At 72.2% G+C, this 57,671-nt stretch carries 47 protein-coding genes and 1 tRNA gene (2 of these 48 cut by a window edge); 23 read left to right on the forward strand and 25 right to left on the reverse strand.

The annotated features are described in order from the left end of the window. From trpC to lgt, 6 genes are all read left to right on the forward strand, one after another. Window positions 1-315, forward strand: the end of a protein-coding gene (trpC, locus tag BU52_RS23315; RefSeq protein ID WP_037937629.1) for an indole-3-glycerol phosphate synthase TrpC. It extends 495 nt beyond the left edge of the window; the window shows 315 of its 810 coding nt (coding positions 496-810); the start codon falls outside the window, past its left edge; the stop codon is at window positions 313-315. Between the two features lie 22 nt (window positions 316-337). Then, the gene (trpM, locus tag BU52_RS33970) at window positions 338-550 is read left to right on the forward strand and encodes a tryptophan biosynthesis modulator TrpM (RefSeq protein ID WP_078903410.1); all 213 of its coding nucleotides are present in this window, start codon (window positions 338-340) and stop codon (window positions 548-550) included. A 67-nt stretch (window positions 551-617) separates the two neighbouring features. Next, window positions 618-1,904: a tryptophan synthase subunit beta gene (gene trpB, locus BU52_RS23320; protein WP_037937630.1), complete on the forward strand. Its 1,287-nt coding sequence runs from the start codon at window positions 618-620 to the stop codon at window positions 1,902-1,904. After that, complete coding sequence (trpA, locus tag BU52_RS23325; RefSeq protein WP_037937632.1) at window positions 1,901-2,716, forward strand: tryptophan synthase subunit alpha; 816 nt, start codon at window positions 1,901-1,903, stop codon at window positions 2,714-2,716. Before trpB ends, trpA begins: the two co-directional genes overlap by 4 nt. Window positions 2,717-2,813: 97 nt before the next feature. Further along, window positions 2,814-3,593 (forward strand): thioredoxin domain-containing protein, encoded by a 780-nt coding sequence (locus BU52_RS23330; RefSeq protein ID WP_037937635.1) that lies wholly within the window; start codon window positions 2,814-2,816, stop codon window positions 3,591-3,593. Between the two features lie 96 nt (window positions 3,594-3,689). Then, window positions 3,690-4,661, forward strand: coding sequence for a prolipoprotein diacylglyceryl transferase (lgt, locus tag BU52_RS23335; protein ID WP_037937638.1), 972 nt, complete (start codon window positions 3,690-3,692; stop codon window positions 4,659-4,661). Window positions 4,662-4,739: 78 nt separating this feature from the next. Here the strand turns inward: lgt and BU52_RS23340 are convergent, their stop codons facing one another. Genes BU52_RS23340 through BU52_RS23365 form a run of 6 tightly spaced genes read right to left on the reverse strand, consistent with a single transcriptional unit; the run spans window position 4,740 to window position 11,768 of the window. Next, the gene (locus BU52_RS23340; protein ID WP_037937640.1) at window positions 4,740-5,570 is read right to left on the reverse strand and encodes an HpcH/HpaI aldolase/citrate lyase family protein; all 831 of its coding nucleotides are present in this window, start codon (window positions 5,568-5,570) and stop codon (window positions 4,740-4,742) included. Beyond that, entirely contained in the window at window positions 5,567-6,778 is a 1,212-nt protein-coding gene (locus BU52_RS23345; protein ID WP_037937641.1) for a CaiB/BaiF CoA transferase family protein, read from the reverse strand. The genes BU52_RS23340 and BU52_RS23345 overlap by 4 nt, the downstream gene beginning before the upstream one ends. Then, complete coding sequence (locus tag BU52_RS23350) at window positions 6,775-8,262, reverse strand: ADP-ribosylglycohydrolase family protein (protein WP_037937643.1); 1,488 nt, start codon at window positions 8,260-8,262, stop codon at window positions 6,775-6,777. Before BU52_RS23350 ends, BU52_RS23345 begins: the two co-directional genes overlap by 4 nt. Then, window positions 8,250-9,431: an ADP-ribosylglycohydrolase family protein gene (locus tag BU52_RS23355; protein WP_037937646.1), complete on the reverse strand. Its 1,182-nt coding sequence runs from the start codon at window positions 9,429-9,431 to the stop codon at window positions 8,250-8,252. The genes BU52_RS23350 and BU52_RS23355 overlap by 13 nt, the downstream gene beginning before the upstream one ends. 7 nt (window positions 9,432-9,438) lie before the next feature. After that, window positions 9,439-10,767 carry an ADP-ribosylglycohydrolase family protein gene (locus BU52_RS23360; protein ID WP_235216406.1) on the reverse strand — a complete coding sequence of 443 codons (1,329 nt, stop codon included), beginning with the start codon at window positions 10,765-10,767 and terminating at the stop codon, window positions 9,439-9,441. After that, window positions 10,764-11,768: an ADP-ribosylglycohydrolase family protein gene (locus BU52_RS23365; RefSeq protein ID WP_037937649.1), complete on the reverse strand. Its 1,005-nt coding sequence runs from the start codon at window positions 11,766-11,768 to the stop codon at window positions 10,764-10,766. Before BU52_RS23365 ends, BU52_RS23360 begins: the two co-directional genes overlap by 4 nt. Before the next feature lie 261 nt (window positions 11,769-12,029). Between BU52_RS23365 and BU52_RS23370 the strand changes: the two genes are divergently transcribed. From BU52_RS23370 to BU52_RS23380, 3 genes are all read left to right on the forward strand, one after another. Beyond that, a complete protein-coding gene (locus BU52_RS23370) occupies window positions 12,030-12,761 on the forward strand; it encodes a VIT1/CCC1 transporter family protein (RefSeq protein ID WP_037937651.1) in 732 nt (243 codons plus the stop codon). A 370-nt stretch (window positions 12,762-13,131) separates the two neighbouring features. Beyond that, the gene (gene gltB, locus BU52_RS23375; protein WP_078903411.1) at window positions 13,132-17,754 is read left to right on the forward strand and encodes a glutamate synthase large subunit; all 4,623 of its coding nucleotides are present in this window, start codon (window positions 13,132-13,134) and stop codon (window positions 17,752-17,754) included. Beyond that, window positions 17,747-19,210: a glutamate synthase subunit beta gene (locus BU52_RS23380; protein WP_037937655.1), complete on the forward strand. Its 1,464-nt coding sequence runs from the start codon at window positions 17,747-17,749 to the stop codon at window positions 19,208-19,210. Before gltB ends, BU52_RS23380 begins: the two co-directional genes overlap by 8 nt. 129 nt (window positions 19,211-19,339) lie before the next feature. Here the strand turns inward: BU52_RS23380 and BU52_RS23385 are convergent, their stop codons facing one another. From BU52_RS23385 to BU52_RS23395, 3 genes are all read right to left on the reverse strand, one after another. Then, a complete protein-coding gene (locus BU52_RS23385; RefSeq protein WP_037937657.1) occupies window positions 19,340-20,134 on the reverse strand; it encodes a chitosanase in 795 nt (264 codons plus the stop codon). A 92-nt stretch (window positions 20,135-20,226) separates the two neighbouring features. Continuing rightward, window positions 20,227-21,126, reverse strand: coding sequence for a chitosanase (locus BU52_RS23390; RefSeq protein WP_037937659.1), 900 nt, complete (start codon window positions 21,124-21,126; stop codon window positions 20,227-20,229). Continuing rightward, window positions 21,123-22,049, reverse strand: coding sequence for a rhomboid family intramembrane serine protease (locus tag BU52_RS23395; protein WP_037937661.1), 927 nt, complete (start codon window positions 22,047-22,049; stop codon window positions 21,123-21,125). Before BU52_RS23395 ends, BU52_RS23390 begins: the two co-directional genes overlap by 4 nt. A 143-nt stretch (window positions 22,050-22,192) precedes the next feature. Here BU52_RS23395 and BU52_RS23400 point away from each other — a divergent pair, with 143 nt between their 5' ends. Next, window positions 22,193-22,915, forward strand: a complete 723-nt coding sequence (locus BU52_RS23400) for a vWA domain-containing protein (RefSeq protein ID WP_037937663.1) — start codon at window positions 22,193-22,195, stop codon at window positions 22,913-22,915. 11 nt (window positions 22,916-22,926) lie between these two features. On the opposite strand, the gene BU52_RS23405 is transcribed toward BU52_RS23400, so the two are convergent. Next, entirely contained in the window at window positions 22,927-23,826 is a 900-nt protein-coding gene (locus tag BU52_RS23405) for a hypothetical protein (RefSeq protein WP_037937665.1), read from the reverse strand. 109 nt (window positions 23,827-23,935) lie between these two features. On the opposite strand from BU52_RS23405, the gene BU52_RS23410 reads away from it, so the two are divergent. The 3 genes from BU52_RS23410 (at window position 23,936) to pepN (ending at window position 27,511) form a co-directional block, all read left to right on the forward strand. Further along, window positions 23,936-24,313: a chorismate mutase gene (locus BU52_RS23410; RefSeq protein ID WP_037937667.1), complete on the forward strand. Its 378-nt coding sequence runs from the start codon at window positions 23,936-23,938 to the stop codon at window positions 24,311-24,313. Between the two features lie 111 nt (window positions 24,314-24,424). After that, complete coding sequence (locus BU52_RS23415; RefSeq protein WP_037937669.1) at window positions 24,425-24,967, forward strand: response regulator; 543 nt, start codon at window positions 24,425-24,427, stop codon at window positions 24,965-24,967. 48 nt (window positions 24,968-25,015) lie between these two features. Beyond that, entirely contained in the window at window positions 25,016-27,511 is a 2,496-nt protein-coding gene (gene pepN / locus BU52_RS23420) for an aminopeptidase N (RefSeq protein ID WP_037937670.1), read from the forward strand. 184 nt (window positions 27,512-27,695) lie between these two features. Here pepN and BU52_RS23425 read toward each other — a convergent pair whose 3' ends face one another. Continuing rightward, on the reverse strand, window positions 27,696-29,501 hold the full coding sequence (locus BU52_RS23425; RefSeq protein WP_037937675.1) for a bifunctional metallophosphatase/5'-nucleotidase: 1,806 nt from the start codon (window positions 29,499-29,501) through the stop codon (window positions 27,696-27,698). A gap of 283 nt (window positions 29,502-29,784) precedes the next feature. Between BU52_RS23425 and pyk the strand changes: the two genes are divergently transcribed. Continuing rightward, window positions 29,785-31,221 (forward strand): pyruvate kinase, encoded by a 1,437-nt coding sequence (pyk, locus tag BU52_RS23430; RefSeq protein ID WP_037937677.1) that lies wholly within the window; start codon window positions 29,785-29,787, stop codon window positions 31,219-31,221. A gap of 100 nt (window positions 31,222-31,321) precedes the next feature. Here the strand turns inward: pyk and BU52_RS23435 are convergent. Further along, window positions 31,322-31,394: transfer RNA gene (locus tag BU52_RS23435), tRNA-Leu, on the reverse strand. A gap of 105 nt (window positions 31,395-31,499) precedes the next feature. On the opposite strand from BU52_RS23435, the gene BU52_RS23440 reads away from it, so the two are divergent. Further along, entirely contained in the window at window positions 31,500-32,156 is a 657-nt protein-coding gene (locus BU52_RS23440) for an ANTAR domain-containing response regulator (RefSeq protein ID WP_037937678.1), read from the forward strand. Window positions 32,157-32,223: 67 nt separating this feature from the next. Here the strand turns inward: BU52_RS23440 and BU52_RS23445 are convergent, their stop codons facing one another. The 9 genes from BU52_RS23445 to BU52_RS23485 form a co-directional block, all read right to left on the reverse strand. After that, complete coding sequence (locus BU52_RS23445) at window positions 32,224-32,940, reverse strand: ABC transporter ATP-binding protein (protein ID WP_037937681.1); 717 nt, start codon at window positions 32,938-32,940, stop codon at window positions 32,224-32,226. Further along, a complete protein-coding gene (locus tag BU52_RS23450; protein WP_037937685.1) occupies window positions 32,937-33,854 on the reverse strand; it encodes an ABC transporter ATP-binding protein in 918 nt (305 codons plus the stop codon). The genes BU52_RS23445 and BU52_RS23450 overlap by 4 nt, the downstream gene beginning before the upstream one ends. Window positions 33,855-33,859: 5 nt before the next feature. After that, the gene (locus BU52_RS23455) at window positions 33,860-35,686 is read right to left on the reverse strand and encodes a branched-chain amino acid ABC transporter permease (protein ID WP_037937687.1); all 1,827 of its coding nucleotides are present in this window, start codon (window positions 35,684-35,686) and stop codon (window positions 33,860-33,862) included. A gap of 5 nt (window positions 35,687-35,691) precedes the next feature. Next, window positions 35,692-36,624 (reverse strand): branched-chain amino acid ABC transporter permease, encoded by a 933-nt coding sequence (locus BU52_RS23460; protein WP_037937690.1) that lies wholly within the window; start codon window positions 36,622-36,624, stop codon window positions 35,692-35,694. Window positions 36,625-36,738: 114 nt separating this feature from the next. Beyond that, on the reverse strand, window positions 36,739-37,974 hold the full coding sequence (locus BU52_RS23465) for a branched-chain amino acid ABC transporter substrate-binding protein (RefSeq protein WP_037937691.1): 1,236 nt from the start codon (window positions 37,972-37,974) through the stop codon (window positions 36,739-36,741). Window positions 37,975-38,261: 287 nt separating this feature from the next. Further along, on the reverse strand, window positions 38,262-38,864 hold the full coding sequence (locus BU52_RS36470; RefSeq protein WP_078903412.1) for a Tat pathway signal sequence domain protein: 603 nt from the start codon (window positions 38,862-38,864) through the stop codon (window positions 38,262-38,264). After that, complete coding sequence (locus BU52_RS23475) at window positions 38,861-39,295, reverse strand: hypothetical protein (protein ID WP_051858543.1); 435 nt, start codon at window positions 39,293-39,295, stop codon at window positions 38,861-38,863. The genes BU52_RS36470 and BU52_RS23475 overlap by 4 nt, the downstream gene beginning before the upstream one ends. A 76-nt stretch (window positions 39,296-39,371) precedes the next feature. Then, complete coding sequence (locus tag BU52_RS23480) at window positions 39,372-39,854, reverse strand: PaaI family thioesterase (RefSeq protein WP_037937695.1); 483 nt, start codon at window positions 39,852-39,854, stop codon at window positions 39,372-39,374. A 57-nt stretch (window positions 39,855-39,911) separates the two neighbouring features. Beyond that, the gene (locus BU52_RS23485) at window positions 39,912-42,191 is read right to left on the reverse strand and encodes an FdhF/YdeP family oxidoreductase (RefSeq protein ID WP_037937698.1); all 2,280 of its coding nucleotides are present in this window, start codon (window positions 42,189-42,191) and stop codon (window positions 39,912-39,914) included. A gap of 139 nt (window positions 42,192-42,330) precedes the next feature. On the opposite strand from BU52_RS23485, the gene polA reads away from it, so the two are divergent. Both polA and BU52_RS23495 read left to right on the forward strand, forming a co-directional pair. After that, window positions 42,331-45,057, forward strand: coding sequence for a DNA polymerase I (gene polA, locus BU52_RS23490; RefSeq protein WP_037937700.1), 2,727 nt, complete (start codon window positions 42,331-42,333; stop codon window positions 45,055-45,057). Between the two features lie 737 nt (window positions 45,058-45,794). Then, window positions 45,795-46,226 carry a hypothetical protein gene (locus BU52_RS23495; protein ID WP_037937734.1) on the forward strand — a complete coding sequence of 144 codons (432 nt, stop codon included), beginning with the start codon at window positions 45,795-45,797 and terminating at the stop codon, window positions 46,224-46,226. Here BU52_RS23495 and BU52_RS23500 read toward each other — a convergent pair. Continuing rightward, window positions 46,144-47,007 (reverse strand): DUF4184 family protein, encoded by an 864-nt coding sequence (locus BU52_RS23500; RefSeq protein WP_037937702.1) that lies wholly within the window; start codon window positions 47,005-47,007, stop codon window positions 46,144-46,146. The two genes, BU52_RS23495 and BU52_RS23500, sit on opposite strands and share 83 nt — an antisense overlap. Before the next feature lie 290 nt (window positions 47,008-47,297). Between BU52_RS23500 and BU52_RS23505 the strand changes: the two genes are divergently transcribed. Further along, a complete protein-coding gene (locus BU52_RS23505) occupies window positions 47,298-49,067 on the forward strand; it encodes a lytic transglycosylase domain-containing protein (protein ID WP_037937704.1) in 1,770 nt (589 codons plus the stop codon). A 105-nt stretch (window positions 49,068-49,172) separates the two neighbouring features. On the opposite strand, the gene BU52_RS23510 is transcribed toward BU52_RS23505, so the two are convergent. Both BU52_RS23510 and BU52_RS23515 read right to left on the reverse strand, forming a co-directional pair. Then, window positions 49,173-51,887 carry an ATP-dependent RNA helicase gene (locus BU52_RS23510; protein ID WP_037937707.1) on the reverse strand — a complete coding sequence of 905 codons (2,715 nt, stop codon included), beginning with the start codon at window positions 51,885-51,887 and terminating at the stop codon, window positions 49,173-49,175. Between the two features lie 4 nt (window positions 51,888-51,891). Next, window positions 51,892-52,704 (reverse strand): class I SAM-dependent methyltransferase, encoded by an 813-nt coding sequence (locus BU52_RS23515; RefSeq protein WP_037937709.1) that lies wholly within the window; start codon window positions 52,702-52,704, stop codon window positions 51,892-51,894. Window positions 52,705-53,070: 366 nt separating this feature from the next. On the opposite strand from BU52_RS23515, the gene rpsA reads away from it, so the two are divergent. The 4 genes from rpsA to BU52_RS23535 all read left to right on the forward strand — a co-directional run bounded on the left by rpsA (window position 53,071) and on the right by BU52_RS23535 (window position 56,744). Further along, complete coding sequence (gene rpsA, locus BU52_RS23520; protein WP_037937712.1) at window positions 53,071-54,564, forward strand: 30S ribosomal protein S1; 1,494 nt, start codon at window positions 53,071-53,073, stop codon at window positions 54,562-54,564. A 144-nt stretch (window positions 54,565-54,708) separates the two neighbouring features. Beyond that, window positions 54,709-55,647, forward strand: coding sequence for a PAC2 family protein (locus BU52_RS23525; RefSeq protein ID WP_037937715.1), 939 nt, complete (start codon window positions 54,709-54,711; stop codon window positions 55,645-55,647). A 45-nt stretch (window positions 55,648-55,692) separates the two neighbouring features. Beyond that, complete coding sequence (gene coaE / locus BU52_RS23530; RefSeq protein WP_037937716.1) at window positions 55,693-56,313, forward strand: dephospho-CoA kinase; 621 nt, start codon at window positions 55,693-55,695, stop codon at window positions 56,311-56,313. Window positions 56,314-56,363: 50 nt separating this feature from the next. Further along, window positions 56,364-56,744, forward strand: a complete 381-nt coding sequence (locus BU52_RS23535) for a tetratricopeptide repeat protein (protein WP_037937719.1) — start codon at window positions 56,364-56,366, stop codon at window positions 56,742-56,744. Window positions 56,745-56,775: 31 nt separating this feature from the next. Here BU52_RS23535 and BU52_RS23540 read toward each other — a convergent pair whose 3' ends face one another. Then, window positions 56,776-57,030, reverse strand: coding sequence for a DUF6343 family protein (locus tag BU52_RS23540; RefSeq protein WP_037937720.1), 255 nt, complete (start codon window positions 57,028-57,030; stop codon window positions 56,776-56,778). Window positions 57,031-57,200: 170 nt separating this feature from the next. On the opposite strand from BU52_RS23540, the gene BU52_RS23545 reads away from it, so the two are divergent. Then, a protein-coding gene (locus BU52_RS23545) for a class I SAM-dependent methyltransferase (protein ID WP_037937721.1) crosses the window boundary here: on the forward strand, window positions 57,201-57,671 show its 5' portion. Its footprint extends 216 nt past the window's final position; only the first 471 of its 687 coding nucleotides appear in the window; it begins with the start codon at window positions 57,201-57,203; its stop codon lies off the right edge, out of view.

Genomic DNA, 57,671 nt, shown 5'->3' on the forward strand with positions numbered 1-57,671 from the left:
GTCCACGACGAGGACGAGGTCGAGCGCGCGGTCGACGCGGGCGCCAAGGTCATCGGGGTCAACGCGCGCAACCTGAAGACCCTGGAGGTCGACCGGGGCACCTTCGAGCGGGTGGCCCCCGAGATCCCCGCCCACCTGGTCAAGGTCGCCGAGTCCGGCGTCCGCGGCCCGCACGACCTCATCGCCTACGCCAACAGCGGCGCCGACGCGGTCCTGGTCGGCGAGTCCCTGGTCACCGGGAAGGACCCGAGGACGGCCGTCTCCGACCTGGTCGCGGCGGGCGAACACCCGGCACTGCGACACGGTCGCGGCTGATCCACCGGTAGGCTTGGCCGCGATGACTCTCCCGCTGACCCTGACGGCCAGGGACCCGTATGCGCGCCTCGCGCGCGGCTGCCGCCCCCGCGGCTGCCGTGCCCCCGCGCGCCGCGTCCACGGCCGCAGGGTCCGCTACGTCATCGGCGACGAACCCGGGCAGGTGAACGGGCGGCGATGGCGACGCGCCCCACAGGGGCGCGGGGAACTGCGCGACCAGCCACGTACGGCCTGAAGCGGGCCGACGACCCCCCGCCCCACGGCGATCAGTGCCCAACAGACGCTCACCGTGAGGTTCACGCATGTCCAGCACCTTCTTCGTCCCCGACCCGGAGGGTCAGGTACCCAGCCCCGAAGGCTACTTCGGCGCCTTCGGCGGCAAGTTCATCCCCGAGGCCCTCGTCGCGGCGGTCGACGAGGTCGCCGTCGAGTACGACAAGGCCAAGTCCGACCCCGAGTTCGCCAGGGAGCTCGACGACCTCCTGGTCAACTACACCGGCCGCCCCTCGGCACTCACCGAGGTCCCCCGCTTCGCCGAGCACGCCGGCGGCGCCCGGGTCTTCCTCAAGCGCGAGGACCTGAACCACACCGGCTCACACAAGATCAACAACGTGCTCGGCCAGGCCCTGCTGACCAAGCGCATGGGCAAGACCCGCGTGATCGCCGAGACCGGCGCCGGCCAGCACGGGGTGGCCACCGCGACCGCCTGCGCCCTCTTCGGCCTCGACTGCACGATCTACATGGGCGAGATCGACACCCGGCGGCAGGCCCTCAACGTGGCCCGCATGCGCATGCTCGGCGCCGAGGTCATCGCCGTGAAGTCCGGCAGCCGCACGCTGAAGGACGCCATCAACGAGGCGTTCCGCGACTGGGTCGCCAACGTGGACCGCACCCACTACCTGTTCGGCACGGTCGCCGGACCGCACCCCTTCCCGGCGATGGTCCGCGACTTCCACCGGGTCATCGGGGTCGAGGCCCGCCGCCAGCTCCTGGAGCGCGCCGGACGCCTGCCCGACGCCGCCGTCGCCTGCGTGGGGGGCGGGTCCAACGCCATCGGCCTGTTCCACGCCTTCATCCCCGACCCGGACGTGCGCCTGATCGGCTGTGAGCCGGCCGGCCACGGCATCGAGTCCGGCGAGCACGCGGCCACCCTGACCGCGGGCGAGCCCGGCATCCTGCACGGGTCCCGGTCCTACGTCCTCCAGGACGACGAGGGCCAGATCACCGAGCCCTACTCCATCTCGGCCGGTCTGGACTACCCGGGCATCGGCCCCGAGCACGCCTACCTCAAGGACAGCGGCCGCGGCGAGTACCGGGCGGTGACCGACGACGCCGCCATGCAGGCCCTGCGCCTGCTGTCGCGCACCGAGGGCATCATCCCGGCCATCGAGAGCGCCCACGCGCTGGCCGGCGCCCTGGAGGTCGGCAGGGAACTGGGCGGGGACGGACTGATCGTGGTCAACCTCTCCGGTCGCGGCGACAAGGACATGGACACCGCCGCGCGCTGGTTCGGCCTGTACGACACCGACGCCGAGGTCGCCGCCGACGAGGCCGGCGGCGCCGCCGAGATCGAGGGGGACGCCAAGTGAGCGGGAACCTGCAGCTGCTGAACGACACCCTCGCCGCGGCGAAGTCCGAGGGCCGCTCCGCCCTCATCGCCTACCTCCCGGCCGGCTTCCCGACGGTGGACGGCGGCATCGAGGCGGTCAAGGCCGCCCTGGACGGCGGCGCCGACGTCGTCGAGGTGGGTCTCCCGCACAGCGACCCCGTCCTGGACGGGCCGGTCATCCAGACCGCCGACGACATCGCCCTGCGCGGCGGTGTCAGGATCGCGGACGTCATGCGCACGGTGCGCGAGGCCCACGCGGCCACGGGCAAGCCGATCCTCGTCATGACGTACTGGAACCCCATCGACCGCTACGGCGTCGAGCGCTTCACCGCCGAGCTCGCCGAGGCGGGCGGCGCCGGGTGCATCCTGCCCGACCTGCCCGTCCAGGAGTCCGCGCTGTGGCGGGAGCACGCGGAGAAGCACGGGCTCGCCACGGTCTTCGTGGTGGCGCCCAGCAGCAAGGACGAGCGGCTCGCCGAGATCACCGCGGCCGGCAGCGGCTTCGTCTACGCCGCCTCCCTGATGGGCGTCACCGGCACCCGGGAGTCGGTCAGCTCGCAGGCCGAGGACCTGGTGCGGCGCACCCGCGCCACCACCGGCACCCCCGTCTGCGTGGGTCTCGGTGTCTCGACCCCCGCCCAGGCCGCCCAGGTCGCCCGCTTCGCCGACGGGGTGATCGTCGGCTCCGCGTTCGTCAAGCGGATGCTGGACGCCCCCGACGACGCGGCCGGCGTCGAGGCCGTCCGTGAGCTCGCCGGCGACCTGGCCGAGGGCGTGCGCGGGCGGGCGTAGCGGACCGGGCGTCCGCAGGTGGTCATACGGGTCCCTCGTACGGGTGGACCTGGGACCGGGGAGGCGCTCTGCGCCTCCCCGGTTCGTTCTGCGGGGTGTGAGCGAGAAGAACCGTGAGGGAAAGCGCACCGCCCGGGAGCGGATGGCGGTCGAGCGCGAGAAGCAGAAGGCGGCGGAGAAGCGACGACGCGCCCTGATCGTGGGCGCGAGCGTGGTCTGTGTGCTGGGGCTCGCGGCGGTGATCGGTGTCGTCGCCGCCAACTCCGGCGGCGACGACACCGAGAGCGAGTCGGCGGGCCCGGTCGTCGCGCCCTCGGGCGCCCTCGGCAAGGACGGCACGGCCATCCCCGTCGGCGAGCCGGGCGCCAAGGCGACGCTCACGGTGTGGGAGGACTTCCGCTGCCCGGCGTGCAAGTCCTTCGAGCAGGTGTACAGCCCCACCCTTCGCGAGCTGACCGAGGCCGGTCAGCTGAAGGTCGAGTACCACCTGGTGACGCTGATCGACAACGGCCTGGGCGGCAGCGGCTCGCGCACCGCCGCCAACGCCGCCGCCTGCGCCCAGGACGCCGGGAAGTTCACCGCTTACCACGACGTGCTCTTCGAGAATCAGCCGTTGGAGCGCGACGACACCTTCGCCGACGAGGACAGGCTGATCCGGCTGGCCGGCAAGGTCGACGGACTGGACACCCCCGCCTTCCGCTCCTGCGTCGAGGACGGCACGCACAACAGCTGGGTCGCCAAGTCCCACGAGGCCTTCCAGAAGGGCGGCTTCGGCGGCACGCCGACCGTGCTGTTCGACGGGAAGAACATCTACGAGGACCGCTCGATGACCCCCGAGAAGCTGAAGCAGATGGTGCAGGAGGCCAACGAGGGATAGCGCCGGCCGCCCGGCGCACTCCGGGGTTCCTGTTATGGAGCCGTAGCCGGGCCGCCCACCGCGAGCCCGGTCCGGCACGGTAGCGTCGACCCTGCCATGGAACTTGCCTACATTCCCAGCCCGTCGAGCGGGGTGCTGTACCTCGGCCCCGTTCCGCTGCGCGGCTACGCGTTCTGCATCATCATCGGCGTCTTCGTTGCCGTCTGGCTCGGCAACAAGCGCTGGGTCGCCCGGGGCGGGCGGGCCGGCACGGTGGCCGACATCGCTGTCTGGGCCGTGCCCTTCGGTCTGATCGGCGGACGCCTCTACCACGTGATCACGGACTACCAGCTGTACTTCAGCGAGGGCCGTGACTGGGTGGACGCGTTCAAGATCTGGGAGGGCGGCCTCGGCATCTGGGGCGCGATCGCCTTCGGCGCGCTGGGCGCCTGGATCGGCTGCCGGCGCCGGGGCATCGCGCTGCCCGCCTACGCCGACGCCGTCGCGCCGGGCATCGCCTTCGCCCAGGCGATCGGCCGTTGGGGCAACTGGTTCAACCAGGAGCTGTACGGGCGGTCCACGGATCTGCCCTGGGCGGTGGAGATCACCTCCTCCTCCGACGGACGGGTCCCGGGCACGTACCATCCGACCTTCCTCTACGAGTCGCTGTGGTGCATCGGTGTGGCGCTGCTGGTGATCTGGGCCGACCGCCGCTTCCGGCTCGGGCACGGACGGGCCTTCGCGCTGTACGTCGCCGCGTACTGCGCGGGGCGGTTCTGGATCGAGTACATGCGGGTCGACGAGGCGCACGAGATCCTCGGACTGCGGCTGAACAACTGGACCTCGGTCCTCGTGTTCCTGCTCGCGGTGCTGTACATCGTGCTGTCGGCGCGGAAACGGCCGGGGCGGGAGGACGTGGTGGAGCCGGGTGCCTCCGGCGGCTCGGACGACTCCGCTGCCGCCTCCGGCGAGGCCGGGGCCGCGGAGAAGGACGAGGAGGACGCTCCGTCGGACGCGTCACCCGCGAAGGACGGCTCCGGGGACTCCGAGGAGTCGAGGAACGGGGCCGGGTCGGCCAAGAAGGGCTGACGGCTCGCCGTACGACGATGAGGGCGCCCGGAGTCTTCCGGGTGCCCTCGGTGTGTGCAGCGCCTGCCGGGGCGGCGCTCATCCCCGGCGGGCCAGGGACAAGGTGCGGCGGGCCGCGGTCACGACCGCCGTGTCGATGAACGTGCCGTCGGGGAGGGCCTGCGCGCCCAGGGTGGTGGCCGCTGCCTTGAGGATCGTCTCCGCCCGTTCGGTCTCCTCCTCCGTGGGCAGGTAGGCACGCTCGATGACCGGGAGCTGGCGCGGGTGGATCGCGGCGCGGCCCAGGAATCCCAGGGCGCGGCCCCGGACGCAGGAGGCCGTCAGGCCGTCCAGGTCCCGGATGTCCGGGTGGACGGACTGGGTGGGCGGGGCCAGGCCCGCGGCCCGCGCGGCGACGACCACCCGGGAGCGGGACCAGTCGAGGCCGGCGTCGTCACGGACTCCCAGATCGGCCCGTAGGTCGGCCTCCCCGATGGCGATGCCGCGCAGGGACGGGTGGGCGGTGGCCACCGCGTGGGCGCGCTCGATGCCGAGGGCCGTCTCCAGGAGGGCGTACAGGGGCAGCGCGCCGCCGTGTGCGGACACCGTCCGGCGCGCGACGCGGACCACGTCGGACGGCGACGCCACCTTGGGCAGCCGCAGGCCCGACAGACCGGGGACGTGGGCGACGGCCGCCAGGTCCGCACGGGCCCACGGACCGGACAGGGCGTTGACGCGGACGTGGACCGGGACCGGCTGGGGATCGCGCAGCAGTTCGGCGGTGGCCGACCGGGCGTAGGCCTTGCGGTCGGGCGCGACCGCGTCCTCCAGATCGATCACCACCACGTCGGCCCCGGCGGCGAGCGCCTTCGCCACGACGGCGGGACGGTCGCCGGGGACGTACAGCCAGGTCAGGGGAAAGCCCGTCACAGGGCGCCCTCCGCGCGCAGCTCCGCGAGGTCGGCCGGGGTGAGGCCGAGCCCGGTCAGGACCTCCTCGGTGTCCGCGCCGTGCGGGCGGCCCGCCCAGCGGATCCCGCCCGGGGTGCCGGAGAGCCGGAAGAGGACGTTCTGCATGCGCAGCGGGCCCAGCTCCGGATCGTCGACCGTGGTGATCGTGCCCAGCGCCTGGTACTGCGGGTCCGCCATGACGTCCCGTACGTCCTGGACGGGGGCGACGGCCGCCTCGGCCTTCTCGAAGGCGGCCAGGACGTCGGCGCGGGTGTGCCGGGCGATCCAGCCGCCGACCGCCTCGTCCAGGACGTCCGCGTGCCGGGCCCGGTCCTCGCCGGTGGCGAACCAGGGCTCGTCGATCAGGTCCGGCCGCCCCACCAGCACCATCACGCGCTCGGCGATCGACTGGGCCGAGGTGGAGACGGCGACCCAGGTGCCGTCGGCGGTGAGGTACGTGCCGCGCGGGGCGTTGTTCTGGGAGCGGTTGCCGGTGCGGGGCTGGACGTGACCGAGCTGGTCGTACCAGGTCGGCTGGGGCCCGAGCGCGGTCAGGATCGGCTCGATCAGGGCCATGTCGACGACCTGGCCCTCTCCCGTGCGGTCGCGGCCGGCGAGGGCGGTCATGACCGCGTACGCCGTGGCCAGGCCCGCGATGGAGTCCGCCAGGCCGAACGGCGGAAGGGTCGGCGGCCCGTCCGGTTCGCCGGTGATCGCGGCGAAGCCGCTCATCGCCTCGGCGAGGGTGCCGAACCCCGGGCGGTGCGCGTACGGGCCGAACTGGCCGAACCCGGTGACCCGGGCCAGGATCAGCCGGGGGTTGACCGCGGACAGCTCGGGCCAGCCCAGTTCCCACTTCTCCAGGGTGCCGGGGCGGAAGTTCTCGATCACGACGTCGGCGGTCCCGGCCAGGCGCAGGAGGGTGGCACGGCCGCCCGGCGTGGACAGGTCGAGGGTGACGGTGCGCTTGTTGCGGCCGAGCACCTTCCACCACAGGCCGATGCCGTCCTTCGACGGGCCGTGGCCCCGGGAGGGATCCGGCTTCCTCGGATGTTCGACCTTGACGACCTCCGCGCCGAAGTCGCCCAGCATGGTGGCGGCGAGCGGTCCGGCGAAGAGGGTGGCCAGGTCCAGGACGCGCAGGCCGGTCAGCGGGGGGCCCGCGGGGGTGGGGTCGTACGGTGTCATGGGCGGGTGGCCTCCAGGTGGGTCAGACGGGCCAGGGTGTCGAAACCGGAACCGTCGAAGCCGGCGACGGACGTGGCCAGCCGGTTCTTCAGCGGGGCGGTCCAGCGGCCGGGGAGCGCCCGGGGCGACCCCGCGAGCAGGCCGGCGACGCTGCCGGCGGTCGCGCCGTTGGAGTCGGTGTCCCAGCCGCCCGAGACCGCGCGGCACACGGAGCCGGTGAAGTCGCCGCCGGCGTGGGTGAGGGCGGCGGCGATCAGCGCGGTGTTGGGGACGGCGTGCACCCAGTGGTGGGTGCCGGCGTGGGTGTCGTGCAGCAGGTCGACGACGGTGTCGAAGTCGGCGTGCTCGTGCGCCAGCCGGATGGCGTGCCGGACGGCGCGGGCGAGCCGTGAGCGGGGCGGTACGACCGTCAGTCCGGTGCGCAGGCAGGCGTGGACGTCGTGGTCGCCGGTGGCGGCGACGGCGATGACGGCCGCCGTGAACATCGCCGCGTAGACGCCGTTGGCGGTGTGGGTGAGGGTGGCGTCGCGGTGCGCCTGTTCGGCGGCGGCGGCCGGGTCGCCGGGGTTGGTCCAGCCGTGCACGTCCGCTCGGATCAGGGCGCCGATCCACTCGCGGAAGGGGTTGTGGTGGTGGGCGGTCCGCGGGGGTTCCAGGCCGCTGAGGAGATTGCGGTAGGCGACGCGTTCGGCGGTGAACGTGCGGCCGGCGGGGAGTTCGTCGAGCCAGACGCGGGCCACGTCGGTGGTGGTGAAGGCGCGGCCGTGGCGCCGCAGGACGAGGAGGGCGAGCAGGGGGTAGTTGAGGTCGTCGTCCTCGGGCATGCCGTCGATGTTCTCGGCGAGGGAGGTGGTCGCGGAACGGCGGTTCCAGGGGTACCTGGTCACGAGGTCCTCGGGGACGCCGCGGGCGGTGAAGTACGTGCCAAGGGGCCAGTTGCCGGTGGCGCGGGCGAGTCGGCGGATGCCGGTGAGGGGGAGCTTCTCCACCGGTTTGCCCAGGAGGCAGCCGACCGCCCTGCCGAGCCAGGCGGCTTCCAGGGCGGCGGGGTGTGACGCCCGGGGGGCGGTTGCGCGGCCCGGTGCTCGCGGGGTGCCCTCGCGTCCACCCTCCCCCTCGCCCCTGGGGGTGCCTCCCAGGCCCTCGACGCCCTGGGGGAGGCACGACTGCCCGCGGTCGGCGGCAGTGCTGCCTGCGGCGTACGGCCAGTCGGGGCACAGGGACCTGATGGCGGCGAGGCCGTTCGGTTCGTCGTCGGTCAGTGTGCTCGGGAGGTCGGCCAGTTCGTCCAGGAGGTCCGAGGCCAGGAGGCGGAGGTAGGAGGAGGCCGGGGTGGGGGAGGCGCCCGCGGTGAGGGGGGCCTCGGCACCGCCCGCCGCCCGCCAGCGGGCGGCGACGGCCGAGGGTTCGCGGCCGTCCTGGGCCGCCTGGCGCAGTTCGTGGCCGATCAGGTCCTCCGGCTGCACCCAGGTCAGCCGGAGCATTCCGGCCCCTCCAGCGTCGCGAACGCCTCCTCGTGGGCGCGGCGGCGGCGCACGTCGCGGGCGAAGATCTCGCGGGTGACGGAGGTGAGCGCGGCCGCCGGTTCCCACAGGTCGAGGCGACTGGCCTCCGCCACCGTCTTGGCCCAGTCCTCGGGGACCGGTGAGCCCAGGGCGCCGGCCACGGCGCCGGCCATCGTGGCGATGGAGTCGCAGTCGCGGCCGTAGTTCACGGCGCCCAGCACCGCGTGCCGGAAGTCGCCGCCCGCCACGACCACCATGCCCAGCGCGACCGGGAGCTCCTCGACAGCGTGCAGCCGGGACGGGCGCCGGGCGCCCAGGGAGGGGGCGCGGTAGTCGGGACCCACCGTGTCGTACGGGGTCACCGCCTCCCGCAGCGGACGCAGTGCGGACTCGGCGTCCGTGTACCGCCCGGCCGTGTCGCAGACCTTCTCGATCGCCGCCCGTGTGCCGTCCTTCGCCAGCGACAGACACGCGCCGACCACGGAGTCCGCCGTCGCGCCCGGCGCGCACGCCGCGGCCACGGCCGCCGCGAAGACCCCTGCCGCCTCCCTGCCGTACGACGACTGGTGGGCGCCCGCGACGTCCAGCGCCTCGGCGTAGGCGGCGGCCGGGTGGGCCGCGTTGACCAGTCCGACCGGCGCCATGTACATCGCGGCCCCGCAGTTGACGATGTTGCCGACGCCGGCCTCACGCGGGTCGACGTGCCCGTAGTGCAGGCGGGCCACGAGCCACTTCTCCGCGAGGAAGATCCGCTGCAGCGGGAGCGCCTGCGCCTCCAGCTCCGGGATCCAGCGCGGGTTCGTCATCAGGTCCGGGACCAGGTGGTCGGCGACGGCGTAGGCGTCCAGGTGGTCGCGGACCGTCGCATACACCCGGACCAGCGCGTGGGTCATCAGGGTGTCGTCGGTGACGTGGCCGTCGCCCTTGTGGTACGGCGCGATGGGCCGCGCGGTGCGCCACGCGTCGCCGTTCCACGGGCCGACGACGCCGTGCACGCGTCCGCCGTGGCGTTCGACGATCTGCTCGGGGGAGTAGCCCTCGACCGGTCCGCCCAGGGCGTCGCCGACCGCGGCCCCCACGAGGGCCCCGGTGATCCGCTCGTCCAGGGGGAGGCCCCGGCCGGGATGTTCTGCCGTTTCGCGCGTCATGCCCGAATCATCCCCCTGTCGTGGCCGGTCGCGCGGCTTCCAGGAGTCCGGCGAGTTCCACCAGGTCCGTTCCGGTGAGCCGGGGGAGGGCGCAGCCGGAGAGGGTGCGGCAGGCCTCCCGCCACGACGCCGGGACCGCGCCGCCGCCGCCCAGCGCCCCGGTGAGGGCGCCGGCGAGCGCCGGGGCGGAGTCCGCGACCCGCGACAGACAGGCCGCCGCGGGGACCGCCTCCGCGATACGGCCCCGGGCGGCGACGGTGAGGGCGAGGGCGACGGGGACGGTTTCGGCGGCGGCGATGCCGTAGCTGTAGACGTGGTCGACGATCTGGTGCTCCAGCGGCGGTACGAGGGCGAAGGCGCTGTCGGCCTCCGCCGCGAGCCGCAGGGCGTGCCGGGCGTTGCGGCCGATCTCCGTGTCCTCGGGCAGTTCGGCGCAGGCGGCGGCCGCGCAGGCGAGCGGGTCCGCCCCGGTCAGGGCGAGGGCGACGGCGGCGGCCATGGCGCGGGCGCCGTGCACGCCGTCGCCGTCCTGGGTGTAGCGGGCGTCGAACTCGGCGAGATCGGCGGCGGCCGCGGGGTCGCCGGGGTGGGCGACGGCCAGTACGCAGGCCCGTACGCAGGCCGCGTCGTCGAAGTAGTGCGGGTTGTCGTGGCCGGTCGCCGGTGGGCGCAGACCGGTGGCGAGGTTGCCGAGGCCCGCGCGGACGGAGATGCGGGCGCGCAGGGGGAGCACGGCGGACTCCGTCTCGGGGGCGCGGTCCGCCGCGGCGGCGGTCTCCCCGGCCACGGTGTTCCAGGTCAGGTCGATGGCCGCACGGGTGCGGCGCTCGCGGCTCAGGTCGCCGAAGGCGGTCTCGTCGCCGGCCCGTAGAACGGCTTCCGCCGCGAAGGCCGCCCATTCGGCGTCGTCGGAGGGGCCCAGGCGCAGGGGCTCGGAGGGCTGGTTCAGGGCGATGGGGACGGGGAGGGTGGTCGTCGCGTTCTGTTCGGCGAAGGTGTCGAGTTCGCGGGTGAGGCGTCTGGTCCACTCCGGCATGCGGGCCGCGCGGTGGCGGGCGGCGGGCCAGCCGGCGGCGTCCCCCGCGGCGAGGCCGAGGAGGAGGCCTTCGACGCGGGCCTGCGGGTGTGCCTGGGGCCGCCGGACGGGGTGTTCGGCCTCGGCTGCGCCTTCGGCCCGGATGTTCCCGCCCGTACCACCCGTGCGGGTTTCGGCGCCGGGTGCGGGCGGCCCTTGCGGGGCGTGAACGCCGTCGGCGGGTTCGGGTGGGGCGTTCAGGGGGGCGTCGCGGCCGGCGGGTGCGGGTGGGGATTCGGGGGAGGGGGTCTGTGTGGTCATGAGGGGATCTCCGGCGTCAGCAGGTCCGCGATGTCCAGGACGTGGTGGCCCGCCATGGCGGGGAGGCAGGTGCCCCGGGCCGGGGCGATGGCCGTCGCCCAGCGTTCGGGGACGGCGCCGACGCCCTGGGTCGCTCCGGCCAGCGCCCCCGCCACCGCCGCCGTCGTGTCGGCGTCGCGCCCCATGTTGACGGCCGTCAGCACCGCCTGCGCGAAGTCCCCGTCGGCCGCCGCGTACGCGCCGAAGGCGAGGGCGACCGCCTCGGGAGCCAGGTCGGTCCACGGGTAGCCGCCGATCACCACCGCGGAGCGGACCGCGCGTTCGCCGAGGTGGGCCGCGGTGGCGGCGCGGCGCAGTGAACGGGCGGTCCAGGAGTCCTCCGGGACCACCGCCAGGGCCGAGGCCACCACCGCGACCACGGGCGCCCCGGCCATCGCCGCCGCGACACCGGCGGCGACCGCCTGGCCGCCGTAGATGCCCTCACCGTCGTGGCTGACCGAGCCGTCGATCGCCGCGAGCCGCGCCGCCTCGTCGGGTCGGCCCGCCGCGAACACCCCGTGGGGCGCCGCCCGCATCGCCAGCCCGTCGCTCCAGGCGTGCCGGTGCTGGGCGGAGATGGGCGCCGCCAGTCCCCTGCGCAGGTTCTCCAGGGTGCCCCGTTCGCTGAACCCGGCACCCCGGAAGGGACCCTCGGCGCGGTCCGCGATCCATTCGTGCCAGGCGGCCTCGACGTGCGCCGGGGTGAGGGAGGAGCCGTGCCGGGCCAGCAGCAGGCCGGAGAAGATGGCGTACTCGGTGTCGTCCGTGCCCGCCGGGCGGTCGGTCACGTACCCCGTGATGCGGCCCCACCGCGCCCGGATCTCGGAGGGCTTCATGTTCTCGGCCGGGGCGCCCAGCGCGTCACCGACGGCCAGGCCGAGCAGCGCGCCGCGCGCCCGTTCCCGGCGTCCGAGGACGTCCCCGGGCGCCGGGGCGGAGGGGATGCGGGCGGTCGATGCCATACGCGGCTCTCCTCTCGGGCGCGCCGCCGGGGAGGCGCGGAGCCCTTTGCGGAACTGTCCCCGGTGCGGTGCACGGCGCAGCATCACCGGCCTCAGCGTCACCCGGTCGACATCTGTGCGTTCATCTACACAAACGAGCAGAGCGTGCAAAAGCGCAGGTTAGCCCAGCCTTTCCTTGCTGGCGGACGGGAATCGGACCGCGTAGGTTCGGTGTTGTCGAAGAATGGAACTTGTCCAAAGAGGGCTCTGGGGGACGTAGGCATGGCCATCATCGAGACCGAGGCGACGCTGCACGAGGCGCACCGCGACAACCACACGCACCGGGACGTGAACGGCGGGTGGCTGCGCCCCGCCGTCTTCGGCGCGATGGACGGACTGGTCTCCAACCTCGCCCTGATGACGGGCGTCGCCGGCGGTGCCGTCAGCCAGCAGACCGTCGTCCTCAGCGGTCTCGCCGGTCTGGCCGCCGGCGCCTTCTCCATGGCGGCCGGCGAGTACACCTCCGTCGCCTCCCAGCGCGAGCTGGTCGAGGCCGAGCTGGACGTCGAGCGGCGTGAGCTGCGCAAGCACCCCAAGGACGAGGAGGCCGAACTCGCCGCGCTCTACGAGGCCCGCGGCGTCGAGCCCGGCCTGGCCCGCGAGGTCGCCCGGCAGCTCTCCAAGGACCCCGAGCAGGCGCTGGAGATCCACGCCCGCGAGGAACTGGGCATCGACCCCGGCGACCTGCCCTCGCCCACGGTCGCCGCCGTGTCCAGCTTCGGCTCCTTCGCGCTGGGTGCCCTGCTGCCCGTACTCCCGTACCTGCTCGGAGCGAGCAGTCTGTGGCCGGCCGTGCTGCTGGCGCTGCTCGGTCTCTTCCTGTGCGGCGCGGTGGTGGCCAAGGTGACGGCGCGCAGCTGGTGGTACAGCGGCCTGCGGCAGCTCGCCCTCGGTGGCGCGGCGGCCGGTGTGACGTACGCCCTGGGCGCGCTGTTCGGAACGGCCCTAGGATGATGCCCCTCGCGGTTATACGAGAGACCGCATAACTAGTCGTTACTTGCTGGTTTCGACGGCATGACCGCTGGGAATGAGCCGTAAGCGCTGTGGGCAACGAGGCCGGCGGCGCGTCCGCGGGACGGGGCGAAGGAGCCCTTTCCCGCCATCGACCGGAGGACATCGATCTGTCCGGACCGGTCTCCATAGCCTCCACCGCCGGGCGCGGAACTCCGCCGCGACCCGTGTGGTGTCCGCATGGTGGAACGGAGTATCCCGGTTTCCGAGAACGCCGCCATCATGTAACCTGCACGAAATTTCGCACCACGCAGAGGGCCAACGTCGTCCCTCGGCACTTCGCACATGCCACATGACGACGACGGGAGAGCCGATGCGTACGCCGCGCCAGCCGTCCCAGCATTCTCCGAGCGACCGCCCGAACTGGTCGTTCATGGATGCTCGCCCTGCTGCGCAGGGTATGTACGACCCCCGCAACGAGCACGACGCCTGCGGCGTCGGCTTCGTCGCCACCCTGACCGGCGAGGCGTCCCACACCCTGGTCGAGCAGGCCCTCACCGTCCTGCGCAACCTCGAGCACCGCGGCGCCACCGGCTCCGAGCCGGACTCCGGCGACGGTGCCGGAATCCTCTCCCAGGTGCCGGACGCCTTCTTCCGTGAGGTGGCCGGATTCGAGCTGCCCGAGGCCGGCGGCTACGCCGTGGGCATCGCCTTCCTGCCGGCGGACGGCACCGACGCCGCCGTCGCCCGGATCGAGGAGATCGCCGCCGCGGAGGGCCTGACCGTCCTCGGCTGGCGCGAGGTGCCGGTGGCGCCCCAGCTGCTGGGTGCCACCGCCCGTTCGACGATGCCGGTGTTCCGGCAGATCTTCGTCACCGACGGCCGGAGCCGGGGCCTCGAACTCGACCGCCGGGCGTTCGTGCTGCGCAAGCGCGCCGAGCGCGAGGCGGGCGTCTACTTCCCGTCGCTGTCCGCGCGGACCGTCGTCTACAAGGGCATGCTGACCACCGGCCAGCTCGAGCCCTTCTTCCCGGACCTGTCCGACCGCCGCTTCGGCTCCGCGATCGCGCTGGTGCACTCCCGGTTCTCCACGAACACCTTCCCGTCGTGGCCGCTCGCGCACCCGTACCGCTTCGTCGCGCACAACGGTGAGATCAACACCGTCAAGGGCAACCGCAACTGGATGCGCGCCCGGGAGTCGCAGCTCGCCTCCGAGCTGTTCGGCCCCGCCGGCCACGAGCACAGCGGCACCGGCACGGACCTCGACCGGATCTTCCCGGTCTGCACGCCCGACGCCTCCGACTCCGCCTCCTTCGACGAGGTCCTGGAGCTCCTGCACCTGGGCGGCCGCTCCCTGCCGCACTCCGTGCTGATGATGATCCCGGAGGCGTGGGAGAACCACGACTCCATGGACCCCGCGCGGCGCGCCTTCTACCAGTACCACTCCACGATGATGGAGCCCTGGGACGGCCCCGCCTGCGTCACCTTCACCGACGGCACCCAGGTCGGTGCCGTGCTCGACCGCAACGGCCTGCGTCCCGGCCGCTACTGGGTCACCGACGACGGTCTGGTCGTCCTCGGCTCCGAGGTCGGTGTCCTCGACATCGACCCGTCGAAGGTCGTCCGCAAGGGCCGCCTCCAGCCCGGGCGCATGTTCCTCGTCGACACCGCCGAGCACCGCATCATCGAGGACGACGAGATCAAGGCCGCGCTCGCCGCCGAGCACCCCTACGCGGAGTGGCTCGAGGCCGGCGAGATCGAGCTGTCCGACCTGCCCGAGCGCGAGCACATCGTGCACACCCACGCCTCGGTCACCCGCCGCCAGCAGACCTTCGGCTACACCGAGGAGGAACTGCGCGTCCTGCTCGCGCCGATGGCCAAGGCCGCCGCCGAGCCGATCGGCTCGATGGGCACCGACTCGCCGATCGCCGCCCTCAGCGAGCGTCCGCGCCTGCTCTTCGACTACTTCACTCAGCTGTTCGCCCAGGTCACCAACCCGCCGCTGGACGCGATCCGCGAGGAGCTGGTCACCTCGCTGCGCTCCTCGCTGGGCCCGCAGGGCAACCTGCTGGAGCCGACCGCCGCCGCGTGCCGCAGCGTCACGCTGCCCTTCCCGGTGATCGACAACGACGAGCTGGCCAAGCTCATCCACATCAACGCCGACGGCGACATGCCCGGTTTCAAGGCCGCGACGCTCTCCGGCCTGTACCGGGTCTCCGGCGGCGGCGACGCCCTCGCGACACGCATCGACGCGATCTGCGCCGAGGCCGACGCCGCCATCGAGAACGGCGCCCGGCTGATCGTCCTGTCCGACCGGCACTCCGACGCCGAGCACGCGCCGATCCCGTCGCTGCTGCTGACCGCCGCCGTCCACCACCACCTCATCCGCACCAAGCAGCGCACTCACGTGGGCCTGCTGGTGGAGGCCGGTGACGTCCGCGAGGTCCACCACGTCGCCCTGCTCATCGGCTACGGCGCCGCAGCCGTCAATCCGTACCTGGCGATGGAGTCCGTCGAGGACCTGGTCCGCGCGGGCACCTTCCTGCCCGGCATCGAGCCCGAGCAGGCCATCCGCAACCTGATTTACGCCCTCGGCAAGGGCGTGCTGAAGGTCATGTCCAAGATGGGCATCTCCACGGTCGCCTCCTACCGCGGCGCGCAGGTCTTCGAGGCCGTCGGCCTGGCGGAGGACTTCGTCGAGAAGTACTTCAACGGCACCGCCACCAAGATCGGCGGCGTCGGCATCGACGTCGTCGCCAAGGAGGTCGCCGCCCGGCACGCCAAGGCGTACCCCGCCTCGGGCATCGCTCCCGCACACCGCGCGCTGGACATCGGCGGCGAGTACCAGTGGCGCCGCGAGGGCGAGCCGCACCTGTTCGACCCGGAGACGGTCTTCCGCCTCCAGCACTCCACGCGCTCCGGCCGCTACGACATCTTCAAGAAGTACACCGAGCGCGTGAACGAGCAGTCCGAGCGGCTGATGACGCTGCGCGGGCTCTTCGGCTTCAAGTCCGGCCGGGGGCCGATCCCCGTCGACGAGGTCGAGCCGGTCTCCGAGATCGTCAAGCGGTTCTCCACCGGCGCCATGTCGTACGGCTCCATCTCCCAGGAGGCGCACGAGACCCTCGCCATCGCCATGAACCAGCTGGGCGGCAAGTCCAACACCGGTGAGGGCGGCGAGGACCCGGAGCGGCTGTACGACCCGGCCCGCCGGTCCTCCATCAAGCAGGTCGCCTCCGGCCGCTTCGGCGTGACCTCCGAGTACCTGGTCAACTCCGACGACATCCAGATCAAGATGGCCCAGGGCGCCAAGCCCGGCGAGGGCGGCCAGCTGCCCGGCCACAAGGTCTACCCGTGGGTGGCGAGGACCCGGCACTCCACGCCGGGCGTGGGGCTCATCTCCCCGCCGCCGCACCACGACATCTACTCCATCGAGGACCTCGCCCAGCTGATCCACGACCTGAAGAACGCCAACCCCCGGGCGCGCATCCACGTCAAGCTGGTCTCCGAGGTCGGCGTCGGCACCGTCGCCGCGGGTGTGTCGAAGGCCCACGCGGACGTCGTGCTCATCTCCGGCCACGACGGCGGTACGGGCGCCTCCCCGCTCACCTCGCTCAAGCACGCGGGCGGCCCCTGGGAGCTGGGCCTCGCCGAGACCCAGCAGACGCTGCTCCTCAACGGCCTGCGCGACCGGATCGTCGTGCAGACCGACGGCCAGCTCAAGACCGGCCGTGACGTGGTCATCGCCGCGCTGCTCGGCGCCGAGGAGTTCGGCTTCGCGACGGCCCCGCTGGTCGTCTCCGGCTGCGTCATGATGCGCGTCTGCCACCTGGACACCTGCCCCGTCGGCATCGCCACGCAGAACCCGGTGCTGCGCGACCGGTACTCCGGCAAGGCCGAGTACGTCGTGAACTTCTTCCGGTTCATCGCCCAGGAGGTCCGCGAGCTCCTCGCCGAGCTGGGCTTCCGCTCCGTCGAGGAGGCCGTCGGCCACGCCGAGGTCCTCGACGTGACCCGCGCGGTGAACCACTGGAAGGCGCAGGGCCTGGAGCTGGAGCCGCTGTTCCACGTGCCCGAGCTGCCCCAGGGCGCCGTCCGCCACCAGGCCGTCGCCCAGGACCACGGCCTGGAGAAGGCGCTCGACAACGAGCTGATCAGGCTCGCCGCCGACGCGCTCTCCGCCTCCGGCGCCGAGGACGCCCAGCCGGTGCGGGCCCAGGTCGCCATCCGCAACATCAACCGCACGGTCGGCACCATGCTCGGCCACGAGGTGACGAAGAAGTTCGGCGGCGCGGGCCTGCCCGACGACACCATCGACATCACCTTCACCGGCAGCGCCGGCCAGTCCTTCGGCGCCTTCGTCCCGCGCGGTGTCACCCTGCGCCTGGAGGGCGACGCCAACGACTACGTCGGCAAGGGCCTGTCCGGCGGCCGGATCGTCGTCCGCCCGGACCGCGCGGCCGACCACCTCGCCGAGTACAGCGTCATCGCGGGCAACACCCTCGCCTACGGTGCCACCGGCGGCGAGATGTTCCTGCGCGGCAAGGTCGGCGAGCGGTTCTGCGTCCGCAACTCCGGCGCGCTGGTCGTCTCCGAGGGCGTGGGCGACCACGGCTGCGAGTACATGACCGGCGGCCACGCGGTCGTCCTCGGCGAGACCGGACGCAACTTCGCGGCCGGCATGTCCGGAGGCGTCGCCTACGTCATCGACCTCGACCGCGACAACGTCAACGCCGGCAACCTCGGCGCCGTGGAGGCGCTCGACGACGCCGACCGGCAGTGGCTGCGCGAGGTGGTCCGCCGGCACCAGGAGGAGACGGGCTCCACCGTCGCCGGGAAGCTGCTCGCCGAGTGGGACACCGCCGTTCAGCGCTTCAGCAAGATCATCCCCAACACGTACAAGGCAGTGCTCGCCGCCAAGGACGCCGCCGAGCGAGCCGGTCTGTCCGAGACCGAGATCACCGAGAAGATGATGGAGGCGGCGATCAATGGCTGATCCGAAGGGCTTTCTGAACCACGGCCGCGAGGTCGCCAGGTCCCGTCCGGTCGAGGAGCGCACGAAGGACTGGAACGAGGTCTACGTCCCCGGCTCCCTGCTGCCGATCATCAGCAAGCAGGCCGGCCGCTGCATGGACTGCGGCATCCCCTTCTGCCACAACGGCTGCCCGCTCGGGAACCTCATCCCCGAGTGGAACGACTACGCCTACCGCGAGGACTGGGCGGCCGCGTCCGAGCGGCTGCACGCCACCAACAACTTCCCGGAGTTCACCGGCCGCCTGTGCCCCGCTCCGTGCGAGTCGGCGTGTGTGCTCGGCATCAACCAGCCGCCGGTCACCATCAAGAACGTCGAGGTCTCGATCATCGACAAGGCGTGGGAGACCGGTGACGTCGCGCCGCAGATCCCCGAGCGCCTGTCCGGCAAGACCGTCGCGGTGGTCGGCTCAGGACCCGCGGGTCTGGCCGCCGCCCAGCAGCTGACCCGGGCCGGCCACACGGTCGCCGTCTACGAGCGCGCCGACCGCATCGGCGGCCTGCTCCGCTACGGCATCCCCGAGTTCAAGATGGAGAAGCGGCACATCAACCGCCGCATCGAGCAGATGCGCGCGGAGGGCACCAAGTTCCGCACCGGCGTGGAGATCGGCCGCGACATGCCGGCGACCGCGCTGCGCAAGCGGTACGACGCCGTGGTCCTCGCCGCCGGCGCCACGACCGCGCGCGACCTGCCGGTGCCGGGCCGCGAGCTCAAGGGCATCCACCAGGCCATGGAGTACCTGCCGCTGGCCAACAAGGTGCAGGAGGGCGACTACGTCGCCCCGCCGATCTCCGCCGAGGGCAAGCACGTCGTGGTGATCGGCGGCGGTGACACCGGCGCCGACTGCGTGGGCACCGCCCACCGCCAGGGCGCCGCGTCCGTGACGCAGCTGGAGATCATGCCCCGCCCGAACGAGGAGCGGGACCCGGTCGCGCAGCCGTGGCCGACCTTCCCGATGCTCTACAAGGTGACCAGCGCCCACGAGGAGGGCGGTGAGCGGGTCTACTCCGTCTCCACCACCCACTTCGAGGGCGACGAGGACGGCAACGTCCAGTGGCTGCACATGAGCGAGGTCGAGTTCGTCGACGGCAGGCTGACGTCGAAGCCGGGCACCGAGCGCAAGATTCCGGCGCAGCTGGTCACCCTCGCCATGGGCTTCACCGGCACCGACCGGGACAACGGTCTGGTCGAGCAGTTCGGCCTGGAACTCGACGAGCGCGGTAACATCGCCCGCGACGCCGACTTCCAGACCAACGTGCCGGGTGTGTTCGTCGCCGGTGACGCCGGCCGCGGCCAGTCGCTCATCGTGTGGGCGATCGCCGAGGGCCGTTCGGCCGCGCGGGGCTGCGACCGCTTCCTCACCGGGGCGAGCGAGCTGCCGGCCCCGATCCGTCCGACGGACCGCTCGCTCATGGTCTGACGGAGTGGCCCCCAAGGAGGCCTGACGGCCCCTCATGTCCGTCCCGTACAAAGGCGTACGGAACACCTGGTGGCGCCTGCCCGCCTGTCCCCGACCGGACGACTGGGCAGGCGCCGCCGCATGTCCGGCTCACGCCACCTCGTAGCGCGTTCCGTACATCGTCCACTCCAGCGGCGTCTCGAGGTCCAGGTTGCCCTCGTCGAGGAAGCGGCGCTGGGCGGTGTCGACGCGGCTGGTGTCGTGGCCGGGGTGCAGCACCCGCATCGCCTCGCGGCGGACGTCGAGGAAGGCGGAGAGGTACGCCTCCTCGTCGCCGCCCCCGGCCGGGGTGTCCGCCCGTTTCACGGCGTCCGCGCGGATGCCGCCGAAGCTCGTGGGACCGTCTCCGGGGCCGTGGTAGACGATCGCGTCGTAGTAGATGAACTGGCCCAGTGCCGACAGCCCGTCCCGCTCGGCCTGCCGTACCGCCGGGTCGAAGTACTCCTCGTCCCGCTTGGCGTCCTGTGCGGCCCGGAACTCCGGCCGCTTCGCCTCCGCCTTCCAGGCGGCCCTGAAACCGGGATCGAGGCCCTCGTGCGAGTCCGTGCCGTCGACCTCGCGCAACGCGGGCAGATAACGGGCCAGACCGTTGCCCGGATGGTCCCCGGTGTACTCCTCGACGAGGGTCAGCAGATCGTGTGTACCCGTGCAGAAGCCGATGATGCCCGCGGTGTAGCCCTGTCCGTCGCCGATGTCCTCGATGTAGCCGTAGGCGCTGCGCCAGTCGAGCGTGCCGTTCTCGGCACTGGCGACTATGCGCTGCGCTGTCTCCTTCTTGGCGGGACTGGCCAGCCCCTCCGCCTCCTGGCTCCCGGAGACGGCGGACGAGCAGCCCGCCGCCGCGATCGCGACGAGGGACAGGACCGTGAGCAGGGCACGCTTCATGGGTCAAGCGTACGGAGGAGGCGGTGCGGGCCGCCTCCCCCGTTCGGCACCGGGGTCCGCCCGTTCACCGGCGGACGGGCGCCGCGGCGTCGTCAGCGCAGCGTGTAGTGCTCGCCGTGCATCTCCCACTCCAACGGCGTGGCCAGGCCCAGGTTCCCGGCCTTCAGGAACCGGCGCTGGGCCGTGTCGACGCGTGAGGTGTCGAGGTCCGGGTAGCGGCTCAGCATGGTGGCGCGGCGGACGTCCAGGAAGGCGCTGAGATACGTCTTCTCGGGACCGCCCGCCGCGGGCGTCCGAGCTTGTTCGAGGGCCCGTGCGCGTACGTCGTAGAAGCCGCCCGCCTCGACGCCGGGCCCGTGGAAGACCATCGCGTCGAAGTAGACGAACTGGCCCAGCGTGCCGAGGCCGTCCAGCTTCGCGAGACGTACCGCCGGTTCGAAGTACCTGCGGTCGCGCTCGGCCTCCTGCGCCGCCCGGAACGCGGGCGTCCTCGCCTCCGCCTTCCAGGCGGCGGGGAAGCCGGGGTCCAGGCCCTCGTGCGAGTCCGTGCCGTCGACCTCGCGCAGCGCGGGCAGATAGGGCGCCAGCCCGTTGTCCGGGTGGTCCTCGGTATAGGTCTCGACCAGCGCGAGCAGATCGTGGGTGGCGGTGCAGAAGCCGACGATGCCCGCCGTGTACCCGCAGCCGTCGTCCGCGTCCTCGATGATGCCGTGGGTGCCGCGCCAGTCGGTCGTCGCGTGCTCGGCGCTCGCCACCAGCCGCAGGGCGAGTTCCTTCTTCTCCGGGGCGGCCAGCCCCGGCGGCCGGGCCGCGACGACGGCGTCGTCGGCCGCCCGTTCGCTCTCGGCCCGGTCCTTGGCCTCGCCGAGCGCCGGCTGCGCGGTGGCCGCGGGCGGTGGTGCCGGGGCGTCGGGGGAGTCGGGCGGCAGCAGCAGGTACACCGCCGTGGCGATCACAGGAACCGCGGACAGCAGAAGACCGGCACGTCTCACAGCGGGGCACCTCCACTCGTCAGCCCGGCCACCTTGGCCGCCGTCGCCACCATCAGCAACGCCAGCAGGACAGTACAGGCCACCGCCTGGATCAGCACCCGGCGGTCGCCCCGGGGCACGTACGCGAAGACCAGCGCCACCGCGCCGCCCGCCAGCAGCCCGCCGAGGTGCCCCTGCCAGGACGTGACGACCGCGGAGAGCACCAGCCACAGCAGCAGCCCGGCCATGTACCGGTTCACCTGGGCCAGGTCGGCGCCGACGCGACGCGCCACCACGTAGTACGCGGCGCCCACGCCGAAGACGGCGCCGGACGCGCCGACCACGGCGTCCCCGGGCGCGATCAGCAGGACCAGCACCGAACCGCCCAGCGCCGACAGCAGATACAGGGCGAGGTAGTGCACCCGGCCCAGCATCGGCTCGACGAGCCGGCCCAGGTTCCACAGCGCCACCATGTTCATCACCACGTGGAAGACGCCGAACGTCCCCTCGGTGGGCGGCAGATGCAGGAACGCGCCGGTCAGCAGCCGGTACCACTCCCCGTCCACCACTCCCTCCGGGGTGAAACCCCACGGGTGGGGGTCCACCCACACATAGTGCTCCCCGTCGGGACCGAGCAGCCCCGCGCCCACCATCGCGAACCGGTCCACGATCTCCGGCCGTACCAACTCCGCCAGGTACACCAGCACGTTGAGGGCGATCAGGGCGTACGTCACGACGGGCACCGCGGAGACGGTGCCGCCCACCAGGGTGCGAGCCTGCCGCACGGAGCGCGCGCCCTCCTTGACGCAGTCGGGGCACTGGTGGCCCACGGCCGCCTCCCGCATGCAGTCCGGGCAGATGTAGCGCTCGCAGCGCGTGCAGCGGACGTGGCACTCCACCGTGGGATGGCGGTAGCAGGTGGTGACGGTGGACTCGGAATCCACGGGCCGGCTCCTCGGGAGGGTCGGGACGGGCATGAGCCGGTGGGGACGGCGGCGAACAAAATAGCGAACGCCGGTGGACGGAGCGGGAGGCGGGGTGAGGGTGCCGTACGCTCGGGCCCAGTTCCGTGCGCGAGGGGGAGCCGATGGCCGCGATCAGTCTGCGCAAGATCGAGGAGACCGCGCCCGCGCTGGTCAGCCTCTACAAGGCCGCCGGCGTGTCACTGGCCGCGCACGGCCTGGACGGCCTGCGTGCCGCGGTCTACCTGGTGGTCGACTACTCCGGCTCGATGAAGCCGTACTACCGGGACGGCAGCGTGCAGGCGCTCGCCGACCGGGTGCTGGGCCTGTCGGCCCACCTCGACGACGACGGCACGGTCCCGGTCGTCTTCTTCTCCACCGACGTCGACGCCGTCACCGACATCGCCCTGGCCGACCACCGGGGCCGCGTCGAACGGATCGTGGCCGGTCTCGGCCACATGGGCAGGACCAGCTACCACCTGGCGATGGACGCCGTCATCGACCACTACCTCGACAGCGGCTCGACCGGCCCCGCCCTCGTGGTGTTCCAGACCGACGGCGGCCCGGTCAACAAGCTCGCCGCCGAGAAGTACCTGTGCAAGGCCGCCCGGCTGCCCCTCTTCTGGCAGTTCGTCGGCTTCGGGGAACCGCACGGCAAACAGTTCGACTACCTCCGCGGACTCGACGAACTGGCCGTACCGGCCAGGCGCGTCGTGGACAACGCGGGCTTCTTCCACGCCGGTCAGGACCCGAGCCGGATGCCGGACGCCGACCTGTACGACCGCCTGGTGAGCGGGTTCCCGGAATGGCTGACGGCGGCACGCGCGCAGGGAATCGTCCGCACCTGACACCCCGTCCGTCACGTGTCGCACTCCAGCACCGTCCGGCACAGCCCGCACCGTGCCCGCACCCGCCCCCTCACCGGGACGCGGATCCGCTGGTGGCAGGTCGGGCACGGGAACGACACCCGCAGCGGTCCGTGACCGTCCGCCGTGAAGCTGTACGGCGCCTCCTGCCCCGCTCCGGCCCGGGCGGTGCGTTCCCGGGCGTGCCGCCGGTCCCGCGCGTACCGCCGCCGGCCCGCCCAGCCGGCCGCGGTCAGCGGCGGCTGCTGCTCGTCGTGCCGGGCCAGCGTCATGCCCTTCCCGTACGCCGTGTACGCCTGCGCGCTGGTGAACCACACCGACGGGTCCTCCCCGAACAGCAGCGACCGCTTCGCCAGCACGTACCCGAACTCCTCCGGCGTGAGATACCCCAGCTTCTGCGACGACGTCCCGTCCTCCCGGAACGCGTCCAGCAGCAGCCACCCCGCCCCGAGATACGTCGCCGCCGTGTCCGTCAGGATCTCGTTGTCCCGCGTCCCCGGGAACGACAGCCCCAGGCGGTGCAGGTACACGTGCGCCACCTCGTGCGCCAGCGCCGCCCCGATGTCCCGCCGGTGCGTACGGAACCTGTCGTTCAGCTCGACGAAGTACTCCGGCCCCGCCGCCAGTTCCACGTTCGCCGCATGGGTCATCTCACGGAACCCGACGATCAGCCGCGCGTCCGGCAACCGGTAGTGCCGCACCATCTCGCGGGCCACCCGCTGCGCCCCCAGATGAAGATCGTCCGTGTCGCAGAACGCCACGTCGGCGGGTGCCACACTCACCGAGAACGTGCGGACCGTGTCGTACGACAGCCGCCTGTACAGCGCCGTGACGGCCTCCCGCACCGTCTCCAGGTGCGGGTAGCCGTGCTCCACCGGCCCGCCGTTCGCCACGTCGCACCCCCGCCACGCCGAGAACCCGATTCCACTGTACGGTCCCGCCCCGGCCACCGCCCCGGCCACCGGCCGCCGCGCCGCCGTCCGCGTCGTAGGCTGACACCCCATGACCACCAGCAACGCCGCCACCGGTGACGTCGACCCCGCCGTGCGCGAGGAACTCACCCGGCTGCGCGACAGCATCGACAACATCGACGCGGCCGTCGTCCACATGCTCGCCGAACGCTTCAAGTGCACCCAGCAGGTCGGCCGCCTCAAGGCCGAGCACCGGCTGCCGCCCGCCGACCCGGGCCGCGAGGCCCGCCAGATCGCCCGGCTGCGCGCCCTCGCGGAGAACGCCAAACTGGACCCGGCCTTCGCGGAGAAGTTCCTCAACTTCATCATCGCCGAGGTCATCCGCCACCACGAACGCATCGCGGACGGCTCCCCGGGTGGCGTCACGCCCTCGGCGAACCGGACCACGACCTCCGCCGCCGGGGAGTGACACGGCGGCCCGCGCGAGGCATGCTGCCCTGTGCACTCCTTGTCAGCCGGCGAGCACCGCCCGTCAGCGTCCGGACCGCCGTCCGGTCCCTTACGAGGAGGGACGTGCGCCATGCCGCCCAACGCCCGGATCCTCATCGTCGACGACCACGAGGACACCCTGTACGCCCTGGAGAGCGCCCTGGCCCCGCTGGGCCATCTGCTGGGCCGGGCCACCAGTGGCGACGAGGCCCTCAAACAGCTGCTGCGCGGGAACGTGGGCCTGCTGCTCCTCGACGTCCACATGCCCGGCACCGGGGGCCTCGACGTCGTGCGCTACATGCGGCGCCTGGAGCAGACCCGGCACATCCCCGTCGTCCTGCTCACCGGCTTCGCCCGTGACCGGCAGCTCGGCGCCGCCGCCTGCACCCTCGGCGTCGCGGACCTCGTCACCAAGCCCGTGGACCCCTGGGCCCTGCGCATCAAGATCCGCCACCTCTACGACGCGCACCAGCGCCGGCTCGCCCTGGAGGCCGAGATCCGCGCCCTGCGCGCCCGGCTCGAGGAACGCACCGCCGTTCCCGGGCCCTCCGCCCTGCCCCACCCGCACGCGCACGTGGCGCCCGGCCGGCCCGCGGGGGCGCAGTCCGGGGAGCTCGAACGAGACCGGACATAGGACGCGAACCCGATCCGCCCCTGTGCCCCGGCAACCGCATCAGGCAGCATGGCCTGCATGTCCGTACTGACGCGCGACGAAGCGCAGAACCGAGCACAGCTCCTCGACGTCCACCGGTACACGGTCGAGCTCGACCTGACCACCGGGGACGAGACGTTCGACTCCCGCACCCTGATCAGGTTCGGCGCCCGCACGGACGCGGACACCTTCGTCGAGATCAGGCCCGCCGAGCTGCGCTCCGTCACCCTCGACGGACAGCCCCTGGACCCCGGCACCCTGGACGGCAACCGGCTGGCCCTGAAGGACCTCGCGGCCGGCGAACACGAACTGCGCGTCGACGCCGCCATGCGCTACACCCGCACCGGCGAGGGCATGCACCGCTTCACCGACCCCACCGACGGCGAGACCTACGTCTACACCCAGCTGTTCATGGAGGACGTCCAGCGCGTCTTCGCCGCGTTCGACCAGCCCGACCTCAAGGCTGTCTTCGAGCTGACCGTCACCGCCCCCGAGGGCTGGACCGTCCTGGCCAACGGCGTCACCGAACACACCGGCGACGGCGTGTGGCGGGCCGCGCCCACCCCGCTGATCTCCACCTACCTCGTCGCCGTGGCCGCCGGCCCCTGGCACTCCGTGCGCACCGAGCACCGCGGACTGCCCTTCGGCATCCACTGCCGCCGCTCGCTCGCCCCGTACCTCGACACGGACGCCGAGGAACTCCTCGACATCACCCGCGCCTGCTTCGACCGCTACCACGAGAAGTTCGAGGAGCCCTACCCCTTCGACTCCTACGACCAGGCCTTCGTCCCCGAGTTCAACGCGGGCGCCATGGAGAACCCCGGACTGGTCACCTTCCGCGACGAGTTCGTCTACCGTTCCGCGGTCACCGACACCGAACGCCAGACGCGCGCGATGGTCGTCGCCCACGAGATGGCCCACATGTGGTTCGGCGACCTCGTGACGCTCACGTGGTGGGACGACATCTGGCTCAACGAGTCCTTCGCCGAGTACATGGGCTACCAGACCCTCACCGAGGCCACCCGCTTCACCGACACCTGGACCGACTTCGGCGTCGTCCGCAAGGCCTGGGGCTACGACGCCGACCAGCGCCCCTCCACCCACCCCGTCGCCCCTCAGAACGTGCCGGACACCGCCTCCGCGCTGCTCAACTTCGACGGCATCTCCTACGCCAAGGGCGCCTCCGCCCTGCGTCAGCTCGTCGCCTGGCTCGGCGAGAAGGACTTCCTCGCCGGCATCAACACCCACTTCGCCCGGCACCGGTTCGGCAACGCGACCCTCGCCGACTTCATCGACTCCCTCTCCGCCGCCACCGAACGCGACGTGCACGCCTGGGCCGACGCCTGGCTGCGCACCACCGGCGTCGACACCCTCACCGCGTCCGTCGACTCCCGCCCGGGCCAGTGGACCCTCGCCCTCGACCGCGACGGCGGCCGCCCCCACCGCGTCACCGTCGGCGTGTACGACCGTGACCTCAGCGACGGCCGCACCCTCCTGCTGCGGGAGCGCTACGAGACCGACGTCCCCCGGGAGACGGCCCCCGAGCCGCGGCCCGGAACCCGTCCCGCCCTGGTCGTCCCCAACGACCTGGATCTGACCTACGCCAAGATCCGCCTCGACGACACCTCCCTGGAAACCGTCCTGCGCGGTCTGTCCGGCATCCCCGACGCGCTGACCCGTGCCGTCGTGTGGAACGCGTTGCGCGACATGGTCCGCGACGGCGAGCTCGGCCCCCAGGACTACCTGGCGACCGCCGCCGCCCACCTGCCCGAGGAGACCGACCTCGCCCTCACCCAGGGCGTCCTCGCCTTCGCCTCCGTCCACGTCGCCGACCGCTACGTCACCCCCGGCCGGCGGCCCGCCGCGCTCGCCACCCTCACCACCCTGTGCCGCGACATCGTCCGGCGCACCGAGGACGGCGACAACCCCGGCCTGCGCCTCATCGCGGTACGGCAGTTCATCGATGCGGCCGCCCACCCCGACACCATCGCCGCCTGGCTCGCCGACGGCACCGTCCCCGGCGGCCCCGAGCTCGACCCGGAACTGCGCTGGCGCGTCCTCGCCCGGCTCGCCGCACTCGGCGCCGTCGACGAGGAGGCCATCACCGGGGAACTGCGCCGCGACCCCAGCGCCACCGGCCGGGAGGGCGCCGCCCGCTGCCGCGCCGCCCTGCCCGACGAGGAGGCCAAGGCCCGCGCCTGGGAGGCCATGTTCGGCTCCGACGACCTGTCCACCTACCTGTTCACCGCCACCGCCCAGGGTTTCTGGCAGCCCGAACAGGCCGACCTCGTACGCCCCTACGTGGCCCGGTACTACAAGGACGCCGTCGCCCTCGCCGCCCGCCGCGGCCCCGCCATCGCCGAGGCCGTGGGCCGCTGGGCGTTCCCCGCCCACGCCGTCGACGGCGAGCACCTCAAGCTCGGCGAGAAGTGCCTTCGCAAGGCCGATCCGACCCCCGCCCTGCGCCGCAGGCTCGTCGACCAGCTCGACGACCTGGCCCGCGCACTGCGGGTGCAGCAGGCCTGACCCGGCTCCTCACGCGGGGCGCCGCCGACCCGTTCGGCGGCGCCCCGCCCGCACGGCACCAACCGGGACGCACCTCCTCCTGGGCGTCCTCCCGGGCTTCCTGGGAGGACGCCCGCCCGGCGCACCACACGGCTCACCCCATCGGCGGACGCGGCCCCGAGTCGCCCGTGGTGACGGCGGACGGTCAGAACACCGGCGTACCGTCCCGGGTCAGCCTCCAGTCCACCGACGCGAAGTCCTTCGGGTCCAGCACGCCCTTCGCCGTCACCCACTCCGCGATCCGGGTCCGGATCTCCGTCGACTCCGCCCACAGCTCCTTCGCCGACGCCACGTGCGGGAACGCGCCGCCGCCGTTCGCCCGGTAGTTGTTCACCGCGAACACGAACTGCGCCGCGTCGTCCAGAGGGGCGCCGCCGTGGGCCAGGTTCCTGACGCGCGAACCGGCCGGCTGTGCGATGTCGATGTCGTACGTGAGCCCCGACACGTAGTCGTAGTTGTAGTCCGGACGGCCGCCCGCGTTCGTCAGCTTCGCCACGTCCACCGGCGCATCCGCCGCGGTCCGCGCGAAGTACTCCGCCGAGTACTCCAGGTAGGCCCGGACCTGCGCGCCCGTCATCAGCTTCGCCACCAGCGTGTTGTCGTACACGTACAGGCTCGACAGGTCCCGGATCGTCACCTCGCCCGCCGGGATCTGGGAGGTCCGCGAGAACGGCGACGCCTGCGACAGCACCGGCAGCGACGCGTACCCGGTGCCCGCGAGGGCCGCCCTGACCACGTCCTCCTGCACCTTGGCGATGAGGTCGATGATCGGCGCGTCCTTGTAGCGCGCCTCCACCGTGGTCAGGGTCTCCGTCGCCGTGCCGACCACCTGGTTGACGTACGCCACGACCACCGCGTGCTCGTCCGACAGCAGCTCGGTGATCGCCGGGTCGTCCTCCACCGTCGCCGCGTCCCGCAGCGACGCCTTCACCGACTCCACCCGCCACCGGCCCCGCTCGAAGGCCAGCTCGAAGTCGAACAGGGTCAGCCGCTCCGCGTAGCACAGCGGCTCCGACAGCACGACGTCCCTGCCGGTCTGCTCGTTGGTGACCCGCAGCTCCGGGATCTCCACGTGCGCGTGCCCGACCAGGATCGCGTCGATCCCCGGCACCTGCCGCGCCACGTTCGCCGCCGCGTTCTCCACGTACGGCAACTGATCACCGTACGACGACGTCCCCGACGAGCCCGAGTGCGCCGAGACCACCACCACGTCAGCGCCCATCGACCGGAGCTTCGGCACCCACGTCGCCGCCTGCTCCTCCAGACCCGGGAAGGTCAGCTTCCCCTGCACGTACGCCTTGTCCCAGATCGCGATGCCGGGGTTGGTCAGCCCCAGCACCGCCACCTTCACCGGGGGAGCGCCCTTCACCCGGAACGTCTTCATGAAGTACGGCGGGAAGGCGGGCCTCAGCGTCTTCGCGTCCAGCGCGTTCGCACCCAGCAGCGGGAAGTCGCACTGCTCCTCGAACTTCCGCAGGGTCTCGATGCCGTAGTTGAACTCGTGGTTGCCGAGCGCCACCGCGTCGTACCCGATGGCGTTCATCGCCTGCGCCATCGGATGCACCGGACCGCCCTCGGCGGTGATCGGGTCGACCTTGGCGTAGTAGTACGTCAGCGGCGTGCCCTGGATGGTGTCGCCCGCGTCCAGCAGCAGCGTGTTGCGCCGGCCCTTCTCCTTGCGGACCTGGTCCACCAGGGTCGACACCCGCGCCAGGCCCTGCGCGTTGCCGGCCGCGTCCGCGTACTCGGCGTCCTTGAAGTAGTCCCAGTTGAAGACGTGCCCGTGCAGATCGGTCGTCCCCATCACGGTCAGCGCGTACCGCTTCACCGGCTTGTCCCCCTGTCCCGCCCCGGCTGCCTCGGCCGTGGGGGCCGCCGCTGCACCCGTCAGCGCCACCCCCGCCCCCGTCACAGCGGACCTCTTCAGAAACGTGCGGCGGTGCAACGCCATGTCAGGCTCTCCTCTTACCAACGAACAACGCGCGTAGATTCGCCCGATGATTCTGACCTGAACACGTCGACCGGAACAGCCCCCACAGGTTGCGATCCGGTGTCCGGGACCCGTCCCGCACCGAAGCGCCCACCACGGCACCGGCTCCGGGGCTGACCCGCCGGTGCTCACGGGAGCGGCCGGGCGCACATGTCGGCGCTTGTCAATAAGCCGTGAGCCGCGCGCCGTTGAGTCGTCACCGGCAAGCAAATCGCTACCGGCCGGTAAGGCCTAGGCTCGAACCATGCGCCGAGCGAAGATCGTCTGCACACTGGGCCCCGCCACCGACTCGTACGACCAGATCAAGGCGCTGGTCGACGCGGGAATGGACGTGGCCCGATTCAACCTCAGCCACGGCGGTCACGCCGAGCACGAGGAGCGCTACCAGCGGGTGCGCAAGGCCGCCGACGAGACCGGCCGCAGCGTCGGCCTCCTCGCCGACCTTCAAGGCCCGAAGATCCGGCTCGGCCGCTTCGCCGAGGGCCCCGTACTCCTCGAACGCGGCGACGGCTTCACCATCACCGTGGAGGAAGGCGTCGAGGGTGACCGCCACACCTGCGGCACCACCTACGCCGGCCTCGCCGCCGATGTCACCGCCGGCGAGCGCATCCTCGTCGACGACGGCCGGGTCACCCTCGAGGTCACCGCCGTGGACGGCCCCCGTGTCCGGACCACCGTCATCGAGGGCGGCGTGGTCTCCGACCACAAGGGCCTCAACCTCCCCGGTGTCGCCGTCTCCGTCCCCGCGCTCTCCAAGAAGGACGAGGACGACCTCCGCTGGGCCCTGCGCACCGGGTTCGACGTCATCGCCCTCTCCTTCGTCCGCAGCGGACGCGACATCAAGGACGTGCACCGCATCATGGACGAGGAGGGCCGGCGCCTCCCCGTCATCGCCAAGGTCGAGAAGCCGCAGGCGGTCGACAGCATCGACGACATCGTCGCCGCCTTCGACGGCATCATGGTGGCCCGCGGCGACCTCGGCGTCGAGATGCCCCTCGAACAGGTGCCCATCGTCCAGAAGCGTGCCATCAAGCTCGCCCGGCGCAACGCCAAACCGGTGATCGTCGCCACCCAGATGCTCGACTCGATGATCGACAACGCGCGCCCCACCCGCGCCGAGGCGTCCGACGTCGCCAACGCCGTCATCGACGGCACCGACGCGGTCATGCTCTCCGGAGAGACCAGCGTCGGCAGGCACGCCGTCGACACGGTCCGCACCATGGCGCGCATCGTGGAAGCGGCCGAGGAGGACATCCTCGCCAAGGGCCTCCCGCCCCTGACGGAACGCAACAAGCCCCGCACCCAGGGCGGCGCGGTCGCCCGCGCGGCGGCCGAGATGGGCGACTTCCTCGGCGCCCGCTTCCTGGTCGCCTTCACCCAGTCGGGGGACACCGCCCGCCGGCTGTCCCGCTACCGCTCCCCGATCCCCGTCCTGGCGTTCACCTCCGACCCGGCCACCCGCTCCCAACTGAGCCTCACCTGGGGCGTGGAGACCTTCCTCGGCCCCCACGTGGAGACCACGGACGCGATGGTCGACCAGGTCGACGAGCTGCTCCTGGAGTACGCCCGCTGCCGGAAGGGCGACACGGTGGTGATCACCGCCGGCTCGCCCCCGGGGGTCCCCGGCTCGACGAACCTCGTCCGGGTCCACCACATCGGCGAGGACGACGGCCCCCGGTGAGGGCCGGATCACGAACACGTGCGACGCGCGAAAGAAGCGGATGTTCACCGAAAAGGGGGACATCCGCTCTCAAATGGTGACCTTGGATACAGAGGAAAAGTACCCCGGGTCGGATTCGAACCGACGCTGGATGGTGTTTGAGACCATTGCCTCTACCGCTGGGCTACCGGGGCGCCCTGCAAAACGAAGGTCGACGGTCACCCGCCGTGCCCCCACCTTACCGCAGCTGGGTACGCTCTTGTCAGCAGTACCGGTCTGCCCCGCACCAAGGAGCCCACGTGAGCGCCCCCGAGTCGCCCCAGCCTGTAGACGTGCCCGATGACGACAAGTCGCACGTGCCTCCGATGACGACGCGCGTCGTGATCGCCGAGGACGAGGCCCTGATCCGGCTCGACCTCAAAGAGATGCTGGAGGAGGAGGGCTACTCCGTCGTCGGTGAGGCGGGGGACGGCGAGCAGGCCGTCGAACTGGCCCGGGAGCACCGGCCCGACCTGGTGATCCTCGATGTGAAGATGCCGAAGCTGGACGGCATCTCCGCGGCGGAGAAGATCGCCGAGGAGAGCATCGCCCCGGTGCTGATGCTGACCGCGTTCTCGCAGCGGGACCTGGTGGAGCGGGCGCGGGACGCGGGCGCGATGGCGTATCTGGTGAAGCCGTTCAGCAAGAGCGACGTCGTGCCGGCGATCGAGATGGCGGTGTCGCGGTTCACGGAGCTCAAGGAGCTGGAGCGTGAGGTCGCGGACCTGAGTCTGCGGCTGGAGACGCGCAAGCTGGTGGACCGGGCGAAGTCGGTGCTGCAGACCCAGTACGGACTGACGGAGCCGGCGGCGTTCCGGTGGATCCAGAAGACCTCGATGGACCGGCGGATGTCGATGCAGCAGGTGGCGCAGGCGGTCATCGACGACGCCGAGGAGAAGAAGGCGTCGAAGGACTAGGCTCCGGCCGGCAGGCGAGAGGCCCGCGTCCCCCCTCACGGCGGGGGCGCGGGCCTCGTCGTGTACCTCAGTCCTCGCCGAGGTAGGCCTTGCGGACCGACTCGTCGTGCAGGAGGTCCTGCCCGCTGCCGGAGAGGACGATGGTGCCGACCTCCATGACGTGGCCGTGGTCGGCCAGGGAGAGGGCGGCCTGGGCGTTCTGCTCGACGAGCAGGATGGTGGTGCCCTGGGACTTCAACTCCGCGATGGTCGCCATGATCTTCTGCATCATGATCGGCGAGAGGCCCATGGAGGGTTCGTCGAGCATGAGGAGCTGAGGCCGGGACATGAGGGCCCTGCCCATGGCGAGCATCTGCTGCTCTCCGCCGGAGAGGGTTCCGGCGGCCTGCTTGCGGCGTTCCCCGAGGATGGGGAAGAGGTCGTAGGCGCGCTGGATGTCCTTCTCGATGCCCGCCTTGTCGTTGCGGAGGAAGGCGCCGAGGCGGAGGTTGTCCGCGATGGTCATGCGCGGGAAGATGTGCCGCCCCTCGGGGGAGTGGGCGAGTCCGAGGGAGACGATCTTGTGGGCGGGGATCTTCTTGAGTGACTTGCCGTTGAACTTGATCTGCCCGCCGACGGGCTTGAGGAGTCCGGAGAGCGTACGCAGGGTGGTGGTCTTGCCGGCGCCGTTGGTGCCGATGAGGGTGACGACTTCGCCGGCGTCGACGCTGAACGAGATCCCCTTGACGGCCTGGATCTTGCCGTAGGCGACCTTGAGGTCTTCGACTTCGAGGAGTGCGGTCATCGGTCGTTCTCCTTGCCGGGCGCGGCGTCCGTGGCGGCCTCGGCCTCTGCCGCGGCTTCGGCGGCCTCGACTTCGGCGGCTTCGGCGGCGCCGGGGTCGTTCTCCATGGGTTCGCCGATGTAGGCGGCGATGACGCGTTCGTCGCCCTGGACGGTGGCCGGGTCGCCCTCGATGAGTTTCTGGCCCTGGACGAGGACGGCGACGCGGTCGCAGAGGTTGAAGATGAACCGCATGTCGTGCTCGATCACGAGGACGGCGGTGCCCTGGTCGCGGATGGCGAAGATGAGCTCCTCGGCCGCCCGGGTCTCCTGCGGGTTCATGCCGGCGGTGGGCTCGTCGAGGAGCAGCAGACCGGGTTCACTGGCGAGTGCCCGGGCGATCTCGAGCTTGCGCTGCTCGCCGTAGGGGAGGTTGCGGGCCAGGTGGTCGGCCTTGTCGGCGAGACCGACGAACTCCAGCAGCTCCGTGGCGCGTTCCCGTGAGGCCGCCTCGGCCTTGTGGAAGCCGGGCCCGCGCAGGACGGCCGACCAGAAGCCCTCCTTGGTGCGGGTGTGGCGGCCGACGAGCACGTTCTCCAGGACTGTCATGTTGGCGAACAGCCGGATGTTCTGGAAGGTCCGGGCGATCCCCGCGGCGGTGACCTTGAAGGACTTGGGCGGCAGGACCTTGTCCTTGTAGCGGACCTCGCCCTCGGTCGGGATGTAGAGGCCGGTCAGGCAGTTGAAGAAGGTCGTCTTGCCGGCGCCGTTGGGGCCGATCAGGCCGACGATCTCGCCGCTGCGGACGGTGAGGTCGACATCCCGGACGGCGGTGAGGCCGCCGAAACGCATGGTGACGCCGCGTGCGTCGAGGACGGTGTCGCCGGGGGCGGGTGCGCCCGCGGCGGTGTCCTTGGTGGTGGTGTCGGTGGTCATGGTGGTCAGGCCCCTGTCTTGCTCAGGACTGCGGGCGCGTCGGCCTCTTCGTGGAACTCCAGCTGGCGGCGCCGGTTGGGGATGAGGCCCTCGGGCCGGAAGCGCATCAGCAGGACGAGGGCGAGACCGAAGGCGAGGAGCTGGAAGTCGCCGAGGAACTGGAGTTTGTTGGGGATCAGGAAGAGCAGCGCGGCTCCGATGAGGGGTCCGGCGATGGTGCCCATGCCGCCGAGGACGACCGCCGCGAGCAGGAAGGCGGAGTTGGGCGGGGTGGTGCCGGCGAACAGGTACTGCTCGGGGGTCACGGTGTAGGTGACGTGGGCCTGGACGGTTCCCGCGAGGCCGGCGAGGGTGGCGCCGACGGCGAACGCGATGAGCTTGACGCGGAAGCCGTTGATGCCCATGGCGAGCGCCGCGGTCTCGTCCTCGCGGATCGCGACCCAGGCGCGGCCGATGCGGGAGTCGCCGCTGCGCCGGAAGACGAGGACGACGACGGCCGTGATGAGCAGCATCAGGAAGAAGTAGTTCGCGAACCGGCCGATGGTGAAGCCGGCGATGTCGTGCTGGACGCCGAGGTCGAAGCCGAGGATCTTCAGGTCCGGGATGGACGCGATGCCGTTGGAGCCGTTGGTGATGTCCGGGCCCGAGGTGCCGTCGGTGTTGTTGACCGCGATGCGGAAGATCTCACCGAAGCCGAGGGTGACGATGGCGAGGTAGTCGCCGCGCAGCCGCAGGGTCGGAGCACCGATGAGTACGCCGAAGACCAGGGAGGCCAGGGCCCCGACGAGCACGGCGGCCCAGAACGGGAAGTGGACGCCGAAGGGCGAGCTGGGCGAGCCCGAGACGAGGGCGGCCGCGTAGGCACCGACGCCGAGGAAGGCGACGTAACCGAGGTCCAGCAGGCCGGCGAGTCCGACGACGATGTTCAGGCCGAGGGCGACCGTGGCGAAGATGAGGATGTAGACGCCGAGTGTGGCGTACTGGTCGTCGGTCTGGGTGAAGGGGAAACAGGCCGCCGCGACGAAGGCGCCGCAGACGGTGATGTTCTGGTGCCGTGCGGTGATCTGCGAGGCGTGGGCGATCAGACCGGAACGGTTCAGGGCGCTGAAGCCGAAACCGGCGGTGATCAGGAACCCGACGAAGAGCTCGTCGTACCCGGTGCCGATGCCGTAGGTGAAGACGACCAGGGCGAGCGCCAGGATGGCGACGATGATCAGGATCTCGACGTGGGACGGCAGGGCACGCACGGGACGCGGGCTGCCGGAGGCGAAGGCCGCACGGAGGGTGGCCCAGCGGTGGCCGGCCTCGTGCGTGAACCGTGCCCAGCCGGTGTCGTCCGGGTCGAACGGGTCGGGTTCGGGCCGCTCGAAGGGAAGGGCCAGGGCGCCGAGGAGGGCGAGCAGCGTGGCGGCGGCGACGAGGTAGCCGCCGGGCTCCAGGTTGACCAGGCCGCCCAAGTCGAAGCTGATCGCGAGGACGGTGTACCAGGCGGTGACGAAGGTGCCGAGCGTGGCGTACTTGAGGGCCGCGTCGGCGCCGGCCGGGGCGAGCCAGCCCAGTCCCTTGACGCCGTAGGAGGCGAGTCCGAACAGGGTGGCGAGCGCGCCGCCCACGAGGACGAGGACCTGGAGTCCGCCGGGGTAGCCGTAGACGGTCAGGTCTCCGGGGAACGCGGAGGTCCAGGTCCACGCGAGGAACGTGGAGACGACGGCGAGGGCGCTGCCGCCGGTGGCGACGGCGCGGCCGACGGGCGCGGGGATGCCGATGAGGCCGGTGGGCGGGGTCGCGGCGGGGGTGACCGCGGTGCTGGAAGCGGTGGTCTGTGTGGTCATCGGTGTCACGCCCTGTCCGCAACGCGTTCGCCGAGCAGGCCCTGCGGCCTGAACAGCAGCACGAGGATGAGGAGGATGAAGGCCCAGACCTCGGCCCAGGACTGGCTGCCGAACTTGTCCAGGCCGGGGATGTCGGCGATGTAGGCGGTGGCCAGGGTCTCGACGACGCCGAGCACCACACCGCCGATCATGGCGCCGTAGATGTTGCCGATGCCGCCGAGGACTGCCGCGGTGAAGGCCTTGAGGCCGAGGATGAAGCCCATCTTGAAGTCGATCTGGCCGTACTTGAGGCCGCTGGCGACGCCTCCGACGGCGGCGAAGACCGCGCCGAGGGCGAAGGCGATCACGATGATGCGGTCGGTGTTGACACCCATGAGCTTGGCGGTGTCCGGGTCCTGCGCGGTGGCCTGCATGCCGCGCCCGGTGCGGGTGCGCATCACGAAGTAGGCGAGGAAGGCCATGCTGATGGGAGCGGCGATGAGCAGGAAGATGTCGCCGGTCTGCAGCGTGGCGCCGCCGATCGTGAAGGGGCCGCCCTCGATCTGGGGGAAGGGCAGCTTGGACTTCGCCTCGGGGTAGAAGGCCCAGACGGCCTGCTGGAGCGCGAGCGAGAGCCCGATGGCCGTGATGAGCGGGGCCAGGCGGGGCGCGCCGCGCAGGGGGCGGTAGGCGAACCGTTCCGCCCCGATGGCGACCAGGACCGAGACGATCACGGCCCCGAGCAGCATCAAGGGCAGCGCCACCCAGATGGAGGTGCCGTCGGGCAAGAGGTACAGATGTACCGTGAGGGCGCCGAAGGCGCCGACCATGAAGATCTCGCCGTGGGCGAAGTTGATGAGCTGGACAATGCCGTAGACCATTGTGTAGCCGATGGCGACCAGGCCGTACATGGATCCCAGTAGCAGGCCGTTGACCAGCTGCTGCGGCAGTTCGTTCACCGCATGTCCTCCGAGACTTTCGGAATGTTCGACGGATGGGGCCGGATGTGAGTCCGCGCGGGGCGCCAGTGGAACAGCGCCCCGCGCGGCTCGTGGGAGTGGTGCGGGCGGCGGTCAGCCGGTGAAGGTGCCGGACTTCACCGTGGCCCAGTTGCCGTCCTTGACGGAGTACACGGTGAGCTGCTTGTTGGTGGCGTCACCGAACTCGTCGAAGGAGACCTTGCCGGTCACCCCGTCGAAGGAGACGTTCTGCATGGCGTCGACGACCTTGGCGCGCGCGTCGTCGGGGAGCTTGCCGCCGTTGTCGTCGACGACCTTCTTGACGGCCTCGATGATCGCCCAGGCGGAGTCGTAGGAGTAACCGCCGTACGCCTCGAAGGCCTCCTTGTAGCCGGCGTCCTTGTAGTTGGCGACGAACTCCTTGGCGGAGGGGAGTTCCTCGACGGGCGCGCCGACGGAGGTGGCGAGGTCGCCGGTGCCCGCGGCACCCGCCAGCTTGATGAAGTCGGCGCTGTAGATGCCGTCACCGCCGACCAGCGGGATCTTGGCGCCGGCGTCCTTGATCTGCTTGCTCAGCGGGCCGGCCTGCGGGTACTCGCCGCCGTAGTAGACGACGTCGGCGCCGGAGTTCTTGACCTTGGTGGCGACCGCGCTGAAGTCCTTGCTCTCGGGGTTGATGTGCTCGGTGCCGACGATCTTGCCGCCGAGCTTCTTGAACTCCTCGGTGAAGGTGGCGGCGAGGCCGGCGCCGTAGGTCTTCTTGTCGTCGATGACGAAGACCTTCTTCTTCTTGGCGTCGTTGTAGACGTACTGCGCGGCGAACGGGCCCTGGATGGCGTCCGTGGTCGCGGTGCGGAAGTACGACTTGTACGGCCGGACCTTCTCCTTCTGCCAGTTCACGCCCTGGGTCAGCGCGGGGTTGGTGTTGGCCGGGGAGACCTCGACCAGCTTGGCCGTGTCGAAGACCTTCTGCATCGACTCGCCGACGGAGGAGTTCAGCGGGCCGACGACACCGAGTACGTCCTTGTTGGCGACGAGCTTGGTGGCGTTCTGCTGGCCGACGGAGGCCTGGCCCTGGTCGTCGAGGGCTTCGATCTTGAAGGTGACGCCCTCGACGAACTTCTCCTTGTTGGCGGTCTTGGCCGCGAGGTCCACGGAGTTCTTGATGCCGAGGCCCAGCGCGGAGAGGTCGCCGGTCAGCGGCGCGTCGACGCCGATGACCACGGTGGTGCCACCGTTGCCGGAGTCCGAGCTGCCGCCGCCGTCCTCGTCGCGTGAGCCGCAGGCGGTGAGGGTGAGCGCTCCCGCCGCCAGCGCGGCGGTGATGGCGATGAGTGAACGTTGACGCACGATCCAGTCCTTTCCCCTGACGGCCGCCTCCCGGTGGAAACGGCCGAGTCGAGCGCTGGGCCGACGAGACAATCGGGCGGCGCGGTGACTGGCCGTGACTCTAAGCGTGGGTGGGAATGGGGAGGAGACTCTGGCCAAGGCTGTGACGCTCTTGTTATGACACGACGTATTGCAGAGCGGTACTGAGTGGGGGGAAGGGCAGAATTCTCGCCGTTTTGCCCTGTCCGCATGATGAGAAACCGCAGGACTCGACGAGGGCGGTTCAGGTGTGTCAAGCGTTTTGGTGATTACCCGGACTTGTTGCTGCAGGCTACTTGCAGGGCTCGGGAAAGGTCCTGTGCGTACTGAGGTCCGAGGATGAAGCTGTGCACTTGCATTGCTCGCGTATTACGCAGCGTTACATCCAAGAAAGGGAGTCCGGCGTTCCGTGGCGCGTTTCCGCATTCCGTCACCCGCAGGGTGATCATGATCTTGCGGGGGGATCCGGCTTTTGTCCGGAACGGGGTGCGCGGACTGGAGGTCACGGACAGCCCCGCGTACGGCTGTGAAATCCGGGTGACGGTAACCGGAGGTCCGGATTCCGTACTCACCGCCACCTCGAAAGTGAAGCCGCGTGAGGCGGTGTTGGAACTCGTGGGCCCCGGCCGCAGGTACTCGATGCCCGTCACCTGGCTCGGGTACGGCGGAGCCGGTGGCGGTTCCGGTCTGGGCCGGGTGACGTACAGGTAACCGCTGCCCGCGAGTACGGCCGAGGTGAGCATCGTGCCGAGCACGACCCTGCGGTGGCGCTCGAAGCGTCCAGCCGGAAAACCCTGTTGAGCCAACGGTGCAGGCGGGGCGTCCTGGACGTAGGTGCCCTCGCCCGGTTCGACCGGTCCGACCCCGCTCACTGCCAGGGCCCCTCGCCCGGCCCGCCGGCGCGGTACCACTCCGCGCACCCCTCGCGCGCCTCACGGTCGATCAGCCGGCCGACGTCCGGGGTGCCTTGACGCCTGGCGGCCCGCGCGGAATCGACCACCTCGCGCAGGATGTCGTACTGCCCGCCGGACAGCCCCATGGACTGGTAGTCGCCATAGGTGTCGCCGTCCAGCACCTGGCGCGACCAGTGGCCGACGAGCTCGGCGCACAGGTCCTCGTCGGACGTCACCCGCGGTGACGGCGAGGCGGTCCGCCCGCCGTCCGCATCCGCCGAGGGATCCCGGCCCGCGCGGCCGGAACCCGTCGTGTCGCAGCCGGTCACCGTCAGGGCCGCCAGCAGCGCGGCCGTGAGGGGCGCGGCCCATGCCGCCGCCCACGCCCGAGAGGTGCCTCCCCGTCGCATGCCCCGAACGCTAGGGCGCCGGCCGGCCGGAGGCAATGGCGGTGGGGTGCGGGCAGCCCCCGCACCCCACCGGACGTCAGCCCGCGGGCTGCTCCCCGCCGCCGGCGTTCAGGTCCCGCAGCAGACAGGTCAGCCGCGCGGTGCACACCCGCTTGTCCGCCTCGTCGGTGATGACGATCTCGTACGTCGCCGTGGACCGTCCCCGGTGCACCGGCGTGGCGACGCCGGTGACCAGACCCGAGCGGACTCCGCGGTGGTGCGTGCAGTTCAGGTCGACGCCCACGGCGATCCTGGAGCTGCCGCCGTGCAGCATCGATCCCACCGACCCCAGCGTCTCGGCCAGCACGGCCGAGGCTCCGCCGTGCAGCAGCCCGTACGGCTGTGTGTTGCCCTCCACCGGCATCGTGCCGACGACCCGGTCCGCCGAGGCCTCCAGGATCTGCACGCCCATGCGGGTGCCCAGGTGGCCCGCGGAGAACAGCGCCGGCAGGTCCACACCGAGCGCGGCGTACTCGTCGATGACCTCCTGCGGGAACGTGACCTGCTGCTGTTCTCCCATGGGTCCGGCTCCATTCGTCTCGTCGTGCGTCGGTACGGCTGTTCGCTGAGCGAACGCTCAGTCGGTCGCCGATTGTTCCAGACGCACCACGACCGACTTGCTGGCCGGGGTGTTACTGGTGTCCGCGGTGGCGTCCAGCGGCACCAGGACGTTCGTCTCCGGGTAGTACGCCGCCGCGCAGCCCCGTGCCGTCGGGTAGTGCACGACGCGGAAGCCGGGCGCCCTGCGCTCCACGCCGTCCCTCCACTCGCTCACGAGATCGACGTGGCCGCCGTCCACCAGGCGCAGCTCCCGTGCGTCCTCGGGGTTGACCAGCACCACCCGGCGGCCGTTCCTGATGCCCCGGTAACGGTCGTCGAGGCCGTAGATCGTGGTGTTGTACTGGTCGTGCGAGCGCAGCGTCTGCAGCAGCAGCCGCCCCGGGGGCAGTTCGGGGTACTCCACCGGCGCCGCGGTGAAGTTGGCCCTGCCGGTCGCGGTGGGGAAACGGCGCTCGTCGCGCGGGGCGTGGGGGAGTGCGAAGCCCCCGGGACGTGCCACGCGCGCGTTGAAGTCCTCGAAACCGGGGACCACCCGCGCGATGCGGTCGCGGATCGTGGCGTAGTCCCTCTCGAACTCCTCCCAGGGCACCGTGTCCCTCTCGCCGAGGACCCGGCGGGCCAGCCTGCACACGATGGCCGGCTCGGACAGCAGGTGCGGGCTCGCCGGTTCGAGGCGGCCGCGCGAGGCGTGCACCATCCCCATGGAGTCCTCGACCGTCACGAACTGCCCGACACCGCCCTGCACATCGCGTTCCGTGCGGCCGAGCGTCGGCAGGATCAGCGCACGCGCGCCCGTCACGGTGTGCGAGCGGTTCAGCTTGGTCGACACGTGGACCGTCAGCCGGGCCCGGCGCATCGCCGCCTCGGTGACCTCCGTGTCGGGGGACGCGGAGACGAAGTTGCCGCCCATGGCGAAGAAGACCTTCGCCTTCCCGTCGCGCAGCGCGCGGATGGCCCGCACGACGTCGTAGCCGTGCTCCCGCGGCGGCGCGAAGCCGAACTCCTTCTCCAGGGCGTCCAGGAACGCAGGTGTGGGGCGCTCGAAGATGCCCATGGTGCGGTCGCCCTGCACGTTGGAGTGGCCGCGCACCGGGCACACGCCCGCGCCCGGGCGTCCGATGTTGCCGCGCAGCAGGAGGAAGTTGACGATCTCGCGGATCATCGGCACGGAGTGCTTGTGCTGGGTGAGGCCCATCGCCCAGCAGACGATGACGCGCTCCGACGCGAGGACCATCCGCAGGCACTGCTCGATGTCCCCGCGCGTGAGACCGGTCGCGGTGAGTGTCGCGTCCCAGTCGGCGGCGCGCGCGGCCGACGCGAACTCCTCGAACCCGTGGGTGTGTTCGCGCACGAACTCCTCGTCGACCGCACCCGGCGTCTCGATGACCAGCCGGTTGAGGAGGCGGAAGAGGGCCTGGTCGCCGCCGATGCGGATCTGCAGGAACAGGTCGGTCAGGGCGGCACCGGTGGTGAGCCCCTTGGGGGTCTGCGGGTTCTTGAAGCGCTCCAGTCCCGCCTCGGGCAGCGGGTTGACGCTGATGATCCGCGCGCCGTTCGCCTTGGCCTTCTCCAGGGCGGACAGCATGCGCGGATGGTTGGTGCCGGGGTTCTGCCCGGCCACGATGATCAGGTCGGCCCGGTACAGGTCCTCCAGCAGGACGCTGCCCTTGCCGACGCCGATCGTCTCGGACAGGGCCGAGCCGGACGACTCGTGGCACATGTTCGAGCAGTCCGGCAGGTTGTTGGTGCCCAGCCGGCGGGCGAAGAGCTGGTAGAGGAACGCGGCCTCGTTGCTGGTGCGCCCCGACGTGTAGAAGACGGCCTCGTCGGGGGAGCCGAGGGCGGCGAGCTCCTCGGCGACGATGTCGAAGGCGCGTTCCCAGGTGACCGGCTCGTAGTGGCCGCCGCCCTCGGGGAGGTACATGGGGTGGGTCAGCCGGCCCTGCTGCCCCAGCCAGTAACCGCTGCGGCCGGCCAGGTCGGCGACGGAGTGCGCGGCGAAGAACTCCGGGGTGACCCGGCGCAGGGTGGCCTCCTCGGCCACGGCCTTCGCGCCGTTCTCGCAGAACTCCGCCCTGTGCCGGTGCTCCGGCTCCGGCCAGGCGCAGCCCGGGCAGTCGAAGCCGTCCTTCTGGTTGACGCCGAGCAACGTCAGCGCCGTGCGCCTCACCCCCATCTGCTGCTGGGCCATCCGCAGGGTGTGACCGACCGCGGGGAGTCCGGCGGCCACCCGCTTCGGCTCGGTGACCTGCGGTGCGTCCTGAACGGGATCGCCCTTGGGCGGCTTCGTTGCCATCGCGCACTCCTGTTCACGCACACGTGTGAGGTACGTCTCCGATCCTGCCACGTTCCGCTCGCCCGTCCGAGACCCGACCACGGGGCCCCCGGTCCGCGGGCGGGACCGACTGTCGGTGGCTCGTGGCAGGATCGGGTACGTGGCAGACACAGCATCGAAGAAGACCGACCAGACCCCCGGCGGGGCCCGCCCGCGACTGATGCTCATGGACGGGCACTCGCTCGCGTACCGCGCGTTCTTCGCGCTGCCCGCGGAGAACTTCACCACCGCGACCGGACAGCCGACGAACGCGATCTACGGCTTCGCGTCGATGCTCGCCAACACGTTGCGTGACGAGGCGCCCACGCACTTCGCCGTCGCCTTCGACGTGTCCCGCAAGACCTGGCGCTCCGAGGAGTTCACCGAGTACAAGGCGAACCGCTCCAAGACGCCCGACGAGTTCAAGGGGCAGGTCGAGCTGATCGGCGAGCTGCTCGACGCGATGCGCGCCGAGCGCTTCGCCGTCGAGGGGTACGAGGCGGACGACGTCATCGCCACCCTCGCCACCCGGGCCGAGGCCGAGGGCTTCGAGGTGCTGATCGTCACCGGCGACCGGGACTCCTTCCAGCTGGTCTCCGAGCACACCACGGTGCTGTACCCCACGAAGGGCGTCTCCGAGCTGACCCGCTTCACCCCGGAGAAGGTCGTCGAGAAGTACGGGCTGACGCCCGCGCAGTACCCGGACTTCGCGGCGCTGCGCGGCGACCCGTCCGACAACCTGCCCGGCATCCCGGGCGTCGGCGAGAAGACGGCCGCGAAGTGGATCAACCAGTTCGGTTCCTTCGCCGAGCTGGTCGAGCGCGTCGACGAGGTCAAGGGCAAGGCCGGGCAGAACCTGCGCGACCACCTCGAAGCGGTCAAGCTGAACCGCCGGCTCACCGAGCTGGAGCGCGGGGTCGAGCTGCCCAAGGGCGTCTCCCACCTGGAGCGGACCGCCTACGACCGCAAGGCCGTGGCGATGATCCTGGACACCCTGGAGATCAGGAACCCTTCGCTGCGCGAGCGCCTGTTCGCCGTCGACCCGGGCGCGGAGGAGGCCGAGACCACCCCGGTCGTCACCGCCGGCGTGGAGCTGGAGGGCACCGTGCTGGGCGCGGGCGAGCTGGCCGGCTGGCTCACGGGCCACGGCGCGGGCCCCCTCGGGGTCGCCACCGTCGACACCTGGGCCCTGGGCACCGGCTCGGTCGCCGAGGTCGCGCTGGCCGCGGCGGGCGGTCCGGCCGCCTGGTTCGACCCCGCCGAGCTGGACGAGGCGGACGAGCGGGCGTTCGCCGCCTGGCTCGCCGACCGGGAGCGGCCCAAGGTGTTCCACGACGCCAAGGGAGCGATGCGCGTCTTCGCCGAGCACGGCTGGAGCATCGAGGGCGTCACCATGGACACCGCGCTCGCGGCGTACCTGGTGAAGCCGGGCCGCCGCTCCTTCGACCTGGACGCGCTGTCCCTGGAGTACCTGCACCGTGAGCTGGCGCCCGCCGCCGCGCCCGACGGCCAGCTGGCCTTCGGCGCGGACGACGGCGCGGAGGCCGAGGCGCTGATGCTGCAGGCCCGCACCATCCTCGACCTGGGCGAGGCCTTCGGGGGCCGCCTGGAGGACGTGGGCGCGGCGGACCTGCTCCGGGACATGGAGCTGCCCACGTCCGCGCTGCTCGCCCGCATGGAGCGGCACGGCATCGCGGCCGACCGGGCGCATCTGGAGGCCATGGAGCAGATGTTCGCGGGCGCCGTGCAGCAGGCGGTGAAGGAGGCGCACGCGGCGGCGGGACACGAGTTCAACCTGGGCTCGCCCAAGCAGCTGCAGGAGGTCCTCTTCGGCGAGCTGGCCCTGCCGAAGACCAAGAAGACGAAGACCGGCTACACCACCGACGCCGACGCCCTGGCCTGGCTCGCCGGCCAGACCGACAACGAACTGCCGGTGATCATGCTCCGGCACCGTGAGCAGGCCAAGCTGCGCGTCACCGTCGAGGGCCTGATCAAGACGATCGCCGCGGACGGCCGCATCCACACCACGTTCAACCAGACGGTCGCCGCCACCGGGCGGCTGTCGTCCACCGACCCGAACCTGCAGAACATCCCCGTCCGCACGGACGAGGGCCGCGCGATCCGCCGCGGTTTCGTGGTCGGCGAGGGCTTCGAGTCCCTTCTCACCGCGGACTACAGCCAGATCGAACTGCGCGTGATGGCCCACCTCTCCGAGGACGCCGGCCTCATCGAGGCGTTCACCTCGGGCGAGGACCTGCACACCACGGCGGCCGCACAGGTGTTCTCGGTCGAGCAGTCCGCGGTCGACGCGGAGATGCGCCGCAAGATCAAGGCGATGTCGTACGGCCTGGCGTACGGGCTGTCGGCCTTCGGCCTCTCACAGCAGCTGAACATCGAGGCGGCCGAGGCGCGCGCCCTGATGGACGCGTACTTCGAGCGGTTCGGCGGCGTGCGGGACTATCTGCGCCGGGTCGTCGACGAGGCGAGGGCGACCGGGTACACGGCGACGCTCTTCGGCCGCCGGCGTTACCTGCCCGACCTCAACAGCGACAACCGCCAGCGCCGCGAGGCGGCGGAGCGGATGGCGCTCAACGCGCCGATCCAGGGCACGGCGGCGGACATCGTCAAGATCGCCATGCTGAACGTGGACCGCGCGCTGCGCGAGGCGGACCTGCGCTCCCGCATGCTCCTCCAGGTGCACGACGAGATCGTCCTGGAACTGGCTCCCGGTGAGCGCTCCGCGGTGGAGGACCTGGTCCGCCGCGAAATGGCGTCCGCGGTCCGGCTCCGCGTCCCCCTGGGCGTCTCGGTGGGTGCGGGCCCGGACTGGGAATCCGCAGCCCACTAGCCCGCGCGGTGCGGCGGACGCCGGTCCGCCGCCCGGCCACGCGACATGACCGGGACCCCGTCCCCCGCCCAGGCACCCGGCCCGGCCGCCCGGGCGAGGGAGGGCTCGGCCCGGTCCCGGTGCGGTGCCGCGCCGGGGCGGTGAGCGTCCGCGGGTGGCGTGGCGCGGCCGGGGCGCCCGGTCGCAGCCCACCGGATCCACCGCGTTCGCCCCCGGATCCACCGCGTTCGCCCCCCCGGGGGGCGTGATTGAGGCGGTACGCCGTTCGACGCGGGCGGCGGGCTCCCGGGTCGGTGCTGCCCGTCGGGTGGCTGAAGGCTCAGGCGCACGGGACCGCACCGTGTCCGCCGGACGGAGCCGGGGCGGCGGGCTGCTGCCGGAGCACCGTCCGGCGCGGAAGCGCGCGTCCGCCGGACGCAGGCGCGAGGCGTCCGCCGTGGCGGTGAGCGTCCACGGGGGCGTTGCCCGGACGCCGCCGACCGGGGCCACCGGGTTCGCCGGGCGTGGCCGGGCCGGCCGGTGGGGTGCGGCGTGGCTGAGGTGGGACGGTGGTGCGCCGTTCGCGCCGCGGACGACGGGCTGCCGTCCGCGGCGCGAACGGCGCTCCGTCGCGGCGGGAGCGCCCACGCGGGGTGCGGTGCGGCGGCGGTGTCCGGTGTTCCGTGCCCGGAGGTGCCTTCACTCGCGTGGCCCTCGCGGAGGCGCCGGTGGGCGGCTTGGCCGACAGGATGCGACGCATGGGTATACGCATGCTTCACCGCGGAGCGGCACCCCCGCGGGCCGGCGCCGACGGACCCACCCCCGAGGCGTTCCCGCCGGTTCCGGTCCACGCGGCCGCCGCAAGTACCGCCCGCGCCCCCGCCACCCTCGCGACCACGTTGCGGAACGCCACCGCGGTCCTCGGCCGCCGCATCGCCGGCGGACGGCGCACCGGCCGCGCCGCCGGCGCCGTGCTCCCCGCCGACCAGCCACCCTGGCGGCTGTGGGCCGAACTGGCCCGCGCCTACCTCACCCTCGTGGTCACCTGGCTGCCCCGGCCCCGCCCCGTGCGCACCGTCACCGTGTTCGTCGCGGCGAGCGAGACCCTCAGCGTGCGGCCGTACGACTCGGCCGCCGTGCACCGGCGTCCGCAGGGCCCTCCGTGGCCGGAGCCGGACGCCACGCCCTGACGGCCACCGCGTACAGCGGCAGCGCGACGACCAGACCCGCGCCCGCACCGAAACACACCGTCGGGATCAGTTCCCAGGGCTTCGCGACCGGCCCCCAGTGGGCCCACCACCGGGAGGCCCGCTGCACCGCCCCCACCGCCGCGCACCCGCCGAGCAGCGCGACCGCCCCCCACCGGTCGTGGGCGGAGAGCACGGGCACCCCGGCCGGTCCGGCCGCCCCAGGTGCCGTACGGCGCAGCGCCCGCGCCACGAACAGCGCGAGCGCGACCGCGGCCACCGCCGAACCGCCGTACTGCAGGTACCAGTACAGCGGTGAGCCCGCGATCTCCTCGCCCAGCACGGGAAACACCCGCATCCCCCACCGGCCGGGATGCGTGAACGCGTCCCACACCACGTGCGTCGCCGCCCCCAGCACGGCCGAGACGTACCAGCGCGCCACCAGCGAGGCCCGTACGCGTGCCCGGGGCGCCCCGCACCGCAGGAGCGTCGCCGTCCGCCCCTGCCGGGCCCGCGGCAACAGCGCCACCAGCGGTTCGCGCACCAGCAGCCACAGCCCCACCAGCGCCCAGGCGATGAGCACGTCGACCGTGAACACGCCCCGGAAGGCGTGCGTCACGTCGCCGAACTCCATCGCCCCCGGCAGGACACTCGCCGCGTAATAGGTCATGTCGGGAGCGAAGCTGCCCGCGACCAGCACCGCGGGAACCAGGGCGCCCCGGCCGCTCCCGTCGGTCCGCACGGCCGGCAGGACGGCTGCGGCGTGGCTGAGGGTGAAGGGCAACTCGACTCCTCGCGAAAACCGTTGACCGGACCCCCACCAGGGCCCGCTGTTCGGAAGGCCCCAGTATGCGCGACCTCCATCTCACGCCCTTGCCGCACCTTCAACGTGGCCAATAGGTGAATATCGGGCACGAACGGGTGTCCGGGAAAAGGAAGTTGTCGTAGGGTCTCGAAAGTCGTCACGCCGGGGTGACCGCGAAGGGCAACCGGCGGGGCGGGCGGAACGTCACAACAGGGCGGACACAACACACGGTGACGGGCGGCACAACGCCCATGGGAGGGGTTCACTCTATGGCGGCGCATTTCGGCAGGAGGCTGCGCAAGGGAGCGGCAACCACCGCCGTGGCCGCGGCAGCGGTGGCGGCCCTGTCCGCGTCCCAGGCTCCGGGCGTGACGGTCGACGGCCAGGGCAGACAGACCACCGCCGATGCCACGCCCTCACCCGAGGAGGCCGCCGACGGCGCCGGCGCGACCGGCAACTCGCCGTACTACACGGACCTGCCCCCCCTCAACAGTCCCAACCCGTCCCCGAGCGCGGGCACCGGCCCGGTCGCCCCGGGTGTCACGGAGGCCGGCATACCCGCGACCGTCCTCGACGCCTACAAGAAGGCCGAGGCCGCGCTGCGGGAGAGGAAGCCCGGCTGCAACCTGCCCTGGCAACTCCTCGCCGCCATCGGCAAGGTGGAGTCGGGACAGGCCCGCGGCGGACGCGTCTCGGCCGACGGCACCACGCTCTCCCCGATCCTCGGCCCCCAGCTCGACGGCAACGGCTTCGCCCTCATCAAGGACACCGACAACGGTGCCCACGACGGCAACAGCGCCTACGACCAGGCCGTCGGCCCCATGCAGTTCATCCCCTCCACCTGGGAGTGGGCGGGCCGCGACGGCAACGACGACGGCCGTGAGGACCCCAACAACATCTACGACGCCGCCCTCGCCGCCGGCCACTACCTGTGCCGCTTCGGCTGGGACCTGTCCGACCCGGACGACCTCGACAAGGCGATCCTCAGCTACAACCGCTCGACGGAGTACCTGAACACCGTCCTGTCGTGGCTGGAGTACTACCGCAAGGGCACCCACGAGATCCCGGACGGCACGGGCACGCTGCCGGTGGACCGCAGCGACCACCGCCCGGTGCGGCCCTCCCCGTCGACGTCGGCCACGCCTCCGGCGCCGAAGCCCGGCTCCAGGCCTGCCGACAAGCCGGGCGGCGCCGGGCAGAGCCCGAAGCCGAGCGATCCCGGCAGCGGCAGCCCGACCACGCCGCCGCCCACCACGCCGACGCCCACCACCCCGCCGCCCACCACTCCACCGTCCACCACCGAGCCGACGCCCACCGACACGGTGGACCACCTGGAGGACGCCGGCACCGCGAAGCTCACCGCGCAGGCCGGCGACCCGTTCGCGCAGCGGATCAGCACCCGCGCGGAGACGGACGCCGGCAAGGCGGTGGCCAAGGTGCGCATCCGCTTCACGATCTTCGGCGACACCGACACCACCTTCGCGGGCGGTGAGAGCGTGGCCACCGTCGTCACCAACGCGTCGGGCGTCGCCGTGGCTCCCGCGCTCCAGGCCGGCGAGAAGACCGGCGGGTTCGCCGTCCGCGCCGTCGTCGTGGGCCGGGACATCCCGGGCGTCGCCTACGAGGCGACGGTCACCGAACGCGCCGCCGATACCCTGGTCCGCACCGGCGACGCGGCGCTCACCTGCACCGCGGGTGGCGAATTCGCCGAAGCGGTCGAGGTGAAGGCCACGTACGGCGGTGCCGCCGCCGACAGGGTCGCCGCCACCGCCACGCTCATCACGTCGGCCGACGACGCGACCGAGAACGACAAGGGCCCCTACTTCAAGGACGCCGCAGGCAACGCGATCCGCACGCTGAACGGCCTCGAGACGGACGCGGACGGCCTGCTGAAGCTGCCGAAGCTGTACGCGGACGACACCGCCGGCACGTTCCTGCTCCGCATCACCACCGCGGGCGGAGCGACCCTCACCGTCGAACTGACCGTGGCGGCGGCCGCAACGCCGGCCCCGAGCCCGTCGACGAGCCCCACCGCCTGACGCGGCACCGCGACCGGACGACGGCGCCCCTCCCCGGCGGGGAGGGGCGCCGTCGTCCTGCGTGCGGCCGTGCGCGCGCGGGGGCCCGGCAGGAACCGGAACGGCTCACCGCCCGAGCCGGGCGTTGGTGTGCCGGGTCGGCTCGGCCGTGGCCGGGTCCTCCGGCCACGGATGCCTCGGGTAGCGCCCGCGCAGTTCGGCCCGTACACCCCGGTAGCCGTCCCGCCAGAAGGAGGCGAGGTCGGCGGTCACGGCGGCCGGCCGCCCGGCCGGGGACAGCAGGTGCACCAGCAGCGGCACCCCGGCCACCCGCGGCGACTCCTGGAGCCCGAACATCTCCTGGAGCTTGACCGCCAGCACCGGCCGCTCCGGGTCGGCATAGTCGATCCGGACCCCGGACCCGCTGGGCACGGTGATCCGCTCCGGCGCGAGCTCGTCGAGCCGCGCGGCCTCCCCGGAGGCCCAGGGCAGCAGACGCCCGAGCGCCTGCCCCGCGTCGATCCGCGCGAGGTCCGCCCGCCGCCGGGCCCGGCTCAGCTCCGGCTCCAGCCACTCCTCCACGCGCGCGTGCAGCCCGGCGTCGGACACGTCGGGCCACGGCTCACCGAGCCGGCCGTGCAGAAAGGCCAGCCGCTGCCGCAGCACGACCGCCCCGGCCGGCCACCGCAGCAGCCCGAACCCCTCCCGCCGCAGCCCGTCCAGCAGCGCGGCCCGTACGAGCGAGGGGCCGGCGCCGGTGAGCGGCCGGACCGCCAGTTCCACCGCCCCGAGCCGCTCGACCCGGCGGGCGACGACGTCCCCGTCGGCCCAGTGCACCTCCTCGTGGGTCTCCAGCAGGGCTCCCGCCGCGTGACGCGCGATGGCCTCGTCGACCACCGCTCCCAGCGTCACGCGCGCGTGCCCGCGACCCACGGGCCGGTCGGCCACGGCGACGGCCACCCACTCCGCCCCCCGCAGCCCGGATGCCGCCCCCACGTCGGCCCGCGTCCCGGCCACCATCAGATGGGCCCCGCCGTCCACCCGTGCCACCCGCTCGGGGAAGGCGAGCGCCGCCACCAGCCCGACCCGCCCGTCCTCCCCCGCGAGGAGGCCGGTCGCAGGCACGGGCGGGGACCAGGGTGCGGGTGTGTCCCGCGCCCGATCGGCATCCGGGCACGGCGATGATCCCGGCGTGCCGTGCGCGACGTCCGGTGCCGGGACCGGGGCCCGGACGGTGTCCTTCCGGTCCGGCGCGGACGGCGCCCCCGAAGCCGCGGTGTCCCGGACGCCGTCCTCCGCGGGGCGGGCGGAGCCCGCCGCCGTCCGCCGGCCGGCGGACTCGGAGGCCGCCCGTCGCAGGCGGCGGGTCTCCGTGCGCCACCGCGCGGCGTACGCGTCGCCCCCGCGCCGCGCGGTGCGCAGCGCGCCGACGAGGTCGTCCCCGTAATCGCGCGGGGGCTCCTCGCCGATCAGGGCGACCACCTCGGCGGCGAGGTCCGGTCCGACCACCGGCGCCGCGTCCAGCAGCGCCCGCCCCAGCCGGGGATGCAGCCCCAGCCGCGACAGCCGCGTCCCCCGTCCGGTGGCACGCCCGTCGGCGTCCACCGCCCCGATCGCCGCGAGCACGGAGCGGGCCGCGGCCATCGCCCCGCCCGGCGGAGGATCCAGCAGCGCCAGCCCGGAGGCGTCCGGATCGCCCCAGCAGGCCGCCTGGAGCGCGAACGCCGTCAGGTCGGCCACCTTGATCTCGGGGGAGGGGAACCGCGGCAGCCGCGCGTCCTCCGCCTCCGCCCAGCAGCGGTACACCGCCCCCGGCGCCTCACGCCCGGCGCGGCCCGCCCGCTGCCGGCCGGCGGCCCGCGAGGCCCGTACCGTCGTCAGCGCGCTCAGCCCCCGCGCGTGATCGACACGGGGCTCCCGCGCGAGCCCCGAGTCCACGACCACCCGCACCCCGGGGACCGTCAGCGACGACTCCGCCACCGACGTCGCCAGGACCACCCGCCGCCGCTGCCCGGGGGACAGCACCGCGTCCTGCACGGCGGCCGGGGCGTGGCCGTGCACCTGGAGAACCTCGACGCCGCCGAGGCCGCCGAGCCGCCCGGCCACCCGGGCGATCTCGGCCACGCCGGGCAGGAACGCGAGCACGTCCCCGTCCCGCTCGTCCAGCGCCCGCCGGATCACCGACGCCACGTGCGTGAGCAGCACCGGGTCGACCCGCATGCCGTGCGGCGGCCGGACCGCGCGCGCGGGAGGCGCCCACACCACCTCCACCGGGTGCGCCGTACCGCGCGCCTCGACCACCGGCGCGCCGCCCAGCAGCCGCGCCCAGCCCTCCGCGTCCGTGGTCGCCGACGCGGCCACCAGCCGCAGGCCGGGACGGAGCGTCTCGCGCACGTCCCACAGGAACGCCGCCGCCGTGTCCGCGTCCAGATGCCGCTCGTGGCACTCGTCGAGCACCACCACGTCCACCCCGGTCAGCTCCTGGTCGCGCTGCAGGCGCTGGAGCAGCACACCGGTCGTGACGACCTCCACGCGCGTGTGCCGCCCGACCGCCCGCTCCCCGCGGACCGTGAAACCGACCGACTCGCCGACCCGCTCGTCCAGTAGCCACGCCATGCGCCGCGCCGCCGCACGCGCCGCGATCCGCCGCGGTTCGGCGACCACCACCCGTCGCGCGGGCCCCGTCCCGAGCAGCCCCGCGAGCGCCAACGGCACCAGCGTCGTCTTACCGGTCCCGGGCGGCGCCACCAGCACGGCCGTGCCGTGCGCGTCGAGGGCGCCGGTCAGCCGGGGCAGGGCCTCGCGTACGGGAAGGGCGTCCAGGGCGTCGTCACGGATCACGCGCTCAGTCCCGTACGCACACGAAGACCGCCGTCCCCGGGATCAGGTTCCCGCGCAGCGGGGACCAGCCGCCCCACTCGGAGGTGTTCCAGGCCGGCCACTCCGGCTCCACCAGGTCCACCAGCCGGAAACCCGAGGCGACGACGTCCCTGACCCGGTCCCCGAGCGTCCGGTGGTGCTCCACGTACACCGCCCGGCCCTCCTCGTCCTGCTCGACGTAGGGGGTCCGGTCGAAGTACGACGCGGAGACGCTCAGCCCCTCCGGTCCCGGCTCGTCGGGGAACGCCCAGCGGATCGGGTGCGTCACGGAGAACACGAGCCGGCCGCCCGGGCGCAGCACCCGGCGCACCTCCCGCAGCACCAGCCGCGGGTCGGCGACGAAGGGCAGCGCCCCGTACGCCGAGCAGGCCAGGTCGAAGGAGCCGTCCGCGAAGGGCAGCGCGCCCGCGTCGGCGCACACCAGGGGGAACGGCCCGCCGATGCGCAGCGCGTGCTGCAACTGCCGGTGCGAGATGTCCAGGGCCACCGGCCGCGCCCCCTGGGCGGCCAGCCAGCGGGAGCACTGCGCGGCGCCGGCGCCCAGTTCCAGGACGTCCCGCCCCTTCAGCTCCTCCGGCGGGCCGAGCAGCTCAGCCTCCACCTCGTCCAGACCCTCGGGACCCCACACGAAGCGGTCGTCGCCGAGGAACGTGCCGTGCTCGGTCTGGTACTCGTCCGCGTTGCGGTCCCACCAGCCCCGGTTGGCGCGCGAACTCTCCGTGACACCGGCCTCCCGCCGGGTCGCCTCCGGTTCGGGCGCTTCGGACTCTTGGATGATCGGCTCCCTCGTCGTACTCTTCCGTCCAGCCGGACCCCGGTGTGTCGCCGAAGGGTGTTCCTGGCCCTTGCGTGGCCTCGGATGACGGGAATTGTGCCGGTTATGCGGCGATCCGCCCCGGGTGGGCGGCTTCGCGCATTGACCCTGCCCGGCTGCCCCCGTATGCTACAAGTTGCGCTGCGAGCCTGCGCACCTCAGACGTAGCAGGCTGCGCTCGCATCTGTTGTATGTCCCCTCGGTTTTCGAGGCGCCATCACTGCTTCAACGGTGGGGCGCTTCCTTGGCTGTCCGGCTTCTGCAGAGCGAAACGGGCTCCGGCGTAGCAGTACCTACGACTTCAATGTCCGTACCGGAGCCCTTTCCCACATGACGAGCAGCACCGAGACCACCGCCACCACCCCGCAGGTAGCGGTCAACGACATCGGTAACGAGGAAGCCTTCCTCGCCGCGATCGACGAGACGATCAAGTACTTCAACGACGGCGACATCGTCGACGGCGTCATCGTGAAGGTCGACCGGGACGAGGTCCTGCTCGACATCGGTTACAAGACCGAAGGCGTGATCCCGAGCCGTGAGCTCTCGATCAAGCACGACGTCGACCCCAACGAGGTCGTCGCCGTCGGTGACGAGATCGAAGCCCTTGTTCTCCAGAAGGAGGACAAGGAAGGCCGCCTGATCCTCTCGAAGAAGCGCGCCCAGTACGAGCGTGCCTGGGGCACCATCGAGAAGATCAAGGAAGAGGACGGGATCGTCACCGGTACCGTCATCGAGGTCGTCAAGGGTGGTCTCATCCTCGACATCGGCCTCCGTGGCTTCCTCCCGGCCTCCCTGGTCGAGATGCGTCGCGTTCGCGACCTCCAGCCCTACGTGGGCAAGGAGCTCGAGGCCAAGATCATCGAGCTGGACAAGAACCGCAACAACGTGGTCCTGTCCCGCCGCGCCTGGCTCGAGCAGACCCAGTCCGAGGTCCGCCAGACCTTCCTCACCACCCTCCAGAAGGGGCAGGTGCGGTCCGGCGTCGTCTCCTCGATCGTCAACTTCGGTGCCTTCGTGGACCTGGGTGGCGTCGACGGTCTGGTCCACGTCTCCGAGCTGTCCTGGAAGCACATCGACCACCCCTCCGAGGTCGTCGAGGTCGGCCAGGAGGTCACGGTCGAGGTCCTCGACGTCGACATGGACCGCGAGCGCGTCTCCCTGTCGCTGAAGGCGACCCAGGAAGACCCGTGGCAGCAGTTCGCCCGCACCCACCAGATCGGCCAGGTCGTGCCCGGCAAGGTCACGAAGCTGGTTCCGTTCGGTGCGTTCGTCCGCGTGGACGAGGGCATCGAGGGTCTGGTCCACATCTCCGAGCTGGCCGAGCGCCACGTGGAGATCCCGGAGCAGGTCGTCCAGGTCAACGACGAGATCTTCGTCAAGGTCATCGACATCGACCTCGAGCGCCGTCGCATCAGCCTCTCGCTGAAGCAGGCCAACGAGGCCTTCGGCGCCGACCCGTCGACGGTCGAGTTCGACCCGACCCTGTACGGCATGGCCGCGTCCTACGACGACCAGGGCAACTACATCTACCCCGAGGGCTTCGACCCCGAGACCAACGACTGGCTCGAGGGCTACGAGACCCAGCGCGAGGCGTGGGAGACCCAGTACGCCGAGGCGCAGCAGCGCTTCGAGCAGCACCAGGCGCAGGTCATCAAGTCCCGCGAGGCGGACGAGAAGGCCGCCGCCGAGGGTGGCGAGGCCGCCGCTCCGGCCGCGTCCGGTGGCGGTTCGTACTCCTCCGAGGGTGGCGACCAGTCCGGCGCGCTGGCCTCGGACGAGGCGCTCGCCGCTCTGCGCGAGAAGCTGGCGGGCGGTCAGAGCTGAACGCTCTGAGCTGACGCACAGCCGTTGACCGAGGGGCCGCACCTTCTGGGTGCGGCCCCTCGGTGCGTGCGGTCCTCCCAGGCCGGGGAATGCCGGTGTCGCGTGCCACGTTGTGGTGTACGAACACGAGGAGGAGCGGTCACTGTGCTTGATCCGCAGGGTTTGTACGCATGGGAGCCGAAGGGGCTCGGCGTCGTCGACATGGCGCTGGCCCAGGAGTCGGCCGGACTTGTCATGCTCTACCACTTCGACGGATACATCGACGCGGGCGAGACCGGGGACCAGATCGTGGACCGGCTGCTCGACTCGCTGCCCCACCAGGTCGTGGCCCGGTTCGACCACGACCGGCTCGTCGACTACCGGGCCCGGCGCCCGCTGCTGACCTTCACCCGCGACCGCTGGACCGACTACGAGGTGCCCGCCATCGAGGTGCACCTCGTCCAGGACGCCACCGGGGCGCCCTTCCTGCTGCTCTCCGGGCCGGAGCCGGACGTCGAGTGGGAGCGCTTCGCCGCGGCCGTCCAGCAGATCGTGGAGCGGCTGGGCGTACGCCTGTCGGTGAACTTCCACGGCATTCCCATGGGCGTCCCGCACACCCGCCCCGTGGGCATCACCCCGCACGGCAACCGCACCGACCTCGTCCCCGCGAGCAACAGCCCCTTCGACGAGGCGCAGGTGCCCGGCAGCGCCGAAGCCCTCGTCGAGTACCGGCTCATGCAGGCCGGGCACGACGTCCTGGGCGTGGCGGCCCACGTGCCGCACTACATCGCCCGCTCCCCGTACCCGGACGCGGCACTGACCGCCCTGGAGACCATCACGGCCGCCACCGGCCTGGTGCTGCCCGGTGTCGCGCACTCGCTGCGCACCGACGCGCACCGCACCCAGACCGAGATCGACCGCCAGATCCGGGAGGGCGACGACGAGCTCACCGCCCTCGTCCAGGGCCTCGAGCACCAGTACGACGCCGCCGCGGGCGCGGAGAGCCGGGGCAACATGCTCGCGGAGCCCGTGGAGATCCCCTCCGCGGACGAGATCGGGCTCGAGTTCGAGCGCTTCCTGGCGGAGCGGGAGGGCGAGAACTGACGCCCCCCGGACCGGGTGCCGACGGCAGGGCCTAGGCTGCTGGTCATGCTGACAGTGGGCCTGACCGGCGGTATCGGCGCCGGCAAGAGCGAGGTGTCGCGGCTGCTCGTCGAGTGCGGGGCCGTGCTGATCGACGCGGACCGCATCGCGCGCGAGGTCGTCGAACCCGGCACCCCCGGCCTCGCCGCTGTCGTGGAGGCCTTCGGCGAGGAGGTCCTCACCGCGGACGGCAGTCTGGACCGGCCGAAGCTCGGCTCCGTCGTCTTCGCCGACGCCGAGAAACGGTCCGTCCTGAACTCCATCGTCCACCCCCTGGTGGGCGCCCGCTCCCGCGAACTGGAGGAGGCCGCGGCCGAGGACGCCGTCGTCGTCCACGACGTCCCCCTCCTCACGGAGAACGGTCTCGCTCCCCTGTACGACCTGGTGATCGTCGTGGACGCGAGCCCCGAGACCCAGCTCGGCCGGCTCGTGGGCCGGCGCGGCATGACCGAGGAGGACGCACGGGCGCGGATGGCCGCCCAGGCGACCCGCGAGCAGCGCCGGGCGATCGCGGACATCGTCATCGACAACGACGTCCCCCTCGGCGAGCTGGAACAACGGGTCAAGGACCTGTGGTCCGGGCTCGTCCGCCGCGCGCGCACGCCCCGGCAGCCCCCTCAGGAATAGCGGACGCGGGACGGGGCGTTGAACCCGTCCAGCGAGGGAAGGATTCCGCCGTGCCCGAGACCAGTGGTCCGTCCGGACGTACGCCGGAGACGCATGTCATCGACTTCCGTGCCGCCGAGCACCTGCTCGCCTCCCGGGACCCGCGGGGCGCGGTCAAGCTGCTCGACGGTGTGATCGACGTCCACCCCGAGAACACGGCCGCACGCCTGCTGCGTGCCCGCGCCTTCTTCGCCGCGGCCCAGCTGCGGCCCGCCGAGCTGGAATTCTCCCTCGTCCTGGAGCGCGAGCCGGACAACGCCTTCGCCCACTTCGCGCTCGCCCGCACCTACCAGCGGCAGGGCCGCCCCCATCCGGCCAAGCGCCACTTCCGGCTGGCGGCGGCACTGGACCCGAACCCGGAGTACCTGAAGGCGGCCCGCTTCGACGGCTGACGGACCCCTGCCGGATCCGCGCCGGGGCCGCTCATCCCGGCGGCCGGTACGGAGGGACATCGGGCCCCGGCTGGTAGTGCGGACCCTGGCGGATGTGCCGGAGGACGACGACCAGGTCGACCGTGACGAGCAGCCACAGCACCCCGCACGCCAGCGCCCAGCCGGGGTACCCGGCGAGGGCGAACCCCACCGTCCCGGCCACCGTCCAGAGCACGCCCCACACGCTCAGCCAGAACCGCATCCGCAGAGCACTGCGCGCGGTCACCGGTTCACTGCCCGTACGCATCGTCCCTCACCACCGTTCCGCGCCCGGCCTGCGGCCCGCCCGGTCCGGGTGCCCCGGAAACGGGCGCCTCACCGCCCGGCCGGGCACCGGCGCTCACTCGGACGGGTGAATCAGCGGAGGGTGGGAACGGGCGTACGGACGCGGTCCGTTGGACGGACATGGAGCTGAGAATGCGTGAGGGGTACGAGGGGACGGGCCCCGGGGCGATCACCCCGGACGGCTGTGCGGTGGAGCTCTACTCGCGCCTGCCGGTGGGAGAGGAGCCGGACGTCATCGCCGCCGCGGTGCCGGCCGGGGCCCGGGTGCTGGAGCTGGGCAGCGGTGTGGGGCGTGTGACCCACGCGCTGCTGGAGCGCGGCTTCGACGTCACGGCGGTGGACGAGTCCGCGGAGATGCTGGAGCGGGTGCGCGGGGCGCGGACGATATGCGCCCCCATAGAGGAGCTCGACGCCGGCGAGACGTTCGACGTGGTGCTCCTCGCCTCCTTCCTGGTGCACGCGGGGGACGCCGACGTGCGGCGAGGCATGCTGCGCACCTGTGTACGGCATCTGGCGCAGGGCGGTTGCGTGCTGATCCAGCGGGAGGGCGCGGACTACCACAGCGATGTGCCGCGTGAGCGGGTCGACCCGGCCGGCTTCACC

The organism is Streptomyces toyocaensis (assembly GCF_000725125.1).
Lineage (GTDB): Bacteria > Actinomycetota > Actinomycetes > Streptomycetales > Streptomycetaceae > Streptomyces > Streptomyces toyocaensis.

Bases quoted from the DNA above. Each gene is read 5' to 3' on its own strand.
- BU52_RS23370 (WP_037937651.1), top strand. From the start codon at position 12,030: ATGGCCATCATCGAGACCGAGGCGACGCTGCACGAGGCGCACCGCGAC.
- pepN (WP_037937670.1), top strand. From the start codon at position 25,016: ATGGCCTGCATGTCCGTACTGACGCGCGACGAAGCGCAGAACCGAGCA.
- coaE (WP_037937716.1), top strand. From the start codon at position 55,693: ATGCTGACAGTGGGCCTGACCGGCGGTATCGGCGCCGGCAAGAGCGAG.
- BU52_RS23350 (WP_037937643.1), bottom strand. From the start codon at position 8,262: ATGCTCCGGCTGACCTGGGTGCAGCCGGAGGACCTGATCGGCCACGAA.
- pyk (WP_037937677.1), top strand. From the start codon at position 29,785: ATGCGCCGAGCGAAGATCGTCTGCACACTGGGCCCCGCCACCGACTCG.
- BU52_RS23380 (WP_037937655.1), top strand. From the start codon at position 17,747: ATGGCTGATCCGAAGGGCTTTCTGAACCACGGCCGCGAGGTCGCCAGG.
- trpB (WP_037937630.1), top strand. From the start codon at position 618: ATGTCCAGCACCTTCTTCGTCCCCGACCCGGAGGGTCAGGTACCCAGC.
- BU52_RS23415 (WP_037937669.1), top strand. From the start codon at position 24,425: ATGCCGCCCAACGCCCGGATCCTCATCGTCGACGACCACGAGGACACC.
- rpsA (WP_037937712.1), top strand. From the start codon at position 53,071: ATGACGAGCAGCACCGAGACCACCGCCACCACCCCGCAGGTAGCGGTC.
- BU52_RS23425 (WP_037937675.1), bottom strand. From the start codon at position 29,501: ATGGCGTTGCACCGCCGCACGTTTCTGAAGAGGTCCGCTGTGACGGGG.
- BU52_RS23455 (WP_037937687.1), bottom strand. From the start codon at position 35,686: ATGACCACACAGACCACCGCTTCCAGCACCGCGGTCACCCCCGCCGCG.
- BU52_RS23480 (WP_037937695.1), bottom strand. From the start codon at position 39,854: ATGGGAGAACAGCAGCAGGTCACGTTCCCGCAGGAGGTCATCGACGAG.
- BU52_RS23505 (WP_037937704.1), top strand. From the start codon at position 47,298: ATGGCGGCGCATTTCGGCAGGAGGCTGCGCAAGGGAGCGGCAACCACC.
- BU52_RS23495 (WP_037937734.1), top strand. From the start codon at position 45,795: ATGGGTATACGCATGCTTCACCGCGGAGCGGCACCCCCGCGGGCCGGC.
- BU52_RS23450 (WP_037937685.1), bottom strand. From the start codon at position 33,854: ATGACCACCGACACCACCACCAAGGACACCGCCGCGGGCGCACCCGCC.
- BU52_RS23485 (WP_037937698.1), bottom strand. From the start codon at position 42,191: ATGGCAACGAAGCCGCCCAAGGGCGATCCCGTTCAGGACGCACCGCAG.
- BU52_RS23400 (WP_037937663.1), top strand. From the start codon at position 22,193: ATGGCCGCGATCAGTCTGCGCAAGATCGAGGAGACCGCGCCCGCGCTG.
- BU52_RS23445 (WP_037937681.1), bottom strand. From the start codon at position 32,940: ATGACCGCACTCCTCGAAGTCGAAGACCTCAAGGTCGCCTACGGCAAG.
- BU52_RS23475 (WP_051858543.1), bottom strand. From the start codon at position 39,295: ATGCGACGGGGAGGCACCTCTCGGGCGTGGGCGGCGGCATGGGCCGCG.
- gltB (WP_078903411.1), top strand. From the start codon at position 13,132: ATGCGTACGCCGCGCCAGCCGTCCCAGCATTCTCCGAGCGACCGCCCG.
- BU52_RS23540 (WP_037937720.1), bottom strand. From the start codon at position 57,030: ATGCGTACGGGCAGTGAACCGGTGACCGCGCGCAGTGCTCTGCGGATG.
- BU52_RS23355 (WP_037937646.1), bottom strand. From the start codon at position 9,431: ATGACGCGCGAAACGGCAGAACATCCCGGCCGGGGCCTCCCCCTGGAC.
- BU52_RS23385 (WP_037937657.1), bottom strand. From the start codon at position 20,134: ATGAAGCGTGCCCTGCTCACGGTCCTGTCCCTCGTCGCGATCGCGGCG.
- BU52_RS23410 (WP_037937667.1), top strand. From the start codon at position 23,936: ATGACCACCAGCAACGCCGCCACCGGTGACGTCGACCCCGCCGTGCGC.
- BU52_RS23365 (WP_037937649.1), bottom strand. From the start codon at position 11,768: ATGGCATCGACCGCCCGCATCCCCTCCGCCCCGGCGCCCGGGGACGTC.
- trpM (WP_078903410.1), top strand. From the start codon at position 338: ATGACTCTCCCGCTGACCCTGACGGCCAGGGACCCGTATGCGCGCCTC.
- lgt (WP_037937638.1), top strand. From the start codon at position 3,690: ATGGAACTTGCCTACATTCCCAGCCCGTCGAGCGGGGTGCTGTACCTC.
- BU52_RS23360 (WP_235216406.1), bottom strand. From the start codon at position 10,767: ATGACCACACAGACCCCCTCCCCCGAATCCCCACCCGCACCCGCCGGC.
- BU52_RS23345 (WP_037937641.1), bottom strand. From the start codon at position 6,778: ATGACACCGTACGACCCCACCCCCGCGGGCCCCCCGCTGACCGGCCTG.